This window comes from Streptomyces mauvecolor (genome assembly GCF_039532965.1).
Lineage (GTDB): Bacteria > Actinomycetota > Actinomycetes > Streptomycetales > Streptomycetaceae > Streptomyces > Streptomyces violascens.
In genome coordinates this window covers 287361-343733 of sequence record NZ_BAAASQ010000023.1, presented here as the reverse complement: position 1 = coordinate 343733, position 56373 = coordinate 287361, and the positions used below count along the sequence as shown (strand labels likewise).

Annotated in this window: 52 protein-coding genes and 3 tRNA genes (2 of these 55 running past the window's edge); 16 read left to right on the top strand and 39 right to left on the bottom strand. The window is 71.6% G+C overall.

The window, feature by feature from the left end; genetic code table 11:
* From ABD346_RS29065 to ABD346_RS29055, 3 genes are all read left to right on the top strand, one after another.
* On the top strand, positions 1-23 hold the final stretch of the coding sequence (locus ABD346_RS29065; RefSeq protein WP_344378932.1) for a lytic polysaccharide monooxygenase auxiliary activity family 9 protein. It extends 577 nt beyond the left edge of the window; 23 of the gene's 600 nt are visible here — the last part of the coding sequence; its start codon lies off the left edge, out of view; it ends in the stop codon at positions 21-23.
* A gap of 26 nt (positions 24-49) precedes the next feature.
* On the top strand, positions 50-1726 hold the full coding sequence (locus ABD346_RS29060; RefSeq protein ID WP_344378931.1) for an AMP-binding protein: 1677 nt from the start codon (positions 50-52) through the stop codon (positions 1724-1726).
* Positions 1727-2200: 474 nt separating this feature from the next.
* Positions 2201-3115: an SGNH/GDSL hydrolase family protein gene (locus tag ABD346_RS29055; RefSeq protein ID WP_344378930.1), complete on the top strand. Its 915-nt coding sequence runs from the start codon at positions 2201-2203 to the stop codon at positions 3113-3115.
* Positions 3116-3194: 79 nt separating this feature from the next.
* Here ABD346_RS29055 and ABD346_RS29050 read toward each other — a convergent pair whose 3' ends face one another.
* The 9 genes from ABD346_RS29050 to ABD346_RS29010 all read right to left on the bottom strand — a co-directional run bounded on the left by ABD346_RS29050 (position 3195) and on the right by ABD346_RS29010 (position 11067).
* Positions 3195-4769 carry an MFS transporter gene (locus tag ABD346_RS29050; RefSeq protein ID WP_344378929.1) on the bottom strand — a complete coding sequence of 525 codons (1575 nt, stop codon included), beginning with the start codon at positions 4767-4769 and terminating at the stop codon, positions 3195-3197.
* A 135-nt stretch (positions 4770-4904) separates the two neighbouring features.
* Complete coding sequence (locus ABD346_RS29045; protein ID WP_344378927.1) at positions 4905-5369, bottom strand: group II truncated hemoglobin; 465 nt, start codon at positions 5367-5369, stop codon at positions 4905-4907.
* 149 nt (positions 5370-5518) lie between these two features.
* A tRNA-Lys gene (locus ABD346_RS29040) sits at positions 5519-5592 on the bottom strand.
* Positions 5593-5667: 75 nt separating this feature from the next.
* Entirely contained in the window at positions 5668-6426 is a 759-nt protein-coding gene (locus tag ABD346_RS29035; protein WP_189966364.1) for an IclR family transcriptional regulator, read from the bottom strand.
* Between the two features lie 210 nt (positions 6427-6636).
* Positions 6637-7419, bottom strand: coding sequence for an amino acid ABC transporter ATP-binding protein (locus ABD346_RS29030; RefSeq protein ID WP_344378926.1), 783 nt, complete (start codon positions 7417-7419; stop codon positions 6637-6639).
* A complete protein-coding gene (gene ehuD, locus ABD346_RS29025; protein ID WP_344378925.1) occupies positions 7409-8059 on the bottom strand; it encodes an ectoine/hydroxyectoine ABC transporter permease subunit EhuD in 651 nt (216 codons plus the stop codon). The genes ABD346_RS29030 and ehuD overlap by 11 nt, the downstream gene beginning before the upstream one ends.
* The gene (ehuC, locus tag ABD346_RS29020) at positions 8056-8715 is read right to left on the bottom strand and encodes an ectoine/hydroxyectoine ABC transporter permease subunit EhuC (protein ID WP_344378924.1); all 660 of its coding nucleotides are present in this window, start codon (positions 8713-8715) and stop codon (positions 8056-8058) included. The genes ehuD and ehuC overlap by 4 nt, the downstream gene beginning before the upstream one ends.
* Positions 8712-9590: an ectoine/hydroxyectoine ABC transporter substrate-binding protein EhuB gene (gene ehuB / locus ABD346_RS29015; protein WP_344378923.1), complete on the bottom strand. Its 879-nt coding sequence runs from the start codon at positions 9588-9590 to the stop codon at positions 8712-8714. Before ehuB ends, ehuC begins: the two co-directional genes overlap by 4 nt.
* Positions 9591-9666: 76 nt before the next feature.
* On the bottom strand, positions 9667-11067 hold the full coding sequence (locus ABD346_RS29010; protein ID WP_344378922.1) for an amidase: 1401 nt from the start codon (positions 11065-11067) through the stop codon (positions 9667-9669).
* A 245-nt stretch (positions 11068-11312) separates the two neighbouring features.
* Between ABD346_RS29010 and ABD346_RS29005 the strand changes: the two genes are divergently transcribed.
* A complete protein-coding gene (locus ABD346_RS29005) occupies positions 11313-12374 on the top strand; it encodes an LLM class flavin-dependent oxidoreductase (protein ID WP_344378919.1) in 1062 nt (353 codons plus the stop codon).
* Between the two features lie 291 nt (positions 12375-12665).
* Here ABD346_RS29005 and ABD346_RS29000 read toward each other — a convergent pair whose 3' ends face one another.
* Positions 12666-13214, bottom strand: coding sequence for an NADPH-dependent FMN reductase (locus tag ABD346_RS29000; RefSeq protein WP_344378917.1), 549 nt, complete (start codon positions 13212-13214; stop codon positions 12666-12668).
* Between the two features lie 269 nt (positions 13215-13483).
* On the opposite strand from ABD346_RS29000, the gene ABD346_RS28995 reads away from it, so the two are divergent.
* Entirely contained in the window at positions 13484-15178 is a 1695-nt protein-coding gene (locus ABD346_RS28995) for a glycosyl hydrolase family 18 protein (protein WP_344378916.1), read from the top strand.
* A 73-nt stretch (positions 15179-15251) separates the two neighbouring features.
* On the opposite strand, the gene ABD346_RS28990 is transcribed toward ABD346_RS28995, so the two are convergent.
* On the bottom strand, positions 15252-16967 hold the full coding sequence (locus ABD346_RS28990; RefSeq protein ID WP_417801269.1) for a putative bifunctional diguanylate cyclase/phosphodiesterase: 1716 nt from the start codon (positions 16965-16967) through the stop codon (positions 15252-15254).
* A gap of 627 nt (positions 16968-17594) precedes the next feature.
* Between ABD346_RS28990 and ABD346_RS28985 the strand changes: the two genes are divergently transcribed.
* Positions 17595-18866 carry a M6 family metalloprotease domain-containing protein gene (locus ABD346_RS28985; protein WP_344378915.1) on the top strand — a complete coding sequence of 424 codons (1272 nt, stop codon included), beginning with the start codon at positions 17595-17597 and terminating at the stop codon, positions 18864-18866.
* Between the two features lie 111 nt (positions 18867-18977).
* Here ABD346_RS28985 and ABD346_RS28980 read toward each other — a convergent pair.
* The 7 genes from ABD346_RS28980 to ABD346_RS28950 all read right to left on the bottom strand — a co-directional run bounded on the left by ABD346_RS28980 (position 18978) and on the right by ABD346_RS28950 (position 25375).
* Positions 18978-19051 (bottom strand) — tRNA-Lys (locus ABD346_RS28980).
* Positions 19042-19764, bottom strand: a complete 723-nt coding sequence (locus tag ABD346_RS28975; protein ID WP_344378913.1) for a bifunctional DNA primase/polymerase — start codon at positions 19762-19764, stop codon at positions 19042-19044. Before ABD346_RS28975 ends, ABD346_RS28980 begins: the two co-directional genes overlap by 10 nt.
* Positions 19765-19912: 148 nt before the next feature.
* A complete protein-coding gene (locus tag ABD346_RS28970) occupies positions 19913-20260 on the bottom strand; it encodes a hypothetical protein (protein ID WP_189968460.1) in 348 nt (115 codons plus the stop codon).
* Between the two features lie 241 nt (positions 20261-20501).
* Positions 20502-21842 carry an AAA domain-containing protein gene (locus ABD346_RS28965; RefSeq protein ID WP_344378912.1) on the bottom strand — a complete coding sequence of 447 codons (1341 nt, stop codon included), beginning with the start codon at positions 21840-21842 and terminating at the stop codon, positions 20502-20504.
* Positions 21839-23428, bottom strand: coding sequence for a hypothetical protein (locus ABD346_RS28960; RefSeq protein ID WP_344378910.1), 1590 nt, complete (start codon positions 23426-23428; stop codon positions 21839-21841). Before ABD346_RS28960 ends, ABD346_RS28965 begins: the two co-directional genes overlap by 4 nt.
* Complete coding sequence (locus ABD346_RS28955) at positions 23419-24567, bottom strand: hypothetical protein (protein WP_344378909.1); 1149 nt, start codon at positions 24565-24567, stop codon at positions 23419-23421. Before ABD346_RS28955 ends, ABD346_RS28960 begins: the two co-directional genes overlap by 10 nt.
* Positions 24488-25375 (bottom strand): phosphatase PAP2 family protein, encoded by an 888-nt coding sequence (locus ABD346_RS28950; protein WP_344378907.1) that lies wholly within the window; start codon positions 25373-25375, stop codon positions 24488-24490. Before ABD346_RS28950 ends, ABD346_RS28955 begins: the two co-directional genes overlap by 80 nt.
* A 216-nt stretch (positions 25376-25591) precedes the next feature.
* Between ABD346_RS28950 and ABD346_RS28945 the strand changes: the two genes are divergently transcribed.
* Positions 25592-26197, top strand: coding sequence for a histidine phosphatase family protein (locus tag ABD346_RS28945; RefSeq protein ID WP_344378906.1), 606 nt, complete (start codon positions 25592-25594; stop codon positions 26195-26197).
* A gap of 246 nt (positions 26198-26443) precedes the next feature.
* Here ABD346_RS28945 and ABD346_RS28940 read toward each other — a convergent pair whose 3' ends face one another.
* On the bottom strand, positions 26444-27895 hold the full coding sequence (locus ABD346_RS28940) for an NsdA family TPR-like regulatory protein (RefSeq protein ID WP_381226850.1): 1452 nt from the start codon (positions 27893-27895) through the stop codon (positions 26444-26446).
* 230 nt (positions 27896-28125) lie between these two features.
* On the opposite strand from ABD346_RS28940, the gene ABD346_RS28935 reads away from it, so the two are divergent.
* A complete protein-coding gene (locus ABD346_RS28935) occupies positions 28126-28608 on the top strand; it encodes a hypothetical protein (protein ID WP_381226848.1) in 483 nt (160 codons plus the stop codon).
* Positions 28609-28663: 55 nt separating this feature from the next.
* Positions 28664-29521 carry a spermidine synthase gene (locus ABD346_RS28930; protein ID WP_344378902.1) on the top strand — a complete coding sequence of 286 codons (858 nt, stop codon included), beginning with the start codon at positions 28664-28666 and terminating at the stop codon, positions 29519-29521.
* A 4-nt stretch (positions 29522-29525) separates the two neighbouring features.
* On the opposite strand, the gene ABD346_RS28925 is transcribed toward ABD346_RS28930, so the two are convergent.
* Positions 29526-30083: a hypothetical protein gene (locus ABD346_RS28925; protein WP_344378900.1), complete on the bottom strand. Its 558-nt coding sequence runs from the start codon at positions 30081-30083 to the stop codon at positions 29526-29528.
* A gap of 99 nt (positions 30084-30182) precedes the next feature.
* On the opposite strand from ABD346_RS28925, the gene ABD346_RS28920 reads away from it, so the two are divergent.
* The 3 genes from ABD346_RS28920 to ABD346_RS28910 all read left to right on the top strand — a co-directional run bounded on the left by ABD346_RS28920 (position 30183) and on the right by ABD346_RS28910 (position 34133).
* Positions 30183-30872, top strand: a complete 690-nt coding sequence (locus ABD346_RS28920) for a response regulator transcription factor (protein WP_344378898.1) — start codon at positions 30183-30185, stop codon at positions 30870-30872.
* Positions 30869-32260 carry a sensor histidine kinase gene (locus tag ABD346_RS28915; RefSeq protein ID WP_344378896.1) on the top strand — a complete coding sequence of 464 codons (1392 nt, stop codon included), beginning with the start codon at positions 30869-30871 and terminating at the stop codon, positions 32258-32260. The genes ABD346_RS28920 and ABD346_RS28915 overlap by 4 nt, the downstream gene beginning before the upstream one ends.
* A gap of 385 nt (positions 32261-32645) precedes the next feature.
* A complete protein-coding gene (locus tag ABD346_RS28910) occupies positions 32646-34133 on the top strand; it encodes a cellulose binding domain-containing protein (RefSeq protein ID WP_344378895.1) in 1488 nt (495 codons plus the stop codon).
* Positions 34134-34247: 114 nt separating this feature from the next.
* Here the strand turns inward: ABD346_RS28910 and ABD346_RS28905 are convergent, their stop codons facing one another.
* The 6 genes from ABD346_RS28905 to ABD346_RS28880 all read right to left on the bottom strand — a co-directional run bounded on the left by ABD346_RS28905 (position 34248) and on the right by ABD346_RS28880 (position 40229).
* Positions 34248-34412 carry a hypothetical protein gene (locus ABD346_RS28905; RefSeq protein WP_344378893.1) on the bottom strand — a complete coding sequence of 55 codons (165 nt, stop codon included), beginning with the start codon at positions 34410-34412 and terminating at the stop codon, positions 34248-34250.
* Between the two features lie 14 nt (positions 34413-34426).
* On the bottom strand, positions 34427-35194 hold the full coding sequence (locus tag ABD346_RS28900; RefSeq protein WP_344378891.1) for a MerR family transcriptional regulator: 768 nt from the start codon (positions 35192-35194) through the stop codon (positions 34427-34429).
* Positions 35195-35415: 221 nt separating this feature from the next.
* Positions 35416-36819 carry a GH1 family beta-glucosidase gene (locus ABD346_RS28895; RefSeq protein ID WP_344378889.1) on the bottom strand — a complete coding sequence of 468 codons (1404 nt, stop codon included), beginning with the start codon at positions 36817-36819 and terminating at the stop codon, positions 35416-35418.
* A gap of 235 nt (positions 36820-37054) precedes the next feature.
* Positions 37055-37936: a carbohydrate ABC transporter permease gene (locus tag ABD346_RS28890; RefSeq protein WP_381226960.1), complete on the bottom strand. Its 882-nt coding sequence runs from the start codon at positions 37934-37936 to the stop codon at positions 37055-37057.
* On the bottom strand, positions 37894-38889 hold the full coding sequence (locus ABD346_RS28885; RefSeq protein ID WP_344378885.1) for a carbohydrate ABC transporter permease: 996 nt from the start codon (positions 38887-38889) through the stop codon (positions 37894-37896). The genes ABD346_RS28890 and ABD346_RS28885 overlap by 43 nt, the downstream gene beginning before the upstream one ends.
* 2 nt (positions 38890-38891) lie before the next feature.
* Entirely contained in the window at positions 38892-40229 is a 1338-nt protein-coding gene (locus ABD346_RS28880; protein ID WP_344378884.1) for an ABC transporter substrate-binding protein, read from the bottom strand.
* A 233-nt stretch (positions 40230-40462) separates the two neighbouring features.
* Between ABD346_RS28880 and ABD346_RS28875 the strand changes: the two genes are divergently transcribed.
* Complete coding sequence (locus ABD346_RS28875; protein WP_344378882.1) at positions 40463-41494, top strand: LacI family DNA-binding transcriptional regulator; 1032 nt, start codon at positions 40463-40465, stop codon at positions 41492-41494.
* Between the two features lie 128 nt (positions 41495-41622).
* Here ABD346_RS28875 and ABD346_RS28870 read toward each other — a convergent pair.
* From ABD346_RS28870 to ABD346_RS28855, 4 genes are all read right to left on the bottom strand, one after another.
* Positions 41623-41695 (bottom strand) — tRNA-His (locus ABD346_RS28870).
* A gap of 133 nt (positions 41696-41828) precedes the next feature.
* Entirely contained in the window at positions 41829-42431 is a 603-nt protein-coding gene (gene orn / locus ABD346_RS28865; RefSeq protein ID WP_189968426.1) for an oligoribonuclease, read from the bottom strand.
* Positions 42432-42441: 10 nt separating this feature from the next.
* Positions 42442-43692, bottom strand: a complete 1251-nt coding sequence (locus tag ABD346_RS28860; RefSeq protein ID WP_344378881.1) for a helix-turn-helix domain-containing protein — start codon at positions 43690-43692, stop codon at positions 42442-42444.
* A 387-nt stretch (positions 43693-44079) separates the two neighbouring features.
* A complete protein-coding gene (locus ABD346_RS28855) occupies positions 44080-44400 on the bottom strand; it encodes a hypothetical protein (RefSeq protein WP_344378879.1) in 321 nt (106 codons plus the stop codon).
* Between the two features lie 441 nt (positions 44401-44841).
* Between ABD346_RS28855 and ABD346_RS28850 the strand changes: the two genes are divergently transcribed.
* Positions 44842-45363, top strand: a complete 522-nt coding sequence (locus tag ABD346_RS28850) for a universal stress protein (RefSeq protein ID WP_114036721.1) — start codon at positions 44842-44844, stop codon at positions 45361-45363.
* A 165-nt stretch (positions 45364-45528) separates the two neighbouring features.
* A complete protein-coding gene (locus ABD346_RS28845; RefSeq protein WP_344378877.1) occupies positions 45529-46098 on the top strand; it encodes a GPR1/FUN34/YaaH family transporter in 570 nt (189 codons plus the stop codon).
* Positions 46099-46192: 94 nt separating this feature from the next.
* Here the strand turns inward: ABD346_RS28845 and glmS are convergent, their stop codons facing one another.
* The 3 genes from glmS to ABD346_RS28830 form a co-directional block, all read right to left on the bottom strand.
* The gene (gene glmS / locus ABD346_RS28840; protein WP_344378875.1) at positions 46193-48010 is read right to left on the bottom strand and encodes a glutamine--fructose-6-phosphate transaminase (isomerizing); all 1818 of its coding nucleotides are present in this window, start codon (positions 48008-48010) and stop codon (positions 46193-46195) included.
* A gap of 69 nt (positions 48011-48079) precedes the next feature.
* Positions 48080-48361 carry a hypothetical protein gene (locus ABD346_RS28835; RefSeq protein ID WP_053723696.1) on the bottom strand — a complete coding sequence of 94 codons (282 nt, stop codon included), beginning with the start codon at positions 48359-48361 and terminating at the stop codon, positions 48080-48082.
* A gap of 133 nt (positions 48362-48494) precedes the next feature.
* On the bottom strand, positions 48495-49367 hold the full coding sequence (locus ABD346_RS28830) for a DUF4429 domain-containing protein (protein WP_344378873.1): 873 nt from the start codon (positions 49365-49367) through the stop codon (positions 48495-48497).
* A gap of 176 nt (positions 49368-49543) precedes the next feature.
* Here ABD346_RS28830 and ABD346_RS28825 point away from each other — a divergent pair, with 176 nt between their 5' ends.
* The gene (locus ABD346_RS28825) at positions 49544-51136 is read left to right on the top strand and encodes a beta-N-acetylhexosaminidase (protein WP_344378871.1); all 1593 of its coding nucleotides are present in this window, start codon (positions 49544-49546) and stop codon (positions 51134-51136) included.
* A 169-nt stretch (positions 51137-51305) separates the two neighbouring features.
* On the opposite strand, the gene ABD346_RS28820 is transcribed toward ABD346_RS28825, so the two are convergent.
* From ABD346_RS28820 to ABD346_RS28795, 6 genes are all read right to left on the bottom strand, one after another.
* Entirely contained in the window at positions 51306-52334 is a 1029-nt protein-coding gene (locus ABD346_RS28820) for an ABC transporter substrate-binding protein (protein ID WP_344378869.1), read from the bottom strand.
* 129 nt (positions 52335-52463) lie between these two features.
* On the bottom strand, positions 52464-53111 hold the full coding sequence (locus ABD346_RS28815) for a GNAT family N-acetyltransferase (protein ID WP_344378868.1): 648 nt from the start codon (positions 53109-53111) through the stop codon (positions 52464-52466).
* A gap of 58 nt (positions 53112-53169) precedes the next feature.
* Positions 53170-53367: a hypothetical protein gene (locus ABD346_RS28810; protein WP_189968408.1), complete on the bottom strand. Its 198-nt coding sequence runs from the start codon at positions 53365-53367 to the stop codon at positions 53170-53172.
* Between the two features lie 177 nt (positions 53368-53544).
* Positions 53545-54705, bottom strand: a complete 1161-nt coding sequence (locus tag ABD346_RS28805; RefSeq protein WP_344378866.1) for an acyl-CoA dehydrogenase family protein — start codon at positions 54703-54705, stop codon at positions 53545-53547.
* A 2-nt stretch (positions 54706-54707) separates the two neighbouring features.
* The gene (locus ABD346_RS28800) at positions 54708-55643 is read right to left on the bottom strand and encodes a hydroxymethylglutaryl-CoA lyase (protein WP_344378865.1); all 936 of its coding nucleotides are present in this window, start codon (positions 55641-55643) and stop codon (positions 54708-54710) included.
* Positions 55640-56373 carry the 3' end of an ATP-binding protein gene (locus tag ABD346_RS28795; protein WP_344378863.1) on the bottom strand. It continues 1243 nt past the right edge of the window, so the window shows 734 of its 1977 coding nt (coding positions 1244-1977); its start codon lies off the right edge, out of view; it ends in the stop codon at positions 55640-55642. Before ABD346_RS28795 ends, ABD346_RS28800 begins: the two co-directional genes overlap by 4 nt.

Below are 56373 nucleotides of genomic sequence, written 5' to 3'. Positions count from 1 at the left end.
CGTGCTCGGACGTTCAGTTCTGACGGTACGTCAACTACGGTGCGGCGCCATGACCGCCATCAAGAAGAGTGCGTCGACCGTATCGACCGTGTCGGAGTACGTGCAGCGCCAGTGGGGCGACCGGCGGACCGGGTTGCGGTACGGCGATCTGGAACTCACCCACCACCAGATCGCCGCGGGCGCCGCCGCCCGCGCCGCGCTCCTGACCGAGCTGCTGCCCCGAGGTGTCGAGCCGCACCTCGGGGTCCTGCTCGACAACACCCCCGAATTCCCGCTCTGGCTCAGCGCTGCGGCGCTGGCCGGGGCCGCCGTGGCGGGCATCAACCCCACCCGGCGCGGCCCCGAGCTGGCCCGCGACATCCTGCACACCGAATGCCGGGTCCTGGTCACCGGGCGCGTACACCTTCCCCTGCTCGACGGTCTCGAACTGCCGGGCGTACGCGTCCTGGTGACGGACACGCAGGAGTACGAGCGGCTGCTCGCGCCGTACGAGGGAGCGAAGCCGGGCGAGTCGACGCTGGGTCCGGTGACGCCGGCCGGCCGTCTCCTCCTGTACTTCACCTCGGGCTCGACCGGCGCCCCCAAGGCCGCGATCTGCAGCCAGGGCCGGCTCGCCGCGGCGGGCGAGGCGCTGGTGAGGCAGTTCGGGACGGGCCGGGACGACGTCCACTACATCTGCATGCCGATGTTCCACGGCAACGCGGTGATCGCGAACTGGGCTCCGGCGCTGACGGCGGGCGCGACGGTGGCACTCAGGGACCGTTTCTCGGCGTCGGGGTTCCTGGACGACGTACGGGCGTATGGGGCGACCTACTTCACCTACGTGGGTCGGGCGATCCAGTACGTGCTGGCAACTCCCGAGCGGGCGGACGACCGGGAGCATGGTCTCCGCGTCGGGTTCGGGACCGAGGCGGGGGCGGTGGACGCGGACCGGTTCGCGCGGCGGTTCGGGGTGCGGCTGGTCGAGGGGTACGGGTCGTCCGAGGGTGGGGCCGCGATCCAGCGCACGCCGGGGATGCCGCCGGGGGCGATCGGCAGGCCCGCGCCGGGCGGGGACCTGGCGGTGGTGGACCCGTCGACGGGCCGAGAGTGCGAGCGGGCGCGCTTCGACGAGGCGGGCCGCCTCCTCAACGGGGCTTCCGCAATAGGGGAGTTGGTGAACCGGGGGCCGAACCCCTTCGAGGGCTACTGGCGCAACGCATCCGCGGACGCGGAACGCCGCCGGGGCGGGTGGTACTGGACGGGCGACCTCTTCTTCCGCGACACGGAAGGCTTCCTGTACTTCGCGGCCCGGGCGGACGACCGGCTCCGGGTGGACAGCGAGAACCTGGCGGCGGCGATGATCGAGAGCATCCTGGCGCGGTGGGAGCGGGTGACGGGGGTGGCGGTGTACGCGGTGCCCGACCCGGTGACGGGCGACCAGGTGATGGCGGCGCTGTCCCTGAGCGGCGGATTCGACCCGGCGGCCTTCGCCGAATTCCTGTCCTCCCAACCGGACTTGGGTACGAAGATGGCGCCGCGGTTCGTGAGGGTGCTGAGGCGGCTTCCGGTAACGGCGACGAACAAGGTGCACCGGGCCGGTCTGCGGCGGGAGGGGTTCTGGGCGGGGGAGGGGGAGGTGTGGTGGCGTCCGCCGGGGGCGGAGTCCTACCGGAGGCTGTCGGCGGCGGACGCAACGGGCCAGCGGCCCGGGCCCCGGGGAGTTCGCCCACCCACCCGCCCGTGACGGGGGTGGGATGATGCGCCCCTGGGGCTGCGCCCCGGACCCCCGCTCCTCAAACGCCGGAGGGGCTCGATACGAGTACGGCCGCAGGCCGGTGGGTGGCTGGTCGCGCAGTTCCCCGCGCCCCTGGCGGCGTCGATCCTGGTCGGCATCGGGGCATTTCAGCCTGTCATGGGGGTCCCCCTGGCCCTTGAGGCCTTGGGGGAGTTTGAGGACGAGCGCCCTTGAGGCGCGAACGGGGTCTGGGGCGGAGCCCCGGAAGCTCTTTCACCCCCGGCGGCCACGCGGCGGAGCCGCAGAGTGTCACAGCGGGAAGGGGCGGGGTGCGGGCTTCCCGGGGTCTCGGGCGGAGCCCCAGGGCAGCACCCCGCTCGGGGCGTCCGGGGCGGGTCGGCCCAGCCGTACCTGATCCCGCGCCCGGGTGAATCATCGGCCAGGGTCCCCCGGCACCCCGCCCCGCAATGCGTGGATAGGCGCGTGAATCCCCGCCTCCTCCTCACCACACTCGCCCTCACCACCCTGCTCACCGGCGCGGCCACCCCCGCAGAAGCCACCCCCCACAAGCCCCCCCGATTCCACGAATACGTCGCCCTCGGCGACTCCTGGTCCGCCGATGTCACCTTCCTCGGCATCGATCACACCCACGCCCCCACCGGCTGCGCCCAGAGCACCTGGAACTACCCCAAGCAGGTCGCCGCCCGGCTCGGTGTGACGACGTTCCGGGACGCGACGTGCGGAGGCGCGACCACCGCCGAGATGACCGCGCCGCAGAACGTCGGCCAGGCGCTGCTGCTCTCGCAGGGCGTGAACCCGCCCCAGTTCGACCGGCTGACCCCCACCACCGACCTGGTCACCGTCGGCATCGGCGGCAATGACGCCGGGCTGGACGGCGCGGTCCTCGGCTGTATCAACCCGCTGCCCGCCCCGTTCGCCGGCCCGTGCCGGACCAGGTTCGCCCGGCCCGGCGGCAGGGACCTGATGTCGCAGCAGATCGCCGCCACCAAGTCGCGGATCACGGGCGTACTGGAGGGCATCCATGAGCGCTCGCCGCACGCCACCGTCCTGGTCGTCGACTATCTGGCAGGGGTCGCCACCGACCGCGGCTGCTATCCGCGGGTGCCGGTCCTCGACGAGGACCTGACCTGGTTCGGCGCCCGGCTCAAGGAGCTGAACGCCATGCTCGCCTCCGCCGCGGAAGAGGGCGGGGCCCGGTTCGTCGACACGTACCGGGGAAGCGTCGGGCACGACATCTGCAAGCCCGCCGATACACGCTGGGTCGAGGGCTTCATGCCGGTGTCCAGCAACCCGCCGGGGCCCGCCGTCCCGTTCCACCCGAACCGCCTGGGCGCCGACCACCAGGCCGCAACTGTCCTTGAAGAACTGGACAGTTGACCCCCACCGCATGCCCCGAAGGGCCGGCCATCAGATGGCCGGCCCTTCGGATATCTCGGGGGACAGGTGCGTACGGGGTTCACATCGCCGGTTCCGCGACCCTGGCCGGGGCCACCTCGCCCTCCGCGCCCTGCGCCCGGGCCGCGGCCTTCGCCGCCGCGGCCGGGCCCCGCAGCATCCCCGCCGCGAGCACCGCCGCGATCACCAGGATCAGCGTGCCGCCGACCGCCGCGTACTGCATGCCGTGCACAAAGGCCTCCTGGGCGATGCCCGCCAGGGCCCGGTCGGCGCCCGCGACCGCCGCGCCCAGGGTTTCGCGGGCGGCGGCCGGCGCCGAGGCCGGCATGTCGGAGCGGTAGACCGCGGTGCCGATCGAGCCGAGCACCGCCATGCCGAGCGCCCCGCCGAACTCCTGCCCCGTCTCCAGGAGCGAGGCCGCCGAGCCCGCCTTCTCGGCGGGGGCCGAGGCCATCGCCATGTCGGAGACCAGGGCCATCACCGTCACGATGCCCATGCCGATGACGGCCGCACCGGCCAGCACGGTCCACAGCGAATCGGTCCCGGCGAGCGTCAGGAGTGCGTAGCCCGCAGCGCCGAGCGCGAAGCCCGCGGCGATGACGTACGCCCGGTTCACCTTCTGCGCCACGGCGGTCGCGGCGGGGGCGGTGGCACCGATGGCGAGCGAGGGGGCGACGCTCCACAGCGCGGCCCGCATCGTGCTCATGTCGAGCACCGACTGGAGGTACTGGGTGGTGAAGTAGGCCGAGCCCATCATGGCGAACGCGGCGATGGTGTTGAGCGAGATCGCGGCGCCGAAACCCCGGCCGGGGCGGAACAGTTCACGGCTGATCATCGCGTCGCGCCGGGTGAGCTGACGGCGTACGAAGACCGTGCCGAGGACGAGACCCACCGCGACGCAGACCGCGCTCTTCAGCGAGAAGCCGTCCGCCGCGAACTCCTTGAGGCCGTACACCACCGGCAGCACCGCGCCCATCGACAGCGGCACGCTCAGCAGGTCGAACCTGCCGGGCGCCGGGTCCTTGAACTCCGGGACGAGCAGCGGCGTCAGGATCAGGAGCAGCACCATCGCGGGGACGTTGATCAGGAAGACCGAGCCCCACCACAGGTGCTCCAGCATGATCCCGCTCATCACCGAGCCGAGCGCGACACCGCCGGCCATCGCGCCGGACCAGATGCCGATCGCCTGACCGCGCTGCTTGTCGTCGCGGAACATGTTGCGGACCAGGCCCATGGTCGACGGCATCAGGGTGGCCCCGCCGATCCCGAGCAGCGCCCTGGAGGCGATGAGCATCTCGGCACTGGTGGCGTACGCGGCGGTCACCGAGGCGATGCCGAACGCGGCGGCGCCGAACATGAGCAGCTTGCGCCGGCCGATCCGGTCGCCGAGCGAGCCCATCGTGATCAGCAGCCCGGCGAGCGCGAAGGCGTACACATCGATGATCCACAGCTGCTGGGTGGCGGAGGGGTCGAGCTCGCGGCTGATGGAGGGGAGCGCGAAGTAGAGGACGGAGACGTCCATCGAGACGAGGAGAAGGGGGAGCAGGAGGACCACGAAGGCGGTCCATTCCCTGCGCCCGGCGCGGAGGCCCGCTCCGCCGGTGGTGCTCGCTGTGGTGCTCGTCGAGTTCGTCATGGCATTAATGTACGAGCGTCTTAAACGCCTGTCTAGTACTTACGTTTAAGACGTCCGTATAAATCTTCCGGGCGCTGGAGCGATGGAGCCCCGGACCGCTGGATCCTCGACGAGCCGTGCCGTCGCGGGCCGGGGTCAGCTCTCCGGCTCCCACGGCGGGGTCTGGTTCCACCCCCACTTCGGTACGGGGGCGTCGGCGGAGGGGGCGGGCGGGTTCGGGCCGGAGTAGAGCAGCGCCATCCGCGTGCCCCACTCGATGTAGTACGCGAAGACCGCGCGGAACTCGGGGTCGTTCGGCAGCTCCGCCTCGTCGGCCGCGTCCATGAGGAGGGCGATCCAGCGGCGGCGCTGCTCCTCGGTGATGCCCCGGCCCAGGTGCATCGTCGCCATGTGGGCGTGCCCGCCGTGGTGCGCGCTGTACTCGGCGGGGCCGCCGAACACCTCGGCGAGCCAGACCGCCACGTGATGGGGGTGGTCGGGGCCCGCGTCCGCGAAGACCGGGGCCAGGACGGGATCCTTGTGCACCTGCCGGTAGAACACCTCGGTCAGCCGGTCCAGGGCGGCCTGACCGCCCATCCATGCGTACGGGGTCTGGGTCATGCGGGGTCCCTCCGGGAAAGCGGCGGTATCCAACGCCTCCCAGCCTCACACGGCACCCGCCGGCGCGTGGGGAAAGTCTGTACGAAGGGCGCGTGCGGAGAACGCATACGAAAAAGCCCCCCGCTTCCGCGAGGGGCTTTCTCCGTCTGTGCGCCGCCAGGGACTCGAACCCCGGACCCGCTGATTAAGAGTCAGCTGCTCTAACCAACTGAGCTAGCGGCGCCTGCTGACAGAGAAAATACTACCTGGTCCCTCGGGGTGCTCCTGACCACCTCGGGACCGGGATGCGCCGGGGCGGTCAGATGGCCAGGGAGAGGACCACCGGGGCGGCCCTGCGGTTGAGGGTGTCGGCCGCGGCGCGCAGCCGGTGGGCGTGCTCGATCGGCATCGACAGGGCCAGGCAGCCCACGGCCGAGCCCGCGGTCAGCGGGACGGCCGCGCAGACCGTGCCCACCGCGTACTCCTGGAGGTCGAGCACCGGCACGGTGGCCGGCTGGCTGTCGAGCTTGGAGAAAAGCACCTTCTCGCTGGTGATCGTCCGCGAGGTGAGCCGGGCGATCTTGTGGCGCGAGAGGTGGTCGCGGCGGCCGTTCTGGTCGAGCTGGGTCAGCAGGCACTTGCCGACCGCGCTCGCGTGCGCCGCCGACTTGAAGTCGACCCACTCGTTCACCTTCGGCGCGGTCGGCCCGTCCGCGTACTGGGTGATCTTGACCTCGCCGTCGATGTAGCGGCTGATGTAGACGGCCGCGCCCACCGAGTCGCGCAGGGCCATCAGGGTGTCCTGGAGCTTGGTCTCCAGGGCCTGCTGGCGGGCGGCGCCCGAGCCGAGCAGCACCATCGAGTCGCCGATCACATAGGCGCCGTCGGCCACCTGCTCGACGTATCCCTCGCGCCGCAGCATGAGCAGCATCGAGGTCAGATGGGCGGTGGGCAGGCCCGTCTCGCGTGCGATCTGGACATCGGTCACACCTCCGCCGTGCCTGGAGATCGCCTCCAGGACCCGGAGGACGTACTGCACCGAATGGAACGGCGCGGTCGGCTCTGGCTTCAGCGCCACGGTTTCCCCCTAGCAGGTCGAACTGCGAAGGTGGCAGGTCTGCCGTTCCACGATAGCCGCCAAGACCCGTTTCCGGTGGGGGTGTTGACAAGATTCGTGGCGCGTTCCAGGGCCGTACGCTGGGGCGCGCCACCGTGGCATATGCCAGAGTCATGATCGGGGGCGCTCGGATGGCCGGAATGTGAGGTCAGCGTCGTGCACGGCGCGTGCTCAGGCAATTGCGCCCAGGAACTCACGCGTACGCTCGTGTTCCGGATCGCCGAAGATCTTCTCGGGCGGGCCGGACTCGATGACCTTCCCCGCGTCGAACATCATCACCTCGTCCGAGATGTCCCGCGCGAAGCTCATCTCGTGCGTGACGCAGAGCATCGTGATGTCGGTCGTACGGGCGATGTCGCGCAGCAGATCCAGGACGCCGGCGACCAGCTCCGGGTCGAGCGCGGAGGTCACCTCGTCCAGCAGAAGCACCTGCGGACGCATCGCGAGCGCCCGCGCGATCGCGACGCGCTGCTGCTGTCCGCCGGACAGCTGGGCGGGCTTCGCGTCACGCTTCTCGCCCAGGCCCACCAGGTCGAGCAGCTCGCGCGCCCGTGCCTCGGCCTCGTCGGGGGACAGGCCGAGCACCCGCACCGGAGCCTCGGTGATGTTGCGCAGCACGCTCATGTTGGGGAACAGGTTGAACTGCTGGAAGACCATGCCGATCTTCTTGCGGGCCTCCCGGCGCTCCTTCTCGTCGGCCGGGTGCAGCCGCGTCCCGTTGACCTGGATGATCCCCGAGTCGGGCGTCTCCAGAGTCATGAGCAGCCGCAGGATCGTGGTCTTGCCGGAGCCCGACGGGCCGATCAGGGTGACGTGCTTGCCCTTGCGGGCACTGAAGCAGAGGTCGTCGAGGACGGTGTTGTCGCCGAAGCGTTTGGTGACGTTCTCGAAGCGGATCAGCTCGGCGCCGCTCTGCTTCTTCACGGGCAGGTCGATCTGGGTGTCAGCGGACAAGGCGGCGCTCCAGGGCTCGTACGAACAGCGAAGCCGGATAGGCGATGAGGATGAAGGCGACGCCGACGACGGTCAGCGGCTCCGTGTACTGGAAGGTGCTCGCCCCCGCCAGGCGGGACTGCTGGAGCATCTCCAGGACGCTGATCCCGGCGAGCAGCGGGGTGTCCTTCAGCATGGAGATGACGTAGTTGCCGAGCGCGGGCGCGATGCGGCGCACGGCCTGCGGCAGGATCACCGCGAACCAGGTGCGGTGCGCGGGCAGGCTCAGCGCGGTCGCCGCCTCCCACTGGCCCTTGGGCACCGCGTCGATGCCGGCCCGGTAGACCTGCGCGGTGTACGTCGAGTAGTGCAGGCCGATGGCGAGGACGCCGGTGGTCAGCGCGGAGAACTTCACGCCCCACTCCGGCAGCACGAAGAACAGGAAGAACAGCTGCACCAGTAGGGGGGTGGTGCGGATGAACTCCGTGATCAGGTTGACCGGCCAGCGCACGAAGCGGGTCGGCGCCCTGAAGGCCAGCGCCCACACCAGGCCCAGGCTGAAGGAGATGAGCGAGCCGAGCGCGAGGATCTGCAGCGTGGTGAGCACGCCGTCCCCGAAGCGCGGCATGAAGTCCCAGACCGCGGACCAGTCCCAGTTCACTGTGAGGCCACCCCCAGATTCGCCTTGGTGCGGCGTTCAAGTGCCTTCATTCCACGGGTGATTCCGAAGGCGAGGACGAAGTAGATGACCAGCGTGACGGAGTAGATCTGTGCGCTGTCCTGCGTGGCGAGCCGCACCAGGTACGCCGCGAACGACACGTCGCCCACCCCGAGCAGCGAGACCAGGGCGGTTCCCTTCAGCAGCTCGATCAGCAGGTTGCAGAACGGCGGGATCATCTCCGGCACCGCCTGCGGCAGCAGTACGAGCCGCATCCGCTGCCAGGGCGTGAAGCTCAGCGCGATGCCGGCCTCGCGCTGGGCGGGCGCCACCGCGTTCAGCGCGCCGCGCACGATTTCGGCGCCGTACGCACCGTAGGAGAGGCCGAGCGCGAGGACGGCCGCCCACATGGGGACGAGCTGCCAGCCGGCGAGCGGCGGCAGCACGAAGAACAGCCAGAACATCAGGACGAGCGCCGAGGTGCCGCGGAAGATCTCCGTGTACGCGGCGGCAAGGAAGCGCACCAGGCACGAGCGGTGGGTGCGGGCGATGCCGACGCCGAAGGCGACCGCTGCCGCCAACGCGGCGCTGTACACGGTCAGCTGGACCGTGATCCAGATTCCCGGCAGCACCCAGTGCTGCCACAGTCCCGCCGTCATCGGCACAGCTCCTTGGCGGTCAGGGTGGTCATCTCGGCCTGCGTGAAGCCGAACGGCCTGAGGATCCGGAAGAGCTCGCCGCTCTGCTTCATGCGGTGGATCTCGGTGTTGAAGGCGTCGCGCAGGGCGCCGTCGGTGGGCCGGAAGGCGAAGCCGCCGCCGTCGATCTTCTTCTTGCCGTCGACGACCGCCGCGAACGGCTGGGTGGCCTCGGCCTTCGCGCTCTTCTTCACCACCTCGCGCACGGTGAGCGAGGTGCCCGCGAAGACGTCGACGCGCCCCGACTCGACCGCGTTCAGGCCCGCGACCTGGTCCTGGAGGATGACGATGCTGCTCTCGGGGTATCCGGCGGCGGTCGCGTAGCCGATCTCGGCATAGCCGGTGCCGGTCGCGAAGCGCGCCTTGCTGCGGACCACGTCCTCGTAGGTGTGCAGGTTCTTCGGGTTTCCCTTGCGGACGATGAACGCGTCCAGCATCTGGTACTCGGGGTCCGCGAACAGGACCTGCGCGCAGCGGTCCTTGTTGATGTACATCCCGGCGGAAACGACGTCGAACTGCTGGGAGTTGAGCCCCGGTATCAGCGAGGAGAAGTCGGTCGCCACGGGCTGTACGTGGCCGATGCCGAGCCGCTTGAAGATCACCTTGGCGAGCTCGGGGGCCTCGCCGGTGAACTCGCCCTGGTCGTTCACATACCCGTACGGGACTTCACCGGCGATGCCGAGGCGTACCGCGCCCTGCGACTTGAGACGGGCCAGGGCGCCGCCCTCGGGGACGCGGGAGCAGGCGGCGGCGCCGGTGAGGGCGACGGCGGCGGCGCCGGTGAGCAGGGTTCGCCTGGGTATGGAGGGTCTGGGGCGTGAGGTAGCTCGGGCCATGGCGGCGCGGCTACCCCCCTTTACTCGGCCCATGCCCCCTATTTTTCGGGGCGCCGCCCGGGCCCGCCCGCCGGACTCACCTCGACGGGCGCTCCGGGAAGGCCGCGGCCGCCCGCAGCACCACGCCGTCCTGGTGGCGCGCCGCGATCAGCTGAAGGCCGATCGGGAGGCCGTCCGCGTCCGTGCCGACCGGGACCGTGGCGGCCGGCTGCTGGGTCAGATTGAACGGGTATGTGAACGGGGTCCATCCGGTCCAGCGGTGCAGGGCGGAGCCTGCCGGAGTCTCCCGGCCCGCCTCGAACGCGGTGATCGGCAGCGTCGGGGTGACCAGGACGTCGAAGCGCTGATGGAAACGGGCCATCCGGCGGCCGAGCTCCAGACGGGCGGTCTGCGCGGCGAGCAGTTCCAGGGCGGAGAGCCGGGCGCCCCGGACGGCCGTCTGCCGCAGACCGGAATCGAGCAACTCCCTTTGTTGTGGGTTCAGCCGATCGACGATACGCGCGGCTCCGGCGCTCCACAGGGTGTGAAAGGTGTCGACCGGATCCGCGAAATCGGGGTCGGCCTCCTCGACATGGGCGCCGAGTCCGGCGAGCCGGGCCACCGCGGCCCGCACCGCCGCCGCGACCGCGGGGCGCACGGCCACCTGCCCGCCGAAGGAGGGCGAGTAGGCGATACGCAGCCCCTTGATCCCGGTCGCCGCGTCCTCTGCGAGGGCGGCCGCGTACGAGTGGGCCGGGGGCTCCAGGGCGGTGGGGTCGCGCCAGTCCGCGCCGCTGATCACGTCGAGGAGCAGCGCCGCGTCCGCCGCGTCCCGGGCGATGGGACCCACGTGCGAGAGCGCGCCGAACGCGCTCGCGGGGTGCAGCGGGACCCGGCCGTACGTCGGCTTGAGGCCGAACACCCCGCAGAACGAGGCCGGAATCCGGATCGAGCCCCCGCCGTCCGTGCCGAGCGACAGCGGCGCCGCCCCGGCCGCGACGGCCGCCGCGCTGCCCCCGCTGGAGTCGCCCGCCGTGCGCGCGGGGTCGTGCGGATTGCGGGTGATGCCGGTGCGGGGCGAATCGGTGACGCCCTTCCACCCGAACTCGGGGGTGGTCGTCTTGCCGACCAGCACGGCCCCGTGCTCGCGAAGCCGGGCGACGGCCGGGGCGTCCTCGCGCCAACTCCCGTGCTCCGACGTGGTGTTGGACCCTCTGAGCGTGGGCCCGCCCGCTTGCAGGAGCAGGTCCTTGACCGACACCGGCACCCCGTCGAGAAGCCCCTTCGGCTCCCCGGTGCGCCATCGCTCGGTGGCGGCGCGGGCCTGGGCGAGGGCGGGTTCGGCGTCGATGCGTACGTACGCGTTGAGGCGGGGCTGGACGGCCTCGATCCTGGCGAGTACGGCGCGGGTGGCGTCGAGGGGGGAGAAGGTGCCCGCCCGGTAGCCGGCCAGGAGTTGACGTGCCGTCAGGTCGAAGAGTTCGCTCGGCTCGGTCATGAATGATGTCGTACCCATGTTGGTGCGGGGTCACGTCGGCTTCACCGTGCGAGGGGGATCGGCCCCAGCCCCGCGCCCCTGAGGGGTCCGGTTCGCCGGTATCGCGAAGGTCCCGCCCCGCGCCCCTGAGGGTTCGCCCGGAGTCCCCGCGAAGAGCGGGGAATAAAGTGGAGCCACCCTCCTTTTTGGCTCCACGTACGCAGAACGCGTACGACCTGACGAGCTGGAGGCGCGGACCGGTGGACGTGGATGCGATTCGAGGGACGGCGGCCGGAACCGCCCCGGTACCCCTGTCCGTACTCGACCTGGTGACCGTCGGCAACGGCTACACCGCGAACCGCGCCCTGCGGACCAGCGTGGAGATCTCCCGGCTCGCCGAGCGGCGCGGCTTCCACCGGCACTGGGTCGCCGAGCACCACTCCATGCCGGGTGTCGCCTCGTCCGCGCCGGCCGTGATCCTCGCCCACCTCGCCGCCCACACCTCCCGCATCCGGCTCGGCTCGGGCGGCGTCATGCTGCCCAACCACGCTCCGCTGGTGATCGCCGAGCAGTTCGGCACCCTTGAGGCGATGGCCCCGGGCCGCATCGACCTCGGGCTCGGGCGGGCGCCCGGCACGGACGGCGCGACGGCCGCCGCCCTGCGCCGCACGGACCGGCTCAACGAGGGCGCCGAGGACTTCCCGCAGCAGCTCGCCGAGCTGACCCGCTTCCTCGACGACGACTTCCCCGACGGGCACCCGTACGCCCGCATCCACGCGGTGCCGGGTCCCGTGCAGGGCCCCTCGGCCCGCCCGCCGATCTGGCTGCTCGGCTCGTCCGGCTTCAGCGCCCGCCTGGCCGGCACGCTCGGTCTTCCCTTCGCCTTCGCGCACCACTTCTCGGCGGCGAACACCGTTCCGGCGCTGGACCTGTACCGGGATTCCTTCCGGCCGTCGGCGATTCTGGACGCGCCGTACGCCCTGATCGGCGTCTCGGCGCTGGCGGCGGACGACGAGAAGGAAGCCCGGCGCCAGACCCTGACCAATGCGCTGTCGATGGTCCGCCTGCGTACGGGCCGGCCGGGTCTCGTGCCGACCCCGGAGGAGGCCGAGTCCTACCCATTCAGCGCGCTGGAGCGGGAGTTCGTGGACAGCTGGCTGGCGAACGTGATTTCCGGGACGGCGGGAGAGGTGCGGGCGGGGCTCGACGCCCTCCAGAAGCGCACCGGTGCGGATGAGCTCATGATCACGGCCAACGCGCATGGGCCTGAGGTGAGGGTGCGTTCCTACGACCTGATCGCCGACGCCTACGGGCTGCCTCGGCTGTAACTCCCTAGGGGCGCGGGGCTGTGACATGTGCGGCTCCGCCGCGTGGGCGCGACCGGCCCGCGACGGCCTGCGGTCGACCGCAGGCACGCGGAAGCGGCTGTTCCCGACTGGCCCTGGGTGGGCCGGGTCCTTACGCTCCCGCCAGTTGTCGTTCGGGTGCGGGCCGTCCGTGGCTGATCGCGCAGTTCCCCGCGCCCCTTGGCGGCGTGGGGGCTCAACTCGCTCTGGAGCGTGGCGGGTTCCTCACTGCGCCCCTGAGGCAAGGAGCTTGTGGCTCAACTTGATCTCGAATCAAGCTGGTTCGGCTGTCAGCAGGGTGCTGATCACCCCCGCCAGAGCGTTCCGCACGCTCACCTCGGCGACCAACCCCGACCCGGGGTCGATCGCGTCGCGCGGGACCGGGACATGGGCGGCCGCCGCGTCGACGACGAACGCGCCCGTGTAGCCCAGCACCGTCCGCAGCGCCGCATGTGCTCCCGCCGCCCCCGTCGGGGCGACCGACGCGTTGATCCAGCCCACCCGCTTGTCCGTGATCTCGACGCCGCCCACCGTCCAGTCGAGCAGGTTCTTGAAGGAGCCCGGGAGGCTTCCCGCGTACTCCGGGGTGCAGATGAGGATCGCGTCGGCCGAGGCGATCAGGCCGCGCAGCCGCACCACCTCCGCGGGGAGCGGCTCGGTGTCGTCGTCCGGGTTGAAGTGGGGCAGGGAGGCCATGCCTTCGTAGATGACGGCCTTCGCGCGGCCCTCAGCGAGTTCCGCCGCCGTGCGGACCACGGCCGAGTTGGTGGAGGCGCCGCGCAGGCTGCCGCTGATGAGCAACAGGCTCGGGATTTTGGTCATGGCGCCGATCGTATGCCGGTAAAACCTGGGTCGCGGGAGGGGAGTGGTCCAGCTCCGTCCCCCGCCGTCCCCGCCACCGCGCATGGCCAGTCCTCGCCGGGCCCGGGCGGACCGGAGCGCCTCAACTCCGGCCCTGACAAGGGCATTCATCTCCCCATTGGTCTAGTCCTCAATTTGGTTCAGACCATTGACGTGGCCGGGATTCGATCGCTATCACTTCCTCAACCGCCGTTACCCGCACCCCGTGCCCGCAGCCCCCGGAGGCCGTCTTGCACCGCCGCAGACCCTTTGTTGCCGCCCTGAGCACCGCCGTGCTCGCCGCCGGCGCCCTGGCCGCCTTCGCGGGCCTCGGCACCGCGTCCGCCGCCCCGAGCGCGGCCGCCGCGCCCTCCACCGGCGGCGTGAAGATCGCGTACTACGACCAGTGGAGCGTGTACGGGAACGCCTTCTATCCCAAGCACCTCGACACCCGGGGCATCGCGGGCAAACTGGACGTCCTCAACTACTCGTTCGGCAACATCGACCCCACCAACCTCACCTGTTTCGAGGCGAACAAGGCGGCGGGCGACGACAACAACCCCAACGCCGGTGACGGGGCGGGCGATTCGTTCGCCGACTACCAGAAGTCGTTCTCGGCCGCCGACAGCGTCAGCGGCGTCGCCGACACCTGGAACCAGCCGATTGTGGGCGTGTTCAACCAGTTCAAGCAGCTCAAGGCCAAGTATCCCAAGCTGAAGATCAATATCTCCATCGGCGGCTGGACGTACTCCAAGTACTTCCATGACGCCGCGCTCACCGACGCCAGCCGCAAGAAGTTCGTCTCCTCCTGCATCAACCAGTACATAGCCGGAAACCTGCCGGTCGACGGCGGCTACGGCGGCGACGGCACGGCGGCCGGAATCTTCGACGGCATCGACATCGACTGGGAGTACCCGGGCTCGCCCGACGGCCACCTCGGCAACCACTACGGCGCCGAGGACAAGGCCAACTACACCGCCCTGCTCGCCGAGTTCCGCAAGCAGCTCGACGCGTACGGAGCCGCGCACGGCGGCAAGCACTACCTCCTGACGGCGGCGCTCCCGGCCGGCCAGGACAAGATCAAGAACATCGAGACGGACAAGATCGGCGCGTCCCTCGACTACGCCAACATCATGACGTACGACATGCACGGCGCCTGGAACGCGACGGGCCCGACCTATCACCAGTCGCCGCTGGTCTCGCCCGCGGGCGACCCGACGGACGTCATCAAGCCCGGCACCCAGAAGTACTCGATCTCCAACGCGATCGACTCCTGGATCGACGGCAACGCCGCCTACGGCATCGCGGGCGGCTTCCCCGCCAACAAGATCACGCTCGGGTACGAGTTCTACTACCGCGGCTGGAAGGGCGTCCCGGCGGCGGGCAACGGCCTCGCCCAGACCGCGACCGGGCCGTCCAACGCCCGGCCCACCAGCCAGGTCGCGGGCACCGCGCTCTACAAGGAGCTCGGCGGCATCGTCGACAACCCGGCGACCACCTTCTGGGACGCCGACGCGAAGGCCTCGTACTTCTACAAGGACGGCGAGTTCTTCACCGGCCTCGACAAGCAGTCCATCCAGGCCCGCGCCGACTACGCCCACCAGCGCGGTCTCGCCGGCGCCATGATGTACAGCCTGCTCGGCCTCGACGAGAACACCACGCTGCTCAACGAGATCGTGGACGCGGTCGGCTCGTCCCCCTCCTCCTCGCCGGACCCGACGCCGACAGCAACCGGCTCCCCGTCGCCGACCCCGACCGCCACCACCAGCCCGTCCCCGACGCCCGGCGGCTGCACCGCCGCCGCGTGGGACAGCGCCGCCGCCTACACCGGCGGCAACCAGGTCTCCTACGGCGGTCACACCTGGAAGGCCCAGTGGTGGACGAAGGGCGAGCAGCCCGGCACCACCGGCCAGTGGGGCGTCTGGGTGGACCTCGGCGCCTGCTGATCCCCCCCCGCACACGCGGCCGCCCCACTCCTCGCCCTTCGGCGGAGTGGGGCGGCCGTCCGCGTACGGAGCCTCAGACCTTCTGCGGGCTCAGCGCGACCATCTCGGCGATCCGGTCCGGGGTGACCGCCCGGGAGTAGAGCCAGCCCTGGCCCGTGTCGCAGCCGATCCGGGCGAGCCGGGAGGCCTGGTCGGCGGTCTCCACGCACTCGGCGGTGACGGTGAGCCCGAGCCGGTGGGCGAGCTGGACCATCGCCTCGACGATGGTCTCGTCGGCCGGGTTGGGGTGCGCGCCGCCCTCGTCGTACTGGAAACCGCGCACGAACGACCCGTCCAGCTTGAGGACGGAGACGGGGAGCCGGCTCAGATAGGCGAGGTTGGAGTAGCCGGTGCCGAAGTCGTCGATCGCGATGTGCACGCCCATGTCGGACAGCGCCTGAAGGGCCTGGAGCGGGCGGCCCGCCGAGCCCATCACCGCGGACTCGGTCAGCTCCAGCTGGAGCAGATGGGGCGGGAGCCCGGTCTCCGCGAGGATCTCGGCGACGTCCGCCACCAGGTCGGAGTCCCAGACCTGGCGCACCGCCACGTTGACGCTGACGAAGATCGGCGGCACGTCCGGGTGCTCGGTCTGCCAGCGGCGGGCCTGCCGGCACGCGGTGCGCAGCACCCAGCGGCCGAGCTGGACGACCGAGCCGTCTTCTTCAGCAATTCCGATGAACCGATTCGGCGGCAGCATCCCGAACTGCGGGTGGTTCCAGCGCACCAGCGCCTCGACCCCGTGCACCACCCCGTCGGCCATGCCCACCAGGGGCTGGTACTCCAGCGCGAACTCCCCGCGCTCCACGGCGGGGCGGAGCGTGGAGGACAGTGCCTGCCGGGTCATGCGGTGGGCGTTGCGCTCGGGGTCGAACAGGGTCCAGCGGGCCTTGCCGTCGGCCTTCGCCCAGTACAGCGTGGTGTCGGCGGCCTGCATCAGACCGGTCGCCGTGGTGCCGGCGCTGGCCCGCTCCACCACCCCGATCGACGCGGACACCGACAGGCGCTGGCCCGCCAGGTCGAAGGGCTGCTGAAGGGCTTCGAGTACGGAGCGGGCGAGGTCGGCCAGCTGCTCCGTACCCGTGGAGTCCTCGACCAGGACGGCGAACTCGTCGCCGCCGAGCCGCGCCACCAGGTGCCCGCCGCTGCGCGCGTACCCGGACTGGTCGGCGCACTCGGTGAGGCGGGCCGCGACGGCGCTGAGCAGCCGGTCGCCGACCCGGTGGCCCAGGGTGTCGTTGACCGCCTTGAATCCGTCGAGGTCGAGGTAGCAGATCCCGATGCGGCCGGTGCCGCCGTCGTAGGCGGACGTCTCAAGGGCGGAGTTGAGGCGCTCGAAGAAGAGGGTGCGGTTGGGCAGCCGGGTCACCGGGTCGTGCATCTGGAGGTGGCGCAGGCGGGCCTGGAGTTCGCGGCGGTCGCTGATGTCCGCGATCGAGAGCAGCACGCTGGAGCTGTCGGGTACGGGTGCGACGGTGACCTCGGCCCAGAGCGAGTGCCCATCGGGGTGTTTGAGGCGACGGGTGCAGCGGAACCGGTTGCGGGCGCCCCGCAGAACCTCGCGGTAGGCGTGCCAGGTGCGGTTGTCGCCGGCCAGATCGACGAGGTCGGCGGCGTCCTGCTCGTGCAGCGCGGCCGGGTCGGTGCCGAGCAGTTCGGCGAGCGCGTCGTTGGCGGCGACGACGGTGCCCTCGCGGTCGACGACCGCCATCGCGAGGTGGGCGGCGTTGAACGCGGCCCGGTAGTCGCGCAGTTCGGAGGCGCTGAGCCCCGCAGCGAACCGGGTGGCCTGCTCGGCGCGCTCGGCCCGCAGGGCGGCCAGGAGTTCGGCGGCCCGGGCGGCGAGTGATGCCGCGCGCTCGTGTGCGGGGGAGTCCGGCTCCGGGCCGGCCTGTTCCGGCGGATGCTCGGGCGGGGGGTCTCCGGCGCGTTCCGGAGGGCGCTCGGCCAGGGCGTCTCCGAGCCGGTCGATATGACGCTCTGTGACCGGCGACCGGGTGGTCGCGGGTCCTTGACCCGGTCCTTCGGAGGTTCCGCTCACCGCTGGCTCCCGCAGTGCAATCGAGTTGTGCAGAGGTAGTACGGAGGTGCTCTGGTTCTTCGGCCGGGGTGGACGACAGCCTTGGAGGCCGGTTCCACGCAGGAAAGTGTGCCGATCATAGAGGCTGGCGCGCGGCGCGATCCAGCTTCGGCGTCGTGATCAAGGGCACCAGGAGTTCCGGGCCGATCGTTGGCCGATCGTTTCTGCGCGGGTGTGGCCGGGCTCGGGCCCTCGGTGATCGGTCGTGACTTTCCGTAAGTCATCGGGGTGTCGGCCCTCTCACCTTTCTGGGGCAACAGAACAGGGCATATCCGTAGAAACCTGCACAGAGTGGGTGGGATGTCCCGCATCCCGCTCCCGGAGGTCGACGTGCAGCGTCAGCAGACACCCGGGGGAGTGGAGCGTGTCCGGCTGCGCAGTGCCGCGGCGGCGCTCACCTCCCTCTCGGCGCTCGCCGCCATCTCGCTGGCGTCGGGGCCCGCTGTCGCGGCCAATTCCGCCGTGCCCTGCGCCCTGCCCCGGACCAAGGCCCACCACTCGCTCGGCCTCGATACCTGGAACGCCGCCTACCCGCGACCCGTTCGTACCCTGAACGCGGTGATGATCTTCCTGTCCTTCCCGGACTCGAAGCCCGCCACCGCCCCCAAGGACCTGGCCGCCGACTACTTCCCGGCCACCAGCCGCTTCTTCGACCAGGCCTCGTACGGCAAGTTCCGGCTGCACGCCGACCCGCAGCAGCACTGGGTGCGCATGCCGGCCGCGTCGACCTCGTACCGCATACAGCGCGACTGGGACCCGGACCAGCGCACCCGCTATCTGCAGGACGCGATCCACGCCGCCGATCCGACCACCGACTTCTCGAAGTACGACATCGTCTACCTGGTCGCCGACCCGGACGCGCCCGGGGTCGACTCGGACGCCACGAAAGTCGTCAACTTCGACCGGCCCGTACGCGCGGACGGGCGGGACGTCAACCGGGTCGTGACCGTCTTCGAGCACCACCCGCCGGACCGCAACGTGCTGGCCCACGAGACCGGGCACGTCTTCGACCTGCCGGATCTCTACCACCGCCCCCAGGACGGCAAGAGCGGCGACTGGGACACCTATGTCGGCGACTGGGACGTGATGGGCAGTCAGTTCGGCACGGCGCCGGATCTGTTCGGCTGGCAGAAGTGGAAGCTCGGCTGGCTGGACCGGCAGGAGGTCGCCTGCGTGACCGGTGACGGCATCAGCAGGCTCACCCTCGAACCGCTCTCCGCCTCCCCGGCGAAGGCGGGCACGGCCGGCAAGCGCCTCGCCGTGGCCCGTACCGCCGAGGACCGGGCGATCGTCATCGAGGTACGGGACTCGGGGGGCCTGGACCGGGCGAGCTGCAAACAGGGGCTGCTCGTCTACCGGGTCCACAGCGGGTCCGCGTCCGGCGGCGGCCCGGTCGAGGTGCTCGACGCCCATCCGGGCACGGACGCGTGCTGGGAGAGATCGGTGTACCCGGCGCTCGCGGACGCGCCGGTGGCGCTCGGCGAGACGTTCACGGTGCCCGGGGAGGGCATGAAGATCGAGGCCGAGGGCCGGACGAAATCGGGCGCCTGGACGGTCAAGATCTCGCACTGAGCGGTTCCGGCGACGGACGCGGCCGGTCCTCGCCGCGGAGCAGGAAGTCGCGGACACGAGGTCGCGGACACGAAGAAGCCCCCCGCTTCCGCGAGGGGCTTCTTCCGTCTGTGCGCCGCCAGGGACTCGAACCCCGGACCCGCTGATTAAGAGTCAGCTGCTCTAACCAACTGAGCTAGCGGCGCCTGCTGACGTCGTAGACATTAGCATCCTGATCGGCGCGAGGAAAAATCGATATCCGGGGAAGGTCCGAGGGCTCGTTCTTGGCCGCCCGGACACAGGCCCACAGCAGTACGTCGGGCCCCGGCAGCCAGGGGCGGCGGGTGTCGGGAGCCACCAGCCAGCGGGCCGCGCCCGCGCTCTCCCGCTGCGGGCGGACCAGCGCCGGGACGGTGACGGCGTCGCCCGCGCCGTGGCACAGCAGCGGCGGGACCGGGACCCCGGCGCCGTGCCACTCCTCCCACTCCAGGAGCGAGGGCAGCCGCTGCGCCGTGCCGGGCGCGGCGAAGAGCAGCATGCGCCCGCGGTGGATCGCGACCGGCCCGGAGCCCGGCCCCTCGGCCCACAGCCGGTCGAGCATGCGGCGCCCGAAGATCGAGGGAACGTTCACCACGTCGAAGACGGTGCCGCAGGGCAGCACGCCGGGCGCGGTCGGCCGGGCCTCCCAGAGGGAGAGGGTGCTGCGCGCGTGGGTGGCGGCCGACGACAGCCACGCGGCGCCCGCCGCGGTCACCTCGCCGACCTGTTGGCCGTCCTCGTCGCGCAGCGCCTGGAAGATGTCGTACGCGTCCTCACCCCCGGCCGCGCCGCCGCGTCCGCCGACCGCTGTGAGCGGGCCGCTGCCCGTCCTGGTCTCCCGGACGCCGCTGCCACTGCCCCTGCCGTTGTCGCTGCTCATGCTCTACGTCTACCGGCTGGACAAGTTCCGGTTCTGCGAGTTGTCGGAAACCGGGACAGGGCGGGGCGGGAGGGGGTATCTTGCGCCCCGGCATATGCCCGGGGCGCGTGGCTGGGGTGGTGCGCGGGATGTGGGTGGCCGGGGAGGCCTAGGGGAGTTCTCCCGCGCGCATCAGATCGCGGCCGAACTCGATCATCTTCTTCGCGTAGTCCTCGGTCCACTGGGCCCGTTCCGCCACGTCGGCGGGGGTGAGCCGGTCGAAGCGGCGGGGGTCGGCGAGCTGGGCCGCCGCGATCGCCTGGAACTCGACCGCCCGGTCCGCCGCCGCCCGGAAGGCGAGGGCCAGCTCGGTCGAGCGCATCAGGAGCGCCCGGGGGTCCTCGATGGACTCCAGGTCGAAGAAGTGCTCCGGGTCGGCGGTGGCCTCGGAAGGCTCGAAGAGCAGCGGCGCGGGCCTGAGCCGCTGCCGCTCCTCGTTCCGCTCGTGCTCCGGCATGTCTGTCCTCCCAGGGGCAAGGTCGACGCTCAGGGTCCGGGCGCCCGGGCCACCGTCCATTCTCCCGCGCGTACGCAAGGGGGCGTCCGCGGGGCCGCTTCCGGGGACGGGCCGCCCCGGCGCAGGGCTGCCAGGTGCTGCGTCGGTTGGCCGCCTCCGGCGGCGTGCCGGACTCCGTCCGTCAGGGCTGCCACGTGCTGCATCGGTTGGCCGCCTCCGGCGGCGTGCCGGACTCCGTCCGTCAGGGCTGCCACGTCACCCGGTGTTCTGCCAGGTGAGAGAGCACCGCATGGTTCGCTTCCCATCCGTCAGGGAACTTCACCGTCACTCCCAGCTGGACCGGCTCCGTCGACGGGTGGTCGTCCAGGAGGTCCGTCACGCCCGCGCGGCACACCACGATGCAGGCATGCCGGTGGCGGGAGGCGAGCACGCACAGGCGGCCCGTCTCCAGGTGGAAGGCCGTCGCGTCCGGGCGGCCCGAGAGCGGGTGCAGGACGACCGTCACATCGAACTCCCTGCCCTGGAGCCGGTTCGCGGTGTCGACGGCCACCCCCGTCACGCCCAACTCCGCGAGCGCCGCCCGGACCGCGGCGGCCTGGTCGCGGTGCGCGGTGCCGACCGCGATCCGGGCCGCCGTCAGCGGGACCGGCTCCGGCGAGCGCTCGCTGGTCGCAGCCCCGCCCCGGTCCAGGAGGCGGCGTACGACCCGGGCGACGGCGCGGACCGCCTCCGGGTCGGTGCGCGGGGTGTGCCGGGCCGGCAGTTCGAGCAGGGCCCAGCCCGACTCGGCCGCCTCGTCGAGGGCGCGGTCCGGCGCCGAGCCGTCCGAGGCGACGCCGAAGGCGAGCCGCCGGTCGCCGTGGTCCGTGCCGCTGCGGAACGGCGTGAACGGATAGAACGCGTCCGAGACCAGCGGCGCCGCCGACGCCGGCAGCCGCCAGGAGACGGGCAGCCGGTGCTGCGGCAGCTCCGGGTTGTGCGCGAGCAGCGTCGAGACCGCGCTCGCCGACGGGTCGTACGAGAGCCCCGCCCACTGCTCGGCGTCGGCGATCGCGAAGGGATCGAGCTGACCCGGATCGCCCACGAACAGCGCCCGCTCGAAGAGCCCGGCGACCGCGAGCAGCGCGTCGGAGCGCATCTGGTACGCCTCGTCCACGATCGCGTGCCGCCAGGGCCCTCCCGTGTCGGTGGACTTGACGTGCGCCCACTTCGCGGCCGTCGAGATCACCACGTCCAGGCCCGCGAGATCGCCCGCCTTCGACGACTTGCGTACGTTCTCCAGGTCGTCCAGGGCCTTGTCGTACGGGTCGCTGTCGCTGCTGTGCAGGCGGCCGACCGGCAGGTCCGGGGCCTTCTCGGCGAGCCGTACCACCAGGTCGTCGACCTGCGAGTTGGTCTGCGCGACCACCATCAACGGACGCCCCGCGGCGGCCAGTTCGAGGGCTGCGCGCACGACGAGCGTGGACTTGCCGGCGCCCGGCGGCGAGTCGACGACGACGCCGCGGGAGGCGCCGTGCAGGGTGTCGGCGAGGATCGCGTCGGTGGCTCCGGCCGCGGCCGCGCCCGGATCGAAGGAGGTCACAGAAGGTCCTCGGGGGTCTGCGGGTCGGGCTGCTCGGCGGTGTCGGAGCCCGGCGGGCCGCCGTGGGTCCACGGCGTCGCCTCGGGGTCGGGCAGCTTGGGGGCGCCGCGCTGCTCGTGCTCGAACAGCGTCCAGCAGATCCGGTCGCCCTTCTCGGGGACGGAGCCGGGCGCCGGGTCCTTGGCGCGCCCCATCTTGTCCAGGATCCGCAGGACGAGGGCGCCTTCCGGTTCGTACGCCACGAACTCGGCCTTCTGCGGCTTGCCGTCCAGGGTGCGGTAGACCTTGGCGCCCTCGGCGAGGTGCGGGGCGTCGTCCGTGCGCAGGGTGACGAGGGGGCGCGGGCTGGGGCGCTTGGACTCCGTCCACGCCGGGGTCACCTCGACGACCTCGCCCGCGAACGCCTCGCCCGCGAGCCTGCGGCCCGCCATCACGAGCGGGTCGTCGAGTGCCTCGCCCGCCTCCAGCTCGGCCTGGGCGCGCTCGCGCCGCAGCAGCTTGGTGGCGGCCGTCACCGCGTCGTCGCGGCGCGGCTGGGGCGGCTCACCCGCGGCGATGCGGTCCCGGTGGCCGGTGAACGACCAGCGGTCGCTCGTCCAGCGTGCGGCGGCCCGCTCGCCCTCGGGGAGCTCCCGCAGCAGGTCGAGGGCGCGCCACACCGCCGTCCAGGTCGGCATGAGCTGGGCGGCGAGCAGGCGCCGTATCTCCCGTTCCGCGACGGTCAGCCGACCGAGGTGCTCGTCCGCGGCGAGCCCGTCCTCGGCCGCCTGCAATGCCTGGCGGGCCCGGTCGTAGCGCTCCACGGCGGGGGCGAGCAGCCGGTTGTCGAACGCCGGGTCGGTGGCCGGGCCGGCCGGCGGGCACAGCAACTGGCCGTCCGCGCCCCGTGCCAGCTCGGCCCGCAGCGCCGCCTCCGCGCCGGACTCGCCCTCGGGCGGGTCGATCCAGGCGAGCAGCGCGCCCAGGTGCTGGTCCTCCAGGCTGGACTGGCCGCTCGCCCAGTGCCGGTTCAGGAGGTCGGTCGCGGCGAGCAGCAGCGCGGCCCCGGGCGTGCGGGCGCGCTCGGCGTAGTGAGTGAACCAGCGGCCGAGCAGCGGGACCCGGGGCGGCGCCGGATGGGGCGCGTCCGGGTCCTGCTCGGCGGTACGGCGGAACCGCATCGAGCGGCCGAGGAGGCGTACGAAGTCGATACCGGCCCGGCCGGGCACGATCAACTGCGGTGCGTCCGCGCACAGTTCGACCTCGACCCTGGTCTTCTTGCCGGTCTCCGGGTCCGTCTCGGAGCGCTCGGCCGACTCGATGTCGTCGGCGTACGCGTCCAGGTACGGCAGTACGGCCTCGGCGAGGTCGGCCAGGAACGTGAAGCGCAGATCGCGGTCGCGGGGCTGGGGGACCACGAGCAGCGTGGGGGCCGCGCGGTCGCTGCCGACCAGCGCGCCGAGCGGGGCGCCCGCCTCGCCCGCCGTGGTGAGCGGCACGAAGACGAGGGGCCGCTCGGACAGATGGCGGTGGCGGACGGTGGTCAGCGGCTGCGCGCGGCCGGACTCGACGGCCTCCAGGCGGGCCAGGGTGGAGATCAGCGACACGGGGCGCCCGCCTCCGCGCGCAGGGCGGCCGCGCGGCGTACCGCGGCCACCGTCGGATCGGCGGGGTCGCCCGACTCGCCGCGCGCCGCCGACAGGACCTCGCCGATCGTCGTCAGCCCGCCGAGCTCACCCCGCATCGCCCGGCCGAGCGCGGTCACCGCACCCTCCTCGCGGGCCCGGCCCCGGCAGTGGAAGGCCAGCTCGCAGGCTGCCAGGCACTCCGGCGCGTACACCGCGGGAACCGCCTCGACGGCCGAGGCAAGGGACTCGCCGGACTGGCCGTCGAGATCGAAGGTGGTGCCCGGCGGCAGCTCGTCCGCGATGTCCTCGATCCGGGCCAGGCGCGCCAACTGCCGCCGGGTGACGGACAGTTGCTTGCGCACGTCGATGACCGAGGCGGTCGGCAGGTTCGAGAAGTCCTTGGGGCAGACGAGCAGGACCGAGTGGTCCACCGAGGCGCCGTCGGTGAGCGCCGCGACCCGCTCCAGGGCGAGCACGTACACCGCGGACTGGCGGGCGGCGGCGCCCACCTTCGACGGGTCGGCGGCCGCGTCGATCATGGGGAAGGACTTGATCTCGACGACCGTCCAGCGGCCGTCGGGGTGCACCACCACCGCGTCCGGCTCCAGGTAGGCGGGGGAGCCCGCGACCTCCAGGGCCAGCATCGGGTGGTCGAGCAGCGCCCAGGCTCCGGCCGCGGTGGCCTCGCGCAGGGCGAGCGCGGTGCGGGCCGCGCGGCCCTCGGGGCCGGCCGCCGCGAGATCGGGGGCCGTGGCGTGGCCGGGCGGCTCGGAGCCCGCGGCCATCCGTTCGTGCAGCAGGCGGAGCAGCTCGGTGCCGCCGTCGCCCTTCACCTTCGCCTCGAAGGCGTTGCCGCGCATGAACGCGAACTGGGACTGGCCGAACGCGGCCGACGGCGAGCCGATCGCCTCGGCGAGCGCGGCCTTGTCCACCCCGGCGCCGTCCAGGAGGGCGCGTCTGCGGCAGCCCGGGTTCGCGGCGAGGGCCGCGAGCGCCCGTGCGTCCAGCGGCCGGGCCACGGCGGCCGGGCCGCGCAGCTCAGCGAGCCTTCGACGGAGTGCTGTCGCCGGCTTCTGCGGGGGTGTCGGAGGACGTCCGCTGCCCAGGGATTCGCTCACCCACGGAAGTCTCGCATCCGGCACTGACAATCGAGGTGCCCGTGGCGGAAGAGGCGGGCGCGAAGCGGGCGCGCACGCGCTCCGCGAGGCGCAGTACGGGCCTGGAGAGCCACAGGCCGAGGCCCATCACGGCGACGCCCGCGACCGCGTCGAGCAGGTAGTGGTTGGCCGTGCCCATCACCACGAACGTAATGGTCAGCGGGTACGCGACGGCGGCGGTCTTCGTTATTCGGCTGCCGCCGAACTTCCACAGCATCACCCCGCACCACAGCGCCCACCCCACATGCAGGCTCGGCATCGCGGCGAACTGGTTGGTCATGCCGCCCAGGCCCCGTGGCGCGCTCGCCTCGCCGCCCCACCAGCCGTACGAGCCGTACTGGGCCATCGTGTCGGTGAAGCCCTGCACCGCCGGGAGCAGCCGGGGCGGGCAGGTCGGCAGGAACGTGAAGCCGATGAGGCCGAGCAGGGTGGAGGTCATCAGCCAGCCGCGGGCGGCCCGGTACTGGGCGGGGCGGCGGCGGAACAGCCAGATCAGGATGGCCGGTGTGACCAGGTAGTGCAGCGAGGCATAGATGAAGTCGGCGGGTATGCCGATCGCCGGGGTGTGCGTGAACAGCCTGTTCAGCGGGTGCTCGGCATTGAGGCTCAGAGCCTTCTCGATGCGCAGGATGGACAGGCCGTGCTCGACGGCCCGTGCCTCGTCGCCCCGTACGATCAGTCGTCCCAGGGAGTAGGCCGCGTACACGATCGCGATCAGCGGGAGTTCGGTCCACCAGCGCGGTCGCGTGGCTTGCTGCGGCGGCTGCATCCGGCGGGTTCCTCCAACTGGTCCTCGGGTCGCCCGCTGGGGGCCTCCGGTTTTTTGGCGTGCGTTCAACCGTACGGTGTAAGTGATCGCCCTCACGCAGCACCCCGGCGTTCCGGTCAGACGCCAAGATCCGGCGCGGGGTTGCTTCGCCGGATGCGCGATGATGGTGACCGGAACTTTTCTGAACATTTCGTACGGCATCGGGAGAGAACACCCATGGCAGCCGCCGCACCGCGCATCCTGCTGGCCCGGCACGGGCAGACCGAGTGGTCGCTCGCGGGCAAGCACACCGGCCGGACCGACATCCCCCTCCTGGAGGAGGGCCGGCGCGGCGCGAAGCTGCTCGGCGAGCGGCTGCACCGGGAGCCGTGGGGCGGGCTGCCCGGCGTCGAGGTCCGCACCAGCCCGCTCGTGCGGGCGTCCGAGACGTGCGAGCTCGCCGGGTTCGGGGAGCGGGCCGAGCCGTGGGACGCGCTCATGGAGTACGACTACGGGGCGTACGAGGGCATGGCGCCGCCCGAGATCCAGGCGCTGCGGCCGGGCTGGTTCATCTGGCGGGACGGGGTGCCGGACGGGGAGACCCTGGCGCAGGTCTCCGCGCGGGCGGACGAGGTCGTGGCCTGGGCGCGTTCCGCCGGGCGGGACGTGCTGGTCTTCGCCCACGGGCACATTCTGCGGTCCATCGCGGCGCGGTGGCTGGGCGAGGACATCTCCTTCGCGGCCCGGATCCGCCTCGACCCGACGTCGCTGTCGGTGCTGGGGTGGGCGTACGGCGATCCGGCGGTCGAGCGGTGGAACGACACGGGGCACCTTGAGCGGTGAGCTGACCGGGTGCGGGGTGGGCGGGGCTACCTGGGGCTCCGCCCCGGACCCCGGTGGGTTTGCCCACCCGCCCGCCCGTCGCTTTGGGTTGGACGGTTCAGCTTCTGGGGCTGCGCCCCACACCGTGCTGGCCGGCATCGACGCCGCCAGGGGCGCGGGGAACTGCGCGACCGGCTTCCCACGGTCCGCAGTTGAAGTCCGGCCCCCGGAGGGTCTCGGGAAGGGGCGAGGTGGGGAGACGACCGGCTACACAGCCACCGCTGCCCGGCGTTCCAGGAACGCCGCCACCTCCGGGGACGCCCGATGCGGGGCCAGGATGCGGGACGTGTCCGCCAGCATCGCCTGGATCCGGGTGGACTGGACCTGGTTCAGGAGGTCCAGGACCTGCTGCCCCGCCGCCGCGGATTCGGCGGGCGCGCCCGCCCGGGCGAGATCGTCGGCGAGCTCGGCCCGGTACAGCGCGAGGTTGCGGGCGAAGTGGGGGTCCTGCACGGTCGCCGCGCGGTGGGCGTGGCGGGCCGCCCGGGACCAGTCGCCGAGCGCGGACCAGCACTGCGCCTGGAGCATCTCCAGCTCGGCCTCGACGAAGAACGTCATCCACTCCGGGTCGGCGGGCGAGGCGCCCCGCGCGAAGTGGGAGTGGGCCCGCGTCAGGGACTCCTCGCACGCCGAGCGGTCGCCGAGCCCCGCCCAGCCCCCGGCCTCGCGCAGCGCGAGCAGGGAGAGCAGCCGGGGCGAGCCGAGCGGGTGCGCCGCGCGCTCGCCCGCCTGCGCCGCCCGCATCGCCTCGCGCGGCCGGCCCATGTCCCGGGCCAGGAACGACATGTTGCAGAACGCGTGCGCCTCAAGACCGGCGTCGCCCGCGAGCCGGGCCGTCGCGAGGGCCTCCGCGTAGTGCGAGCGGGCCTCGCCGAAGCGGCCCGAGTCGTGCGCCAACCAGCCGACGGAGATGGCCAGTTCACCCGCGCCCGTGTGCAGCCGCTCCTGCGTGGAGCGCCGCGCCGCGCTCGCGTCGAGCAGGGCGTACGCGGTGCGCAGCGGCTGGGCGGCCCGCTGGTAGAGCCCGTCCGCGCCGTGCCGGTCGTCGAGCAGTCTGATCCGGCGCACCGCCTCCTCGACGGCGCTCACCTCGGCCTCGCCGACGCGCTGGACGGGATGTGCGGATGCCGGGCCGAGGCCCAGCGAGACGGCCGCCACCGTGGCGGTGGAGCCCGTCATGAATGCGCGACGCAGCACGTCGCTCTCCTCGTGGTTCTGGTGAATGTGGTGGTTGTCCGACGATTGGCCGGCCCGTTGGCCGGGCGGATCGTCGCGTGGATGGTCGGGGCGGGGCGTGATGTGGAGCAGGGGCGCGGCAGAAAGCGGGCGCGCCCCCCGGCCTCGTACCGTCTCCCTCGCCGAGAACCCCAAGTCGGCCAGGGTCAAACCCGGGAACATGTGCCGGAAGACCCTTTCGTACGCGTAATTGGGGCAGCGGATCTCGCCGTTCTCCACGCGTCCGATGTAGCGGGCGTCGCAGGCGACCTGCTCGCCGATCTCGCGGGCGGCCCGGCGGACCGCGGCCGCGAACTCGCCCGGCGAACGGGCGCCCCTCAACTGCCGGAAGGCCACGTTGGGTTCCCGGGTGAGCCGGCGCGGCGTCTGCGGAGTCCGTGCGTTCACCCGGGGGTCGTCGTGGGGATCTGGTGACGGCGCCATGGCTCGACAGCTCTCTCTGGCGGGGTGGTGCGGAGCAAGAACGTACCTGCTGTGACGAGTCGTTCACGCTCTGTTTGGCTACAAACCGGATATCTCACCCGCGATCCGCCATGAACTGCCATCCTTTGCGGCGGCACGTCGCCGTTCCCCTTGACGCGCAAGGGCGTTGAACCATGTGGAGAGCGCCAACACCGCAGAGACGCGGAGGGCTTGCCTTGTTGGAGGACTGCGTGAACACCGACACCGACATCGACTTCACAGGCTCCGGTACGCAGACGACGGCCGTCCGGCATCCGCATTCACCGCAGGCGGCCGCGCCTCCGGTCCCCGCACGCGCCGCCGAGGAGCCCTGCGACCTGGTCACCGTGCCCGCCCGGCAGGGCCTGGAGGCCGTCGACATCATCCTCCGCGGCGCCGCCCCGGCCGCCGTCGGACCCGTCCTGCACGACGGGACCTGCGACACCCTCGGCTTCCTCGTCCCGTCCGGCACCGCCGCCGCCTGGGACGTGCCGGGCAGCGCCTGTACGGAGACCAACGGGCGCGGCTTGCGCATCGAGGGCCTGCCCGCCGCGCCCCCTGTCACCGGCTCGGGCTGGCTGCTCCCCCCGAACACCACCGAGGTCACCGACCCGGGTCTCCTTCGCGAGGCCCTCGGTGAGGCGGCCCGGATGATCGAGGCCGCCGACGGGATCAGCGAGGGCGAGGGCCGCTGAGCGTCGCCACGGGTGCGGGCGGGCGGCACCCGGCCGACCGGTCGATAATGGCCGGATGGCGAAAAGCAGCAGGCGGCGCGGGCCCGAGCCCGTCGTCGAGACGGTGGACGGCGGCCTCGCCGAGCTCATACCCGACCGGGACGGGACCGGCGGGTGGACGCTGCTGCTCGACGGGGCGCCCCAGTCGCACGTCGACCTCGCCGCCCCGGACCGGCTGACCTTCGAGTACCAGCGCCGCCTGGGCCACGTCATCGACCTCGCGGCCCCGCCCGGCCGGGCTCTGAACGTCCTGCACCTCGGCGGCGGCGCCTTCACCCTGGCCCGCTACATCGCGGCCACCCGGCCCCGCTCCACCCAGCAGATAGTCGAGGTCGACGCCGCGCTCGTCCAGCTCGTACGCCGTGAGCTGCCGCTCGACCCCGGGGCGCGGATCCGGGTGCGGGGAGGCGACGCCCGCGCCGGGCTCGGCAAGCTGCCCGACGGCTGGGCCGACCTCGTCATCGCGGACGTGTTCAGCGGGGCCCGCACCCCGGCCCATCTGACCAGCACCGAGTTCCTCGCGGACGTACGCAGGGTGCTGGAGCCGGGCGGTACGTACGCCGCGAATCTCGCCGACGGGCCGCCGCTCGCGCATCTGCGGGGCCAGATCGCGACGGCCGCCGGAGTCTTCCCCGAGCTCGCGCTCGCCGCCGACCCGACGGTGCTGCGCGGCAAGCGGTTCGGGAACGCGGTGCTCGTCTGCTCGGCCGTGCCGCTGCCGCTGGCCGAGCTGACCCGGCGCATCGCGGGCGACCCGCACCCGGGCCGCGTCCAGCACGGACGCGAGCTGGCCGACTTCACGGGCGGGGCCGTCGCCGTGAGTGACGCGAGCGCGAAGCCCTCGCCGGCACCGCCGGCCGGGGCGTTCCGCTGAGCGGTCAGGTGTTGTTGATCTCCACCGAGGGCGGGTGGCCGTTCCAGGTACAGAACACCGAGACCGTCTCGCTGCCCCGGGTGAAGGTGACCCGTATCCACTCCGTCTGGATCCAGCGCTCCATCTGCCAGCCCGACGCGGGCGTCGCCGACACCAGCTGGGCCGAGGTGTCGCCGAGGTCGAAGACGACCCGGCCGCCCGAGACGTTGTAGCCCTGCACCGCCCCGGAATTGGCCGCACTGCCTGAACTCCCGGACGGCGAAGGCGACTTGGCGCCGGACGGCGACCGGCTGCCCGACGGCTTCCCGCTCCCGGGGGCGTTTTTCGACGGCGCCGGGGAGGGAGAGGACGACGGAGAAGGCGCGCTCTCCCTGGGGCGTCGGGTGGACGAGGCGTCCGGCTTCGAGCCCTGCGTGATGTGCGCGTCGCCGCTGATCGGCAGGGCGCGCGGCGGGTCGTACACCGTGCCCGCGAGCACCGTGTGGACGCCCCACCAGGAGAGCGTGACCGCCGCTCCGGTGGCGAGCGACCACGCCAAACCGTGTACGAGTCCTCTGTGCATCCGGGCCATACTGCACCACGAGCCCCACCCGTGTCCCGCCACCGCCCAGTCCACTCCCGCGGGGGACTCCGGTCCTCCGCATGGCGTACGGTGCGGGCCATGGCAAGTGTGCTCGTGGTCGAGGACGACCAGTTTGTCCGCTCCGCCCTCATCCGCCACCTCACCGAGGCCTCCCACACGGTACGGAGCGTCGGCACGGCACTCGAGGCGCTGCGCGAAGTGGCCCATTTCCGGTTCGACGTGGTCATCCTGGACCTCGGACTGCCCGACCTGGACGGGGCCGAGGCGCTGAAGATGCTGCGCGGCATCACCGACGTACCGGTGATCATCGCCACCGCGCGGGACGACGAGACGGAGATCGTCCGGCTGCTCAACGACGGCGCCGACGACTACCTCACCAAGCCGTTCTCCGTGGAGCACCTCTCCGCGCGGATGGCCGCCGTGCTGCGCAGGGCGCGCGCCAGCGCCGGGGCCGAACCGCCGTCACGCGTGCTCCAGGTCGGCGGGCTCCGCGTCGACCCGCTGCGCCGGCAGGCCGAACTCGACGGCGTACAGCTCGACCTGACCCGGCGCGAGTTCGACCTGCTCGCCTTCCTCGCCGGGCGGCCCGGCGTGGTCGTGCCCCGCAAGGAACTGCTGGCCGAGGTGTGGCAGCAGTCGTACGGCGACGATCAGACCATCGATGTGCATCTGTCCTGGCTGCGGCGGAAGTTGGGAGAGACGGCCGCGCGGCCCCGCTATCTGCACACCCTGCGCGGGGTCGGCGTGAAGCTGGAGCCACCGCAGTGAGGTGGGCCCTGGTCAAGGTCTGCCTCGCCGTGACCGTGATGGTGGTGGTCGCCTTCGCGGTGCCGCTCGGCATGGTCATCAAGGAGATGGCCCGCGACCGGGCGTTCTCCAACGCCGAGCGGCAGGCCGCGGCGATCGGGCCGACGCTGTCCATCACCACCGACCGCGACGCGCTGGAACGCGCTGTCGCCTCCACCCAGTCCGGCGCCGAGGACCGGATGGCCGTGCACGTCCCGGCGGACCCGGCCGTCGCGGGCAGCGCGCCGGTGGAGATCGGCAGGCAGCGGGCGGCGGACAAGGACCTGGAGGCGACCCGCAAGGTCATCAAGGCCTCGACGACCGACGTGTCGGGCGGTTCCGTGCTCCTCCAGCCGACCGCGCTCAGCTCCGGGCAGATCGCGATCGTCGAGGTCTTCGTGCCGGAGGCCGAGGTCACCAACGGCGTGACGACGGCCTGGCTCGTCCTCGCGGGCGTCGGCATCGGCCTGATCATCGGCTCCGTGGCCGTCGCCGACCGCCTGGGTGTACGCATGGTCCGGCCGGCCCAGCGGCTCGCGGGCGCGGCGCAGGACCTGGGCGAGGGGAAGCTCGGGGCGCGGGTTCCGGAGGAGGGCCCCACCGAACTGCGCCAGGCGGCCGCGGCCTTCAACTCGATGGCCGACCAGGTCGTCCAACTCCTGGCCAATGAACGGGAGTTGGCGGCCGACCTCTCGCACCGCCTGCGCACCCCCCTCACCGTACTCCGCTTGAACGCGGCCTCGCTCGGGGACGGGCCCGCGGCCGACCAGACGCGGGCCGCGGTCGAGCAGCTGGAGCGCGAGGTCGACACGATCATCCGCACCGCGCGCGAGGCCAAGCCGAAGACCCAGCCCGCCGGGCCGGGCGCGGGCTGCGATGCCTGTGAGGTCATCCTCGACCGGATGGAGTTCTGGTCGGCGCTCGCCGAGGACGAGGGGCGCGAGGTGCGGCTCGCGGGAGTGGACCGGCCGGTCCGCATCCCGGTGGCCCGGGCGGATCTGGTGGCCGTGCTCGACGCGCTGCTCGGCAACGTGTTCCGGCACACGCCGGAGGGGACGGCCTTCTCGGTGGACGTCCACAACGGGGAGGACGCGGTGATCGTCCTGGTCTCCGACGCGGGGCCGGGCATTTCCGATCCCCGGGCGGCGCTGGCGCGGGGCAACAGCGGGGGCCGGCCCGGCTCGACGGGCCTCGGCCTCGACATCGTCCGCCGGGTCGCGGAGTCGACGGGCGGCGACGTCCGGATCGGGCACTCCGTCCTGGGCGGGACGGAGGTGCGCCTCTGGATCGGGCTGGGGGTCACGCCTCCGGGCCGGCGGGGCCATCGAGTGCGGGGGAGGGGCCGCGCCCGCCGGGGCGCGGATGCCTGATCCCCGCCGGGCGGGGAGGGTGCCCTGGGGCTCCGCCCCATACCCAGCTTTCCCCACCCCGCCCCTTCCCCAGACCCTCCGGGGGCGGCCGGTCTGTGGCCGGTCGCGCAGTTCCCCGCGCCCCTGGCAGGGTTGGTGCCGGCCCGCATCGGGGCAGTTCAGCCCCTCCCGCGACCCACCCCGCCCCCGGAAGCCACGCGGTGGAGCCGCAGCGTGTCACAGCGGGGTGGGGAAAAGGCGGCCGGGCTTAACCTCCCCCCATCCCACCCTTAAGCCGACCCTAAGATCCCCAACCCCCGCCCTGAACTGGGCATTTGTCCGATTCCGCATCGCTAGCGTGCTGCCGCACCCCCGAATTCCCCCGCAACGCAGAGGCAGGCACGGCATGGGCAGCAGGACGCACCGGCGCAGGGCGAGCGGCAAGACCAAGGTGATCGGCGGGGTGGCAGCCGCCGCGGTCGTCGGCGGCGCGGCCTTCGCGCTGACCGGCACCGCGCAGGCCGCCTCGGTCGGCGCGGCGTACACCAGGACCAGCAGCTGGACCGGTGGTTACACCGGGCAGTACGTCATCACCAACGACACCGGCAAGACCCTCCCCGACTGGACCCTGGAGTTCGACCTCCCCGCCGGCACCACGCTGTCCTCCCTCTGGAACGGCGACCAGACCGTCAAGGGCCGGCACGTCACCGTCAAGCCCCCGAGCTGGGACAAGGCCGGGCTCGCCGCGGGCAAGTCGGTCACCGTCGGCTTCGTCACGTCCGCCAACGGCACCGCGGGCGACCCCACGGGCTGTCTCATCGACCAGGAGAAGTGCTCCGCCGACACCGGCGCCACCCCTCAGCCCAGCGGCCGCCCCACCGGGCAGCCCACCCCCAAGCCGTCCCAGTCCGCGAGCACCGAGCCGACAACCAAGCCCACGCCCTCCAAGTCGGCCACCGCCATACCCACCCCCACCAAGAGCACAGGCGGCGGGACCTCGGCCGGCGCAGGGTTCGCCCCGTACGTCGACACCTCGCTCTACCCCGCCTACGACCTCGCGGCCACCGCCGACAAGACCGGCGTCAAGCAGTTCACCCTCGCCTTCATCACCTCCGGCGGCGGCTGCACCCCGCTCTGGGGCGGCGTCACGGGCCTCCCGGGCGACAAGGTCGCCTCGCAGATCGGCGCGCTGCGCGCCAGGGGCGGCGACGTCCGGGTCTCCTTCGGCGGCGCCTCCGGCTCCGAGCTCGGCCTCGTCTGCAAGAGCGCGGACGAGCTGGCCGCCGCGTACGGCAAGGTCGTCGACGCGTACCAGCTCACCAAGGTCGACTTCGACATCGAGGGCGCGGCCCTGCCCGACACCGGCGCCAACACCCGCCGCGCGCAGGCCATCGCGAAGCTCCAGCAGTCCCATCCCGGGCTCGACGTGTCGTTCACGCTGCCCGTGATGCCGGAGGGTCTCACCCAGCCCGGCGTCGACCTCGTCGCCGACGCCAAGAAGAACGGCGTCAAGGTCTCCGCCGTCAACATCATGGCGATGGACTACGGGCCCTCCTACAGCGGCGACATGGGCGACTACGCGATCCAGGCGGCCACCGCGACTCAGGCTCAGATCAAGGGAGTTCTGGGTCTCTCCGACGCCGCTGCCTGGAAGGCCGTCGCCGTCACGCCGATGATCGGCGTCAACGACGTCAACGTCGAGAAGTTCACCGTCGCCGACGCCGCCAAGCTCGTGGACTTCGCCCAGTCCAAGGGGCTCGGCCGGCTCTCCATGTGGTCCGGCGCCCGCGACCAGCAGTGCCCCGGCGGCGCCAAGAACTCCGCCGACCCGACCTGCTCGTCCATCGTCCAGGAGCCCCTCGCCTTCACGAAGGCCTTCGGCGCCTACAAGTAGCCGCCTACAAGTAGCCGCCCACAAGTAGCCGCGGCCAACTGGCCACGTACCAGCAGGCCCACTGACCAGCGTCCCGGCCGGATCGCACCTTCCCCCACGTCGGCCGGGGCGCGTTCAGTGCGTGGTGGACCGTCCGGCCGCCCTCGCCACCAGCGCGAGCACCCCCACCGCGATCACCACCGCGAGCACCACACCCCACCCGATCACCCCGAATGCCGCGAGCACGCACACCAGCGGCACGGTGATCAGAACGAACGGCAACAGTGAGTACTTGTTCATCATGTACTTCCCCTTCATCGCTTCGACCCCGCTCGGGCCGCGTCCAAGTAGTCCGTCAGGCTGTCCCACTGACCCGGTTGCACCGACGCGTCTCCCGACAGCGCTCCCGGGTCCTCGCGCCACGCGGTCCGTACGCCCGCCGAGATCGTCCGGTCGCCGCCGCTGAACAGCGCGCCCAGCTCGTCCATCCGGGCCGCCAGCCTGCGCACGCGCGGGTCGGTCGGAGGGACGCCGGAGGTCCTCAACTCCTCGGCCCGCCGGTACAGTTCGGGCCACTCGATCTCGAGGAGATAGTGCGCGGCCGGGCCGAGGGCCGCGGTGTGGGTGCCGAGCGCGCGCAGCTGGTCGTCGTCGAGATGGCGGCGTACCGCCTGTTCCGCGGCGGGGTTCGCGGCGCCGGTGGCGCGCAGCGCGTCGAGGACCGCGGAGGTCGTCGGGGCCCGGCCGTCCGCCACCTCCTGCTCGATGCGGACGAGCCGGTCGCGCAGGCCGGTCAGCGCCGCCAGGTGCGCCTCGACGCTCTCGCGGTGGTCGCGCAGGACCCGCATCGGGTCGACCCCGGAGTCCAGGCACACGGCGATGGTGTCGAGGCCCAGGCCCAGGCCGCGCAGGGCGAGCACCTGGTAGAGCCGGGCGATGTCGTCCTCGGTGTACTCCCGGTGCCCGCCCGAGGTGCGGCGCGACGGGGAGAGCAGACCGATGGTGTCCCAGTGGTGCAGCGTGCGGACGGTGAGCCCGCTGGCCTCGGCCAGGGGACCCACCTTCCAGGTGGATTCGCTCATGCGCCCACTGTGCATCCTCACGCCGCGTGAGGTTCAAGCCGGCAGGTCCTCGGCTTTCTTCCGCTCCGCCTGAGCCTCTTTCATCATCCGCCGGGCTCGCCCGGTACACCTGAGCGTTGTCCGAAGCGCTGCCCCATGTCGCGGCATGCCGCCGCACCCCGCCACCGGATTCCTCCCCCGCGCTCACCGCGAGGGGTGCCCGTGGCCGCCCTGGCGCCCTGTCACACCTCCGGCAGTGCACCCGTACGGGCCAGCTCCGCGTACCAGTGGGCGCTCGACTTCGGGGTGCGGGCCAGCGTCTCGTAGTCCACGTACACCGCGCCGAACCGCTTGCCGTACCCGTACGACCACTCGAAGTTGTCCATCAGCGACCAGAGGTAGTAGCCGCGTACATCCGCACCCGCCTCCATCGCGCGGCGCACGGCCGCGAGGTGGCCCCGCAGATAGCGGATGCGGTCCGGGTCGTGCACCGCGCCGTCGGGGCCGGGCCTGTCGTCACAGGCCGCGCCGTTCTCGGTGACCAGGAGCGGCAGCCCGGGGGTCTCCTTCGTGTAGCGGAGCAGCAGGTCGTACAGGCCCGACGGGTCGACGGTCCAGCCCATCGCGGTGCGCTCGCCGGGCGGCTGGTGGAAGGCGACCGAGGCGGCGCCCGGCCAGGGCGAGTGGGCGCTCGCGCCGTGGCCGTCGGCGCGGGTGTCCGCCCGGTCGGGATCGGCGGCCGACACCAGGGACGTCGTGTAGTAGTTGAGCCCGAGCGCGTCGAGCGGCTGGTGGATCGCGCGGAGATCGCTGTCGTGCACGAAGGCCCAGTCGGTCACGGAGGCCGTGTCGGCGAACAGGTGCTCCGGGTACGCGCCGTGCAGCATCGGCCCGTGGAAGACGCCGTTGGCCAGGTCGTCGATCCGCCGGGCCGCCTCCAGGTCCGCCGGGTCCTGTGAACAGGGCCTGACCACGGCCGAGTTGAGGCTCACCGCGATCTGGTTGCGCGCGGGCATCGCGGCCCGCAGGGCCGAAGTCGCTTCTCCGTGGGCCAGGTTGAGGTGATGAGCCGCGCGCAACGAGGCCGCCGGATCGGTCCTCCCGGGTGCGTGCACCCCCGATGCGTACCCCAGAAACGCGCTGCACCACGGCTCGTTGAGGGTGATCCACCGCTCGACCCGGTCGCCGAGCGCGGACCCGACCAGCGCCGCGTACTCGGCGAAGCGGTAGGCGGTGTCCCGGGCCGGCCAGCCGCCCGCGTCTTCGAGCTCCTGAGGCAGGTCCCAGTGGTAGAGGGTGAGCGCGGGCGCGATGCCCCGGTCGAGCAGCTCGTCGACCAGACGCCGGTAGAAGTCGAGGCCGAGCTGGACGGCGGGTCCGCGGCCGGTGGGCTGCACCCGCGACCAGGAGACGGAGAAGCGGTACGAGGTGAGGCCGAGCTCCGCCATCAGCGCGACGTCCTCGCGCATGCGGTGATAGTGGTCGACCGCGACATCACCGGTGTCGCCGTCGGCGGTCCGGCCGGGGGTGTGGCTGAAGGTGTCCCAGATGGACGGAGTACGCCCACCCTCGCTTACCGCCCCCTCGATCTGATAGGCGGAGGTGGCGGCGCCCCAGAGGAAGTCGGGCGGAAATCGGTTGGACATGCTGAACTCCCAACGTGCGGCGGAATTGCGGGGATTGGATTGCGCGTTCTGGATCGAGCGGCCCTGGGTGAGGAGCGCTGCCCAGCACCAGCCCCTGCTAGAGGCGCGGGGCTGTGACCATGTGCGGCTCCGCCGCGATGGGGGTCTCCTGTCCGAGGGAAGCCGAGAGCTCGGGGGAGCGACCAGCCCCCACCGGGCCCGCGGATGAGGCCCCCCACCCCGGCGGAGCGGAGCGTCACCCCTTGACCGCGCCCCGCATGATCCCGCCCACGATCTGCCGCCCGAACACCACGAACGCCACCAGCAGCGGCAGCGTCCCGAGCAGGGCGCCGGCCATGATGACCGACTGGTCGGGGATGTAGCCGCGGCCGAGGCCGGTCAGGGCCACCTGCACCGTGGGGCTGCCGTTCTGGGTCAGCGCGATGATCGGCCAGAAGAAGTCGTTCCAGGCCATCACGAACGTCAGCATCCCGAGCACCGCCATCGCGGGCCGGGCCACCGGGAACACGATGTGCCACACCACCCGCCAGCTGCTCGCCCCGTCGACGCGGGCGGCCTCGATCAGCTCGGTGGGCAGCGCCTCCACCAGGTACTGCCGCATGAAGAACACCCCGAACGCGCTGACCAGGGTGGGCAGAATGACGGCCTGGAGCTGGTCGGTCCAGGACAGCTTGGCCACCAGCATGTACAGCGGTACGACGCCGAGCTGCGGCGGCACCATCATCGTGCCGATCACCAGGAGCAGCAGCAGGTTCTTGAAGCGGAAGCGCAGCTTGGCGAAGGCGAAGCCGGCAAGGGTGGAGAAGAACACCGTGCCCGCCGCGATCGAGCCCGCCACGATCGTCGTGTTGAGCAGGGCCGTGCCCATGTTGGCGTCGGTCCAGGCGATCCGGAGATTCTTGAACAGGTGGGAGCCGAACCAGAACGGCGGGGGAGTCTGGGCGAGCCGGGTGTTGGTGCGGGACGCGGCCACCGCCGTCCAGATCAGCGGGAAGAGCGATCCGGCGGTGAAAACGATCAGTACGGCGTAGGTGAGGCGGCCGCCGTGCAGCTGGCGGCCGGCGCGCTGGGCTCTCAACTCGTCATCCCCTTGCGCAACTTGTGGGAGACGAGCCAGTTCACCGCGCCGATGAGGAGCAGGATCAGGAACATCGCCCAGGCGATCGCCGAGGCCCGGCCGAGGTGCAGATTCACCCAGCCCTGTTCGTACAGGTAGAGGCCGAGCGTCTGGAACTGGTGGTCAGAGCCGCCGGTGGCGCCCGCGGAGCCGTTGAACAGGAGCGGCTCGCCGAACAGCTGGGTCGCGCCGATCGTCGAGACGACCGCGGTGAACAGGATGGTCGGGCGCAGCGACGGGATCGTCACATGGCGGAACTGCTGCCATCGCGAGGCCCCGTCGAGGGCGGCGGACTCGTACAGATCGGCGGACACCGCCTGCATCGCGGCCAGGTAGATCAGCGCGTTGTAGCCGGTCCATCGCCAGACGACGATCGTGGACACGGCGAGCTGCGAGCTCCAGCCGCCGTTCTGCCAGTCGATGTGGTCGAACCCGACGAGCCCGAGAGCCCAGTTGACCATCCCGTAGTCGCGCCCGAAGAGCAGCACGAACACCAGCGTCGCGGCCGCCACGCTGGTGGCGTACGGGGTGAGGACGGCGACCCGGAAGAACATCGAGCCGCGCAGCTTGTAGTTGAGCAGATGGGCGACGCCGAGCGCGATGAGCAACTGGGGCACGGTGGACAGGACGCCGATGGTGAAGGTGTTCCGCAGCGCGTTCCAGAAGAAGTCGTCCGAGAGCAGCCGCGAGAAGTTCCTGAGGCCCACCCAGGTCATGTCGTCCGGCGAGGTCAGCTCGACCTGGTGCAGCGAGGCCCAGCCCGTGTAGAGGAGCGGGAAGAGGCCGAAGGCCGCGAAGAACAGGAAGAAGGGCGCGATGAACGCGTACGGGCTCCAGCGCACATCGCGCTGGTAGCGGCGGCTGCGCCGTTCGTCCGCGCGGGCCCGGGCGGGAGCCGTGCTCTCCTGCCCGGGCGTGGGGGAGGGCACGGCGGCCGTGGTGTCGCCGGCCATCGTCACTGGTCCAGCGCGTTGTCGATCGCCTTCACCGCGGCGTCCCAGCCCTGCTGCGGCGACTTGCCCTTCTGCTCGACCTGGAGCATGCCGATGTCGGAGAGGTTCTGCTGGATGATCTGGTCCTTCGGGCCGAGGGTCTGCACCGGGGTTCCCTCGGCGGCCCGCGCGAAGATCTGGCCGATGGGCGCGTTCCCGAAGTAGGCGTGCTTGGCGTCCGCCACCGCGGGCAGCCCGTACGCGGCCTTGGCGCTCGGGAAGCTGCCGCGCTTGGCGAACAGGACGGCCTGCTGTGCGGGCGCGGTCAGCCAGGCGGCGAGCCTGGCGGCCTCCGCCGTGTGCTTGCCGGCCGAGGGCACGGTGAGGAAGGAGCCACCCCAGTTGGACGGCTTGGGGGCGGCAGCCACGTCCCACTGGTCCTTGCCGGCGGCGCCCGCCTTGTCCTGGATGTAGCCGAGCATCCAGGCCGGGCAGGACACGGTGGCGAAGGAGGCGTTGGCGAAGCCCTGGTCCCAGGTCGGCTGGAACTGCTGGAGCTTGGCGGTGAGCCCGCCGGTCGCGAACGCGGCCGCGGTGTCCCAGGCCTGCTTCACGGCCGGGTTGTCCTTGTAGACGACCTTGCCGGAGGCGTCGTAATAGCGGGTGGCACTGGACCCGGTGATCGAGTTCAGCACGCCGGAGGCGGAGTCCACGAACGCGGAGCCGGAGGGCACCTTCGCCTTGTACTGCCGCCCCACCTCCAGATACTTGTTCCAGTCGCCCGCCCACAGCCTGCCCACGGCGTCCCGGTCGGTGGGCAGACCGGCCTTGGCGAACAGGTCCTTGCGATAGCAGATGCCGGTCGGCCCGGTGTCGGTGCCCAGACCCACCGTCTTGCTGTCCTTGGCGGTGCCCTCGGCCCACTTCCAGGGCAGGAAGTCGTCCTTGTTCACGCCGGGCGCCTTGGACAGGTCCTCCAGCTTGCCGCTCTGGGTGGCGGTGACCTCGGCGATGTTGCTGACCTCGACGGCCTGGATGTCGGCGAGCCCGCTGCCCGAGCCGAGGTGGGTGAGGAGCTGCGGGTAGTAGTTCTCGTTCCGCTCGATCGAGGTCTGTTTGATCTCGATGTCCGGGTGGAGCTTCATGTACGCGTCGTAGAGCCCGGCTTCCTTCAGGCCGAACGCGCCGAAGACGCCGACGGTGAGGGTGGTCTTCGCGCCGCCCCCGCCGCCTCCCGCCGTGGAGCCTTCGGCTGTCGGGGACGTGCCGTCGTCGGCGCAGCCGGCGAGCAGCCCGGTGCCGAGCGCGGCCACGGCCGCGAGGGCCGCGAGCCGCCTGGACATACGTGTACGCGTGCGCATGGCTTCCTCCAACTGTCGTCCGGGCCAAGCCGGTTGAGGCGCGTCGGCGCGGGCGGAAGGGATGCGAAAGGTGTAGGGACCTACTAGGGTGGGAGCGCTCCCAGCCGTGATGTGTTGAAGGGTTGCGGCTCCCTGTTGGGCTGTCAAGGGACCGCGCAATGGCAGAGGATGACGTTCCCCGCCCGGCCGGGACTGTTACTTTCACCGGAGTTGCGCGAGTTGGGGAGGCAGACGTGACAGCAGCCCGCACGGCGAGGGGTCGCGGCGCCGGACGGCCCACCCTCGAAGAAGTGGCGGCCAGGGCCGGAGTCGGCCGGGGCACCGTGTCCCGGGTGATCAACGGCTCGCCCCGGGTCAGCGACGAGACCCGGGCCGCCGTCGAGGCCGCCGTCGCCGAGCTCGGCTACGTACCCAACCGGGCAGCCCGTGCCCTTGCCGCCAACCGCGCCGACGCCATAGCCCTGGTCGTCCCCGAGCCCGAGGCCCGCTTCTTCGCCGAGCCGTACTTCTCCGACATCGTGCGCGGGGTGAGCGCGGCGCTTGCCGACACCGAGATGCAGCTCCTGCTCACCCTGGTCGGCGGCGACCGCGAGCGGCGCCGGCTCGCCCAGTATCTGGGTGCCCACCGCGTCGACGGCGTCCTGCTCGTCTCCGTGCACGCCGACGACCCGCTGCCCGAGCTGCTCGAACAGCTCGGCATCCCCGTCGTCATCAGCGGCCGCCGCCGAGAGGACGAGCCGCTCGCCTCGGTCGACTCCGACAACTACGAGGGCGCCCGTGCCGCCGTCGCCCACCTCGTCGCCCGCGGCCGCCGCTCCATAGCGACGATCACCGGACCGCTCGACGTGTACGGAGCCCGCCGCCGCCTCGACGGCTACCGGGCGGCCCTGGCGGAGGCGGGCCTGGAGGAACTGGCCGCGCACGGCGACTTCACCGAGGAGGGCGGCCGCCGCGCGATGACCGAGCTCCTGGAGCGCGCTCCGCACCTCGACGCCGTCTTCGCCGCGTCCGACGTGATGGCCTCCGGCGCCCGCCAGATCCTGCGCGAGGCCGGCCGCCGCATCCCCGACGACACAGCCCTGGTCGGCTTCGACGACTCGGCGATAGCCCGCCACATGGACCCGCCGCTGACCAGCGTGCGCCAGCCGATAGAGGAGATGGGCCGCGCGATGGCCGAGCTGCTCCTCACCGAGATCACCGCCACCGAACCGGCCCGCCCGAGCCTGGTCCTGCCCACGGAACTCGTCGTACGGGCCTCGTCGTAAGCCGTACGGGCCTCGTCGTAAAAAGAGGTGCCGGACCCGGACGTGTCGAAGGGCCGGAACCCGAAGAAGGGGGCCGGAACATAAAGAAGGCCCGAACCGCTTGCGCGGCCCGGGCCTTCTTTCATCAGGGTGAGTAACGGGACTCGAACCCGCGACATCCTGGACCACAACCAGGTGCTCTACCAGCTGAGCTATACCCACCATGCATGACCGGACTGTTGTGGTCTTGGGAAGTCCCTGGGGGCTTCCCTACCGGCCGAGAAAAAGTGTACAGGGTCCGGGAGGGTGCTCGCGCACATGTTTCGAGGCACCCTCCCGGACCCCCTGCGAAGGGCTACTCCGCAGGCAGGACGTACTTCGCCGCGATGGCCTTCGCGGTGTCCGAGTCCGGGCCGGGCTGCGGCACGAAGACCGCCTCCCGGTAGTAGCGGAGCTCCGCGATGGATTCACGGATGTCCGCGAGCGCCCGGTGGTTTCCGTTCTTGTCCGGGCTGTTGAAGTACGCCCGCGGATACCAGCGGCGGGCGAGCTCCTTCACGGAGGAGACGTCCACGATCCGGTAGTGGAGGTGCGACTCCAGCTTCGGCATGTCCCGCAGCAGGAACCCGCGGTCGGTGCCGACCGAGTTTCCGCACAGCGGCGCCTTGCCCGGCTCCTTGACGTGCTCACGTACGTACGCGAGGACCTGCTCCTCGGCGTCGGCCAGCGTGGTGCCGCCGGCCAGCTCGTCGAGGAGCCCGGAGGCGGTGTGCATGGTGCGCACCACCTCCGGCATGGTCTCCAGCGCGGCGTCCGGGGGACGGATCACGATGTCCACCCCTTCGCCGAGTACGTTCAGCTCCGAGTCGGTGACCAGTGCGGCCACCTCGATGAGTGCGTCGTCCGTCAGCGAGAGCCCGGTCATCTCGCAGTCGATCCACACCATGCGGTCGTTCATGTGTCTTACCCTACGGGGCGCTCCGCTGACCGGGCAGACTCGGACGGCCACCGGTGTAGCCGGAGGCGTACAGATCGGAGCTGGGTTTTCCCGGCTCCGCCGTGGTGTGCGAGGTCGCACCCGGGCCAAGCACCGCGCTGGCCGCCGCCGTCCGCCGGGCCTGGGGAAGCGCCTGGGGCGGAACGGTCTCCGGCACCGGAGCCGGCATGGGCACCGCGACCGGGCCCGCACTGGGTTCCGGCTGCGGCCGCCGCGCCCGGTAGGCCGCCCGGTAGGACGCCGGGGACGAGCCGAGCTGGCGGCGGAAGTGCCCGCGCAGCGCGACCGGGGAGCGGAAGCCGCAGCGGCCCGCCACCTCGTCCACGGAGTAGTCGGACGTCTCCAGCAGGCGCTGGGCCTGCAGGACCCGCTGGGTGATCAGCCACTGGAGGGGGGCCGATCCGGTCAGCGAGCGGAAACGACGGTCGAAGGTGCGGCGGCTCATGTACGCCCGCGCGGCCAGGGTCTCCACGTCGAACTGCTCGTGGAGGTGCTCCAGCGCCCAGGCGACGACCTCGGCCAGCGGGTCGGAGCCGATCTCCTCAGGTAAAGACCTGTCGAGATAGCGCTCCTGTCCGCCGCTGCGGCGCGGCGGCACGACCAGCCGGCGGGCCAGCGCGCCGGCCGCCTCACTGCCGTGGTCCGTCCGCACGATGTGGAGACAGAGATCGATTCCGGCCGCGGTTCCGGCCGAGGTGAGGACGTCCCCGTCGTCGACGAAGAGCTCCCTCGGGTCCACATGTACTGATGGATAGCGTTTGGCCAGTGTCGGCGCGTACATCCAGTGCGTCGTCGCCGGGCGGCCGTCCAGAAGACCGGCCGCGGCGAGCACGAACGCGCCGGTGCACAGCCCGACGATCCTTGCCCCTTCCTCGTGTGCCCGGCGCAGCGCCTCGAGCGCGGCTGCCGGGGGCGGCGAGGTGATGGAACGCCACGCGGGCACCACCACTGTTCCCGCCCTGCTGATTGCTTCCAGACCGTAGGGCGCGGTGAGTTCGAGTCCCCCTGTGGTCCGCAGGGGTCCTTCCTCACCGGCACACACCAGCAGTCTGTAACGCGGAACTCCCGCGTCCTGACGGTCGATTCCGAACACGGAGAGCGGAATGGAACTTTCGAAGATGGGGCCGCCACTGAACAGCAGTACGGCGACGACTTCCCGGCGTCGGCGGCCGGCCAGCTTCCTTGCGGTCTCCGGTGATGCGGCAGCGGAGTCCTGGCTCATGGCGCTAAGCCCCCCTCGGTGTTCGCGGCTCCCCGTTCTTGTCGGGCCTGTCGCTCCTGCACTTTTCCCCTCGGTTTTGCACGAGTCCCCAGCCTTCGATACGCATGATCGAATCTACTGCGTCCCGTGGCGCCGGCGTGACAAGTCCGGCACCCAGCGCTATGTCGACAAGGCAACTTGGCGCGAAGCTTTCGATCACGAAGCGTTTCATCCGTGGGCCCCGCAGGGGAAGTGCGCCTCATGGGGATGGCCCGTACCCGTATGGTGCCAGAGGCCGCAATGGTCCTTTCCTCCCTGGTGGCAAGGGGGTTGGCAGGCCATTTGGCCAAGGAATCCGCCACCGGGGGAAGTTGGCCGAAAACATACGGGTCCTGGTGTGCGAACGACTCACCCCGCGGGTGTACACCCCCCTCGGTGACGTCCACCGCGATGCGGCGCCGGAGCCGGTCGGGCATGCCGTCCGGACGGCGGAACCGGCGGCCGTGCCCGTTCCTCGGCAGCCGCCCGCTCGGACTGGCGGAGCAGCAGCCGGCACGCCGCGGTCACGGCCGTCAGGCCGATGGCGGAGCCGGCGGCCCCCGCGAACGAGGACCCGTAGACGATGAGCACCACGGGTACGAGCACACAGCTGAAGGCGGCCCAGCGGACGACGTCCCCCGCCGGGTCGGCCGGAGGCTGGGCGGCCGCCCAGAGTGGTTCGGTGTTCACGGACCGGTTGGTACGTACGGATTCAGCCGCGGACGATACTCCGGGCGGGCGGCGACGGGGGCCGGGCGGGGCGGCGGCGGAAGGGTGGACGGCCGGGGGAGCGGGCACGAGGGGGTGCTTCCTGATCGAGGTCGGGCGAGATCACGCCTCTAACGCGGAAGCGGTCGGTCCAGTAACTGAAAGATCATCGGTGCGGCGGCGGAGACCGGCCGTGGGAGGCCGCTGTAAAGGGCACCGGGCATTGCCATCCGGGGCCGCCTCGTGCATGCTCCGGGGAACGCCGAGTAGGTTCGGCGGCTCTGGGCAGGAGAGGAGTGTCGCCGTACCCTTGGGGGTATGGGGTTGGGAAGATGATTCCCGGACACAGCTCCGCCGCCGACTCGTTGTTGCTCACTTGTCCCCGCTGTCCCCCGACTGAGGACCTCCTTCGCCGAGACACCCATGGCCGGTCACGAATTCTCCGAACCCGCGGACCGCAAGCAGGTAGCCGACCCCACGTCGGACCTCCAAGCGGCGACAGAACCACGACATTCCTGCGATCCCGCATTCCGGCACGGCGTCGTCGTCGGCTTCGACGGCTCGACGTCCAGTGAACGGGCTCTCGCCTACGCCATCGGCATGGCCAAGCGGTCCGGCTCAGGGCTGATCATCGTCCATGTCGCCAACCGGCTGCCCACCACGGTGTGGGCGGGCTGCGAGCCGCCGGTCTTCGTCGATGTCCCCGACCACCGCACCGAGGTGCTCGGGCTCGAACTCGCCTGTGCCGACTATCTCGCCGAGGTCCCCTGGATCCTGGTGGAGCGCGGCGGCGACATCTGCCACGAACTGGAAGAAGTCGGGCGAGAGTACGCGGCGGACGCGATCGTCGTCGGCTCCACCCACGGCCTTGTCGGGCGGATCTTCGGCTCGGTCGCCGGCCGCCTCGCGCGGCGTGCGCAGCGCCCCGTCGTCGTCATCCCGTAATCGGGCGTTGTCCCAGTTGAGACCGGCGTGATGTTTCGCTGATGAAGCGTCAACTTCCTTTGTGCGCAGGCGAATCTACCGATGCGTAGGGGTGGATTGTGCCCTTGTGAAGGGTAGATAAAGGTCGCTGGGAAGCAGCACAACTGCACATGAAGGGAGCCCGCCGTGGACAACGAAGTTCCCGCGGGAAGCACCACCTCCACTCTCGGTCACCTCGCACTCGGACTCACTCTGCTGGCCTTCGGCCTCGGCAACACCCGCGTGATCGACGGCGTGACGGTGGCCGACTCGGTCTCGATCGCGACCTACGTCGGCGGCATCGGCCTGTTCGTCCTCGGCGTCCTCGCCTTCCGCGATCAGGACGCGTTCACCGGCACCGCCTTCGCCGGCCTGGGCGCCTTCTGGTTCACCTGGGCCGCGGGCGCGAACACCAAGTTCTCGGCCAACGCGGCCGGCCTCTTCCTGGTCCTCTTCGCACTCCTGGCGCTGAGCCTGGCGGCGGGTTCGGCGGGCGCCGGACTCCTCCGGCAGGGCACGTACGGGCTGCTCTTCCTCGCCCTGGTGCTCATGGCGATCGGCCAGTTCGCCGACAGCTCCTCGCTCGGCAAGGTGGCCGGCTGGGCGGCCACGGTCGCGGGCGCCGCGGCCTGGTACGGGGCGACGGCCTCGCTCGCGAAATGGCCCACCGCCCTGCCCCGACGCGCTGCCGGCCGGGGGGTGACGGCCACCGGCTGAACGGCAGCCGCAGGCCGGTGCCTGGGCAGCACCGGCACGCACAAGGGCGACCCCCGCCCGGTGGGACGGGGGTCGCCCTTTCTGTGCGCAGGGACTACTCGACCGTGACCGACTTGGCCAGGTTGCGCGGCTTGTCGATGTCGCGGCCCATCGCCAACGCCGTGTGGTACGCGAAGAGCTGGAGCGGGATGCCCATGAGGATCGGGTCCAGCTCGTTCTCGTTCTTCGGCACGACGATGGTGTGGTCGGCCTTCTCCTGGTTCTGGTGTGCGACCGCGAGGATGCGGCCGCTGCGGGCCTTGATCTCCTCCAGGGCGGCGCGGTTCTTCTCCAGGAGGTCGTCGTCCGGGACGATGGCGACCGTCGGCAGCGCGGGCTCGATCAGCGCGAGCGGGCCGTGCTTCAGCTCGGAGGCGGGGTAGGCCTCGGCGTGGATGTAGGAGATCTCCTTGAGCTTCAGGGAGGCCTCCAGGGCGACCGGGTAGCCGCGCACACGCCCGATGAACATCATCGACTGGGCGCCCGCGTACTCCTTGGCCAGCTTCTCGATCTCCGGCTCCATGGCCAGGATCTCCTCGATCTGGCCGGGCAGCTTGCGCAGGCCCTCGATGATCCGCTTGCCGTCGGCCACCGACAGGTCGCGGATGCGGCCCAGGTGCAGCGCGAGCAGCGCGAACGCGACGACCGTGTTGGTGAAGCACTTGGTGGAGACGACGCAGACCTCGGGCCCGGCGTGCACGTAGGTGCCGCCGTCCGCCTCGCGGGCGATCGCCGAGCCGACCACGTTCACGACGCCGAGCACGCGGGCGCCCTTGCGCTTGAGCTCCTGCACCGCCGCGAGCACGTCGTACGTCTCACCGGACTGCGAGACCGCGATGTACAGGGTGTCGGGGTCCACGACCGGGTTGCGGTAGCGGAACTCGGAGGCCGGCTCGGCGTCCGCGGGGATGCGGGCGAGCTCCTCGATGAGGCCGGCGCCGATCAGACCCGCGTGGTACGAGGTGCCGCAGCCGAGGATCTTGATGCGGCGCACCCCGCGCGCCTCACGGGCGTCCAGGTTCAGGCCACCGAGGTGAACCGTCGAGAACCGGTCGTCGATACGGCCGCGCAGGACACGGTCGACGGCCTCGGCCTGCTCGCTCATCTCCTTGTGCATGTACGTGTCGTGGCCGCCCATGTCGTACGAGGCGGCCTCCCACTCGACGGTCTCGGGGGTGGTGTTGGTGACGGTGCCCGAGGTCGTGTACGTCCGGAAGTCGTCGGCCTTCAGGGTCGCCATCTCGCCGTCGTTGAGGGTGACGACCTGGCGGGTATGGGCGATCAGCGCGGCGACGTCGGAGGCGACGAGCATCTCCTTCTCGCCAATGCCGAGGATGACCGGGGAGCCGTTGCGGGCGACCACGATGCGGTCGGCGAAGTCGGCGTGCATCACGGCGATGCCGTAGGTGCCCTCGATGACCTTGAGCGCCTCGCGGACCTTCTCCTCCAGGGAGTCGGCCTGGGAGCGGGCGATCAGGTGCGTGATGACCTCGGTGTCGGTCTCGGAGGCGAAGACGACGCCCTCGGCCTCCAGCTTGGCGCGCAGCTCGGCGGCGTTGTCGACGATGCCGTTGTGGACGACCGCGACCTTGTTCTCGGGGTCGAGGTGCGGGTGCGAGTTCACGTCGGAGGGGGCGCCGTGGGTGGCCCAGCGGGTGTGGGCGATGCCCGTGGTGCCGGCGAAGCGCTTGGGGACGCGGGCCTCCAGGTCGCGGACGCGGCCCTTGGCCTTGACCATCTTCAGGGCCCCGGACTTGGGGGTGTTGACGACCATGCCCGCGGAGTCGTAGCCCCGGTACTCCAGTCGCTGCAGGCCTTCCAGCAGCAGCGGAGCCACATCACGCTTACCGATATAACCGACGATTCCGCACATAGAGTCTCTGCCCCTCCATCGATGTACACAAGCGATGTACAAAAGTTTCCGCGGTGCCGCGAAGCCTGCTCAGCCGTAGACGATGCGGCGCAGCTGCCGGAGCGAGAGCTCCGGTGGCGCCACGGCGCGGTGCGGCAGCTCTGCCGCGATCCGCTCGAAGATCTCCGCGTTCACGGCACCCCCGGACTGCAGTTCACGGTGGCGCCGACGGACGAATTCCTCGCACGTCTCGTCGAAGTACGCCAGCACCTCGAGCACCACCCGGGCCGCTTCACCGCGCTGGAGCGCGGTGCTGCGCACCAGATGATCTACGAGGTCGTCGTGGGACGACGGGTTGCGGCGTTCGAGCACCCGTCGATATTGCGGGCTGACGGGGCCATACGCAAGAATCCTGCCCGATTCCGGGCAGGATTCACATGATCATGCGTCTGGTCTGGACCAGAAGGGGCCATTCCCGGTCATCGCCTGGGCCGTCACCGGGGCCTTACAGGCGCTTGAGGACCGCTTGCTTGGCCGCCGTGAATTCGGCGTCCGTCAGAACGCCGCTCCGGTGCAGCTCGCCGAGCTCGCGCAGGCGGCGCAGCAGTACGTCGTGGTCCTCGGCGGGCGCGGCTTCCAGGGACTTGGGGGCCGCGGGCGCCAGTTCCCGGCGCGGGGCGTGCGGGTGCGGCATCCGCACCACCACCGCCGAGGCGAGCAGCGCCATCAGCGGATCCTTCTTGAAGCCGTTCAGCTCGACCGCCATCGGGTCGTGCTTGGGGTCGAGCCGCGGGGCGTTCGGGCTGGTGACGAAACGCAGACAGCCGTCGCTCAGGCCGCGCGCGGGCTGCCAGGACACGCCCGTCAGCTCGTCGAGGGGCAGGGTGACCGGCCCGGCCGCCGTCTTCCTGTCGTCGGTGTGCCAGGTCCACTCCAGGTGCACGGCGCGCCCGTCGAAGGTGACCGTGGCATCCCCCGCACCCACCGTCATCGGCAGCGAGGGCCCCGGCAGCAGGTAGGTGTCGACGGGCCCGTCCGGCACCTCGTCGAGCAGCAGGGCGTTGCGCACCTCGTCCACCATGTATTCGGCCACGCCCGCCGTCCGGGTCTCCACGGTCAGGGCGTACGGATCCGCGGCGTCCGGCAGCCTGCCGCCGGTGACCTGGAGCAGCGGATCCGCCCCGTCCCGCAGCCGCAGCCTGAGCCGCCCCGTCCTGCGCCCCGGCTCGTACGCGATGCCCGCCACCGCGCGCAGCGGCACCGCTATCTCGCCGAGCGTCCGCTGGAGCAGGCCGACCGACTTGTCGCTGCCCGGCACGATCCGCAGCGTCTCGCCGTCGAAGACCCAGGTGCCGTCCTTCTGGATGATTTCCGCCATGCGGGGATTGTTTCACCGGGCTCCGCCGTGATGATCGACTTGCGGACATCGGGCGGTTCCGGTACTCCCTGCGGTGCCGCTCTTCACCTTGACCCCGGGTGGGATCCCCGGTCCCATGGACAGTGTTCGGTTGCTCAGCCCCCACAGTTGCGCGACCCCTTGGAAGGGAACCGCTTGTGAGACAGAGACAGCGCAGGACATTCGCCCGGCTCCTCGGCTCCCTGATCCTCGTGGCGGCCGCCGGGTTCACCAGCATCGGGGCCTCCGCGGCCCCTGGGGCAGCGGGCGCGCCCCGTCCGCTCGGACAGATCGTGCCCGCCCCCGCCTCCGTATCCGCCGGCGGCACCGGGTACACCATCGGCTCGGCCACCAAGATCAGGGTCGCCCCCGGCTCACCCGACGCCCAGCGCATCGGCGACTACCTGGCGGGGGTGCTCCGCCCCTCGACCGGGTACAAGCTGCCGGTCACCACCGACGCGGGCAAGGACGGGATCCGGCTGCTGCTCGGCGCCGGTGACCAGGGCCTCGGGGACGACGGCTACCGGCTCGACTCGGGCGGCGGCTCGCTCACCGTCACCGCCGGCAAACCCGCCGGGCTCTTCCACGGCGTACAGACGCTGCGGCAGCTGCTGCCCGCGGCCGTGGAGAAGCGGACGAAGCAGACCGGCCCCTGGAAGATCGCGGGCGGCACCATCACCGACTCCCCGCGCTATGCCTACCGGGGCGCGATGATCGACGTCTCGCGGCACTTCTTCAGCGTCGACCAGGTCAAGCGGTACATCGACCAGCTCGCCCTCTACAAGATCAACGAGCTGCATCTGCACCTCAGCGACGACCAGGGCTGGCGCATCGCCGTCGACTCCTGGCCGAGGCTCGCCACGTACGGAGGCCAGACGCAGGTCGGCGGCGGCAAGGGCGGCTACTACACCAAGGCCGACTACCAGGCGATCGTCGCCTACGCCTCCTCCCGCTATCTGGAGGTCGTTCCCGAGATCGACACCCCGGGACACACCAACGCGGCCCTCGCCTCCTACGCCGAGCTCAACTGCAACGGCGTCGCGCCTCCGCTGTACACCGGCACCAACGTCGGCTTCAGCTCGCTGTGCGTGCCCAAGGACGTGACGTACAAGTTCCTCGACGACGTGGTGCGCGAGGTCGCAGCGCTCACGCCCGGGCGGTACGTCCACATCGGCGGCGACGAGGCGCACTCCACCTCGCATGACGACTACGTCGGTTTCATGGACAAGGCCCAGCCGGTCGTGGGCAAGTACGGCAAGACAGTGATGGCGTGGCACCAGATCGCCGGGGCCACCCCGGTGAAGGGAGCCGTCGCCCAGTACTGGGGCACGCTCGGCAACGAGACGGACGTCGCCGCGGCGGCGCAGGCCGGCATGAGGCTCGTCATGTCGCCCGCCAACCACGCCTACCTCGACATGAAGTACGACGCGAAGTCCCCGCTCGGGACCAGCTGGGCCGGGTACGTCGATGTCGACAAGTCGTACGCGTGGGATCCGGACACCTTCATCGCGGGGGTGCCGGCGAAGGCCGTGCTTGGCGTCGAGGCGCCGATCTGGTCGGAGACGCTGACCAATTCCTCGCAGATCGAGTACATGGCGTTCCCGCGGCTGCAGGGGATCGCGGAGATCGGGTGGTCGCCGGCGGCCACGCACGACTGGGCGTCGTACAAGACCCGGCTCGCGCAGCAGGGGCCGCGGATGGCGGCGCTGGGGATCAACTTCTACCGGTCGCCCGTGGTGCCGTGGGCCTGACGGCGGTGTGATCCCCTGCCCGCCCCTTCCCCAGACCCTCCGGGGGTGTGGTTCGCGTGCGGACGGCGGTCCGGGGCTCTGCCCCGGACCCCGCTCCTCGAACTCCCCCAGGGACTTCGTCCAGGGGGGACCCCAAGGGGCTGGATCCGTCCCTCCGGCGATCACGAGGTCAGGCGACCTTCTTCGCCTTCTCGATGGCCTGGGCGAGCGCGTCGACGATGGGGGCGACGCGCGCGTAGGAGTAGATCGGCTCGGTCAGGCGTGGCAGGACCTGGCCGGCCTTGACCGCGGGCAGCTGCCCCCAGGTCGGCTTGTTGCCGAGGTCGCTGGGCTGGAGCGTGCCGGTGCGGTTGTCCATGAGGATCAGGTCCGCCGGGTACTTGGCGACGTTCTCCCAGCTGAGCGACTCGAAGAAGCCCTGCGAGTCGACCTTCGGGGTGACGAACTCGACGCCCAGCTCCTGGAAGTACCGGGTGTCGCAGCTGCGCTTGGCCTCGGAGACGTAGAACAGGTCCGGGCTCGCCGAGCCGAGCAGCACCCGGATCCCGGGGTTGGCCTTCGCGGCGGCGCGCAGCCGGGCGGAGGCCTTCTCGAAGGCGGCCTTCGCGTCGGTGATCTTCTTCGCGTTCACGTCGGCGCCCAGGGACTTGGCGAGGTCCACGCGGCGCTGGAGGGCGGCGGGCATGCTCTGGTCGGCCGCCCACAGGGCCACGCTCGGCGCCAGCTTGAGGATCTTGTCCTTGCTGTTGTCCGGCACGTACCAGAGGACGTCCTTCTGCCACATGTCCGTGATCAGCACGTCCGGCTGGAGCGCCGCGTACTTCTCGACGCCGAACTCGCCGTAGGTGTTGCCGATGATCTCGACCTTGTCGATGTCGAGGTCGCCGGCCTGCACATCGGCCTTGCCGTCCTTCGTCCTGGTCGGTCCGAAGACGCCCTTGACCTGGATCCCGTAGTCGAACAGCGCGGCCGCGGTGCCGGTGAAGGCGACGATGTTCTTCGGCAGGGACTTGGTCTCGGCGGTCTGCCCGCGGTCGTCCTTGAACGACCAGGGGCCGGACTTGGCCGTCGTGCCGCCGTCCGCCGAGCCGCTCTCCTTGCCGCCGCCGCACGCGGTCAGCGCGGCACCGATGCCGATCGCGCCGCCCATGGCCAGCAGGCCGCGACGAGTGGGCAGGGACGCTCGGGCGAAGGGCATGACGGTGTCCGCTTTCATACGTACGTGCCGGGAACCGGCCACTGGCTGGTGCGAGGTCAGGTTAGCCTAACCTCATCCTCTGTCCGGCGGCCGGTTCCGAGCCCCCGAGCGGCCCTCGGGGGCGCCGGGCTACACGCCGAACTCCGACCGGCACGCATCGAGCCCCACCACTCGTACGTCGACGGTGCGACGGCGCTCCCACTCCGCGCGCTCCAGGCGCAGCCGTTGCAGGGTGACCGGACGGTCCCGTACGACGGCGGTGTCGAGGCCGTTGTCCCGGTAGCCGAGGCGGCGCGAGACGCCGAGCGAGCGCGGGTTGTCGGTCATCGCGGCCGAGGTCGCGGCGCGGGCGCCGAGCCCGGCGAACGCCAAGTGCAGGGCGGCCGCCCGCATTTCGGTGCCGATGCCCCGGCCCTGATGGGCAAGGCCCAGCCAGGAGCCCGTCTCCACCTCGCGGGTCACCGCGAAGGAGCTCGCCATCAGGTCCTGGCGGCCGACCACCTCGCCCTCGTGCAGCACGGCGAGGCTCAGCGTCCAGTCGCCCGGGGACCAGTTCGCGATGGTGGCGAGTACGTGCTGGTAGACGGCGCGGCCTCGCTCGGCGGGGGAGCCGTCGGTCCAGGGGAAGGTGAAGGGCATGCGGTCCGGCGCGTGCACTCCGTCCGCTGCCACCCGGGCGAGATCGGACAGCAACTCGGTGTCGGGCAGGCGCAGTTCGAGGCGGGGGGTGTGTATGCGGAGGCCGTGCAGCGGCCACCAGGCGGTGTGGGGGTTCATGCGCCGACTGTGCCGGGAGGGCCCGGCCCTGTCGATCGATTTGGCTACGCCATCGGTACTACCGCCCGAGCAGCGAGGCCTGCCGGGCCAGCGGCGCGTACGTGAACCGCACCTTGTGCGAGGGGCTCGGCTCGTACGTCCGCAGACATGCCACGCAGTGCCAGTGCCACCGGTCGGCGGCGCCCGGCGCCGTCGCCGAGGTGTCCTTCCACAGCGGGGGACGGCTCGCGCAGCTCGGGCAGTTCGGGGGGTTCACCCTGACAGGGTGCGGCCCCGGGCACCCGAGGGCGGTGACGACGCGAGCGTCACCACTCCTTCGGGGGACCCGGGGCGCAGGGGCCAGGTCGTCCGGGGACCCGGGCCGCGCGGGTCAGGTCCTTCGGGATCCGCGGCCGCAAGGGTCAGGGCCTTCGGGGGCCCCGGGTCGCAAAGGTCAGGAAGGCAGCCCCAGTTCACGGGCGATCAGCATCCGCTGCACCTCGCTCGTGCCCTCGCCGATCTCCAGGATCTTGGAGTCGCGCCACATGCGGGCCACCGGGTATTCGTTCATGAAGCCGTACCCGCCGAAGATCTGCGTGCCCTCGCGGGCGTTGTCGACCGCCACCGTCGAGGAGTACAGCTTCGCGAGCGCCGCCTCCTTCTTGAACGGCTCGCCGTGCACCAGACGGGACGCGGCGTCGCGCCAGCCGACCCGCGCCATGTGGGCCCGCAGCTCCATGTCGGCGATCTTGAACTGGATCGCCTGGTTGTCGCCGATCGGCCGGCCGAAGGCGTGCCGCTCCTTCGCGTACTTCACCGATTCGTCGACACAGCCCTGGGCCAGGCCCGTCGCCAGCGCCGAGATCGCGATGCGGCCCTCGTCCAGGATGCGCAGGAACTGGGCGTATCCGCGGCCCTCCTCGCCGAGCAGGTTCGCCGCCGGGACGCGTACGTCGGAGAAGGCCAGCTCACGGGTGTCCGAGGCGTTCCAGCCGACCTTCGAGTACGGGGCCGCGACCGTGAAGCCCGGGGTGCCGGACGGGACGATGATCGAGGAGATCAGCGGGCGGCCGTCCTCCTTGCGGCCGGTGACCGCGGTGACGGTGACCAGGCCCGTGATGTCCGTGCCGGAGTTGGTGATGAAGCACTTCGAGCCGTTGATGACCCACTCGTCGCCGTCGCGCACCGCGGTGGTGCGGGTGCCGCCCGCGTCCGAGCCGCAGTCCGGCTCGGTCAGGCCGAACGCGCCGAGCATCTCGCCGGAGCAGAGCTTCGGCAGCCACTCCCGCTTCTGCTCCTCCGTACCGAACCGGAAGACCGGCATCGCTCCCAGCGAGACGCCCGCCTCCAGGGTGATGGCCACCGACGAGTCGACGCGGGCCAGCTCCTCCAGGGCGATGCCCAGCGCCAGGTAGTCGCCGCCCATACCCCCGTACTCCTCGGGGAAGGGAAGGCCGAACAGGCCCATGCGGCCCATCTCGCGGATGATCTCGTACGGGAACTCGTGGCGCTCGTAGAAGTCGCCGATCTTCGGGGCGACGACATCGTGGGCGAACTCCTCGACGGTACGGCGGAGTTCCTCGTGCTCGGGGGTGAGACGGTGGTCGAGGGGCATGGCTACGACTCCTGGTGGGAGAGGGCACGTACGGTGCGGGAGGGGCTGGGGCGGCCCAGCTGTCCGGCCATCCACACGCTGGTGGCGGTGAGCAGGCCGAGGTCGACCCCGGTGTCGATACCGAGGCCCTGGAGCATCCACACGAGGTCTTCGGTGGCGAGGTTTCCGGTCGCGGACTTGGCGTACGGGCAGCCGCCGAGGCCGCCGGCCGAGGCGTCCACGGTGCTCACGCCGTGCTGGAGGGCGGCGAGCGTGTTGGACAGGGCCTGGCCGTAGGTGTCGTGGAAGTGCACCCCGATGGCGCTGGTGGGCACGCCCTCCTCGTTCAGCTCGGCGAGCAGGGTCTGCACGTGCGCGGGCGTGGCCACGCCGATGGTGTCGCCCAGGCTCAGCTCGTCGCAACCCATGTCGATGAGGGCCTTGGCGACGCGGACCACCTGGTGCACGGGCACCGCGCCTTCCCACGGGTCGCCGAAGCACATCGACAGGTAGCCCCGCACATGAGCCCGGTCGGCCTTGGCGCGGGCGACGACCGGCTCGAACATGGCGAGCGACTCGTCGACGGTGCGGTTCAGGTTGGCCTTGGCGAAGGACTCGGTGGCGCTGGCGAACACCGCGATCCGGTGCGCGCCGAGCGCGAGCGCCCGGTCCAGACCCCGCTCGTTCGGCACGAGGACGGGGAGGGCTACGCCCTTCAGGTCGCCGAGCATGGGGAACAGCTGCTCCGCGTCGGCGAGTTGGGGAACCCACTTGGGGTGCACGAAGCTCGTCGCCTCGATGGTCCTGAGGCCCGCCGTGGCCAGGCGGTGGACGAACTCCGCCTTCACCTCGGTCGGCACGACCGACTTCTCGTTCTGCAGCCCGTCGCGTGCCCCGACCTCGTGGATGCGGACGTGGGCCGGGAGGTCCTGCGCCGGAACGACCATGGGGAGCGTCATGAAGTCTCCTCGTCCTGCGCGGCAGGCGTGACGACGGCCAGGACCTGGTCCATGGCCACGGTCGAGCCGGGGGTGACGTCGAGTTCGGTGACCGTGCCCGCGTGCGGGGCGGAGATGACGTGCTCCATCTTCATCGCCTCGACCACCAGCAGGCTCTGCCCGGCGGCGACTTCGTCGCCGACCGCCACCTTGACGACGGTGACCGTGCCCGGCATGGGCGCGGCAAGCGTGTCGGCGCCGCCGTGCGCCTTGCCGGTCAGGGCGGCCTCCACGGGGTCGTGGTCGGTGACGTGCCAGCTGTCGCCGTCCCGGCCGAGCCAGGCGCCGGCCCGGTGGAAGGTGTGGGTGACGCCGTCGAGCTCGACGGTGACCCGGTCGGGCTCGACCCGGCCGGACCCGGAGGCGCGTACCGGCTCGTTGCCCGGCACCCTCAACCAGTGGGCGAGCGGCGCGGGTTCGCCGCCCATCCGCCACCCGCTCGGCAGGGAGAACGGGTCGGTCCAGCCGTCGGCCGGGGCGGGCCGCAGCGCGTCGAGCCGCACGGCCGCGGCCGCCGTGTACACCTCGTCCGGCACGCCGTCCGGGACGAGCGAATCCGCCTCGCGCTCGACCAGACCCGTGTCCAGCTCGCCCGCCACCACGGCAGGATGGGCCAGGAGGCGGCGCAGGAACCCGGCGTTGGTGGGCACGCCGAGCGTCACCGTGTCGGCGAGCGCCGCGCGCAGCTTGC

Coding starts and splice junctions, on each gene's coding strand:
- ABD346_RS29060 (WP_344378931.1), top strand. CDS start 50: ATGACCGCCATCAAGAAGAGTGCGTCGACCGTATCGACCGTGTCGGAG.
- ABD346_RS29050 (WP_344378929.1), bottom strand. CDS start 4,769: ATGACGAACTCGACGAGCACCACAGCGAGCACCACCGGCGGAGCGGGC.
- ABD346_RS29045 (WP_344378927.1), bottom strand. CDS start 5,369: ATGACCCAGACCCCGTACGCATGGATGGGCGGTCAGGCCGCCCTGGAC.
- ehuC (WP_344378924.1), bottom strand. CDS start 8,715: ATGACGGCGGGACTGTGGCAGCACTGGGTGCTGCCGGGAATCTGGATC.
- ehuB (WP_344378923.1), bottom strand. CDS start 9,590: ATGGCCCGAGCTACCTCACGCCCCAGACCCTCCATACCCAGGCGAACC.
- ABD346_RS29010 (WP_344378922.1), bottom strand. CDS start 11,067: ATGACCGAGCCGAGCGAACTCTTCGACCTGACGGCACGTCAACTCCTG.
- ABD346_RS29000 (WP_344378917.1), bottom strand. CDS start 13,214: ATGACCAAAATCCCGAGCCTGTTGCTCATCAGCGGCAGCCTGCGCGGC.
- ABD346_RS28985 (WP_344378915.1), top strand. CDS start 17,595: ATGTCCCGCATCCCGCTCCCGGAGGTCGACGTGCAGCGTCAGCAGACA.
- ABD346_RS28975 (WP_344378913.1), bottom strand. CDS start 19,764: ATGAGCAGCGACAACGGCAGGGGCAGTGGCAGCGGCGTCCGGGAGACC.
- ABD346_RS28970 (WP_189968460.1), bottom strand. CDS start 20,260: ATGCCGGAGCACGAGCGGAACGAGGAGCGGCAGCGGCTCAGGCCCGCG.
- ABD346_RS28950 (WP_344378907.1), bottom strand. CDS start 25,375: ATGCAGCCGCCGCAGCAAGCCACGCGACCGCGCTGGTGGACCGAACTC.
- ABD346_RS28945 (WP_344378906.1), top strand. CDS start 25,592: ATGGCAGCCGCCGCACCGCGCATCCTGCTGGCCCGGCACGGGCAGACC.
- ABD346_RS28940 (WP_381226850.1), bottom strand. CDS start 27,895: ATGGCGCCGTCACCAGATCCCCACGACGACCCCCGGGTGAACGCACGG.
- ABD346_RS28930 (WP_344378902.1), top strand. CDS start 28,664: ATGGCGAAAAGCAGCAGGCGGCGCGGGCCCGAGCCCGTCGTCGAGACG.
- ABD346_RS28925 (WP_344378900.1), bottom strand. CDS start 30,083: ATGCACAGAGGACTCGTACACGGTTTGGCGTGGTCGCTCGCCACCGGA.
- ABD346_RS28920 (WP_344378898.1), top strand. CDS start 30,183: ATGGCAAGTGTGCTCGTGGTCGAGGACGACCAGTTTGTCCGCTCCGCC.
- ABD346_RS28910 (WP_344378895.1), top strand. CDS start 32,646: ATGGGCAGCAGGACGCACCGGCGCAGGGCGAGCGGCAAGACCAAGGTG.
- ABD346_RS28905 (WP_344378893.1), bottom strand. CDS start 34,412: ATGAACAAGTACTCACTGTTGCCGTTCGTTCTGATCACCGTGCCGCTG.
- ABD346_RS28900 (WP_344378891.1), bottom strand. CDS start 35,194: ATGAGCGAATCCACCTGGAAGGTGGGTCCCCTGGCCGAGGCCAGCGGG.
- ABD346_RS28895 (WP_344378889.1), bottom strand. CDS start 36,819: ATGTCCAACCGATTTCCGCCCGACTTCCTCTGGGGCGCCGCCACCTCC.
- ABD346_RS28885 (WP_344378885.1), bottom strand. CDS start 38,889: ATGGCCGGCGACACCACGGCCGCCGTGCCCTCCCCCACGCCCGGGCAG.
- ABD346_RS28880 (WP_344378884.1), bottom strand. CDS start 40,229: ATGCGCACGCGTACACGTATGTCCAGGCGGCTCGCGGCCCTCGCGGCC.
- orn (WP_189968426.1), bottom strand. CDS start 42,431: ATGAACGACCGCATGGTGTGGATCGACTGCGAGATGACCGGGCTCTCG.
- ABD346_RS28860 (WP_344378881.1), bottom strand. CDS start 43,692: ATGAGCCAGGACTCCGCTGCCGCATCACCGGAGACCGCAAGGAAGCTG.
- ABD346_RS28850 (WP_114036721.1), top strand. CDS start 44,842: ATGGCCGGTCACGAATTCTCCGAACCCGCGGACCGCAAGCAGGTAGCC.
- glmS (WP_344378875.1), bottom strand. CDS start 48,010: ATGTGCGGAATCGTCGGTTATATCGGTAAGCGTGATGTGGCTCCGCTG.
- ABD346_RS28830 (WP_344378873.1), bottom strand. CDS start 49,367: ATGGCGGAAATCATCCAGAAGGACGGCACCTGGGTCTTCGACGGCGAG.
- ABD346_RS28820 (WP_344378869.1), bottom strand. CDS start 52,334: ATGCCCTTCGCCCGAGCGTCCCTGCCCACTCGTCGCGGCCTGCTGGCC.
- ABD346_RS28815 (WP_344378868.1), bottom strand. CDS start 53,111: ATGAACCCCCACACCGCCTGGTGGCCGCTGCACGGCCTCCGCATACAC.
- ABD346_RS28805 (WP_344378866.1), bottom strand. CDS start 54,705: ATGCCCCTCGACCACCGTCTCACCCCCGAGCACGAGGAACTCCGCCGT.
- ABD346_RS28800 (WP_344378865.1), bottom strand. CDS start 55,643: ATGACGCTCCCCATGGTCGTTCCGGCGCAGGACCTCCCGGCCCACGTC.